The following is a 56679-nucleotide window of genomic DNA, read 5'->3' as shown; positions in this document are numbered from 1 at the left end:
GTTCGTGGTGGATCGCGACGTACTCGGCGAGGTGAGGACCGGCGGACGTCCCGCCGACCCAGACCTGCTCCCGTCTCCATCGACCGGCCGTGGGATCGCGCTCGCCCATGAGCGCACGGTGGACGGCCAGTATCGCGTCGCCGTCCAGGTGGTCCGCCAGGTCGATCGCCGCTTGCATGGCGTGGACGTTGCCCGCGACGGTCGTCGCGTTGCGGGAGGCGTCCTCACCGATCTCCGCCAGTGCGAGCTGCCGCGCCCCGACCGTCAGGTTCTCGATCTGGGAGGAGGCGGCCGACTCGCTTCGGAGCAGGACGCTGCGCAGCGGCGCGAGCTCGCCGGCGCCGAGGACCGTGTCCATCTCGACGTCGAAGCGGGCGACCTCGGTGGCGGCGTCCTCGCATTCTGCGACGAGGGACGCAGGCAGCGGAACGTCGCGGCCCGCGATCTCCGGGGTGAGCGCCGACCGGTACGGCCCGGCGTGCAGCTCTCGTTGGCGTCGGGAGACGGGAGAGTCGGCGTACAGTCGCCACGGGTGTTCCTCGAACGTGATCGACGGCCAGGTGCTGCCCGCCGGGGGACGCTGCGACTCGTGGGTTCCTTGCATGCGCAACCTCCTTGTCCAAGGATCATGCCATAACCTTGGACAAGCGCGCGGGAAATGCACGGTTCCGCTCCGGGGTCAGGGACTTCGCAGGCCTTGCCCCGGGCAACATCACACCCTCGATCGTGCGTGTGGAGTTGCGCGACCCTGCGAAAACCGGAAACCTGGTCGGTGGTCTCGCGGGTGTGCGCGTCCTCCCTGATGCGCGTGGTCTGCTGGGCAGCCTCGACGGGTGGGTTGGGCGCGCCGCGTGCGTTCACCGGACCTTCACGCCCCTTCGGAACAATGCGTGTCCGCTGGGACGTTGACCCCCATAGACAACCCCTGCCGCTACCCCTTGGAGGACACCATGGCCGACCGGTCCCTACGTGGAATGAGCATCGGCGCGAAGAGCATGGAGTCCGACGCGGGCGTCGACTTCGCCCCTCGTTTCCAGGCGCACTACGACTGCCCCAACGGGCACACCATCATCCTGCCGTTCTCGACCGAGGCCGAGGTCCCCGCAGTGTGGGAGTGCCGCTGCGGCGAGGAGGCCCTCCTGCGTGACGCGGAGCGCCCCGAGCCCAAGGCCGGCAAGCCCGCCCGCACGCACTGGGACATGCTCCTGGAGCGCCGCACCATCAAGGAGCTCGAGGAGCTGCTCGACGAGCGACTCGGCCTCCTGCGCGCCGGCAAGCTGCGTCGCAGCGCCTGATCTTCTGACGCGAAGGGCCCGGAACTCCTCGGAGCTCCGGGCCCTTCGTCGTCCCTCGGGCCTCGGCCGGGCTCTCCCCCGCTCACCGACAGGTGTCCGTCCCGCCCGACGGCGCCGCGCACCCACCGGCGCCGTCGCACCCGGGCGAGCCTCGCCGTCGGGCAGGACGGGCCTTCCCGGGGTGTGCACCGTGCGGTCGGACGACTAGCGGCGTGCAGGCTTGGACGCCGGGCGCTTGGCGATGGGCTTGCGCGCAGGGGCCGTGGCGCTCGCGGCCGGGCGGGCGACGCGCGAGACGATACCGGCGACGACGAGCAGGATCGTGAGCCCGCCCGCGATCCACCCGGGCCAGTACCCGAGCCGAACGGCTGGGGTCAGGGAGTCGCGCAGGGGCAGCGTCGCGACCATCTGGTCGGCCGTGAAGAGGTCGGTGCTCTGCAGGAGCGCACCGTTGGGGGCGATGACGCCGCTGACGCCGACTGTCGAGATCTGCACGGTCGCGCGCCCGGTCTCGATGGCCCGCAGGCGGGACATGGCGAGCTGCTGCGTGGACTCGGCGCTGTACCCGAAGGACGCGTTGTTGGTGGGGACGACGAGAAGCTCGGCGCCCGCGTTCACGGCGTCGCGGATGAGCTCTTCGTACGCGACCTCGAAGCAGATGACGGTGCCGAGCGGGACGGTGCGTCCGAGGCGTTCGGAGGGCAGGTCCACGACCGCGACCTCGTCGCCCGCGATCATGTCGGTGGTCACGCGGTCGACCTGGTCGGAGAAGATGCGCACGAAGCTGCGCATCGGGATGTACTCGCCGAACGGTGCCGGGTGCTGCTTGGCGTACCGGTCGATGACGCCCTGCCCGGGGGCCCACAGCAGCGACACGTTGTACCGCCCACCGGTGTCGGGGAACTCCTGCGCCCCGACCAGGATCGGCGCGCCGACGGCGGACGCGGCCGCGTCGATGTCGGCGGCGACGTCGGGTGTGGTCTGCGGGTCGAGGTCGGAGCCGTTCTCGGGCCACAGCACGACATCGAGCTCACCGGGGTCGACCTCGTCGAGCAGGGCGAGCGTGCCGTCGACGTGGTTCTGCAGGACCTCTCCCCGGTTGGCGAACGACCCGAGGCCCGGCTCGCCGACGTTCCCCTGGACCGCACCGATCTTCAGGGTCCCGGTCTCGGCGCGGGTGTCGAGCGGGACGACGAGGCCCGTACCGAGGAGCACGGCTGCCGTACCCAGCGCGCACAGGGCAGGCAGGGTGCGCACCCGCCGGGCTTCGAGCACGAACACGGCGAGCAGGACGCCGATCGCGGCGGTCAGCAGGGAGACGAGCAGTCCCCCGCCCAACCAGGCGGTGCGCCCCAGCAGGGAGTCGACCTGGGAGAACGCGAGCCGACCCCAGGGGAACCCGCCGAAGGGGACCTCGGAGCGCCACTGCTCGACCGCGACCCACAGCACGGAGAACGTCACGGTCTGCCACGCGAGGTTCCGGGCGACGGCCCCGATCCGCCGCACCCAGGTCCACATCGCGCCGAACAGCGCGAGGAAGACCGCTTCGAGGGTGCTCAGGGCGAGCCAGGGCACGGTGTCCGTCGCGATCTGGGCCCACTGGATGTGCGGGAGGAAGAACGCGAGACCCCACACGAATCCGACGAGGGCGTTCCACCCGGCGCGGTCGCGGCGCAGGGCCAGGAAGAGGGCCGCGACCCCGACGAACGCCATGGGCCACCACCCGCGATCGGGGAAGGCGGTGTTCGTCAGGAAGCCACCACCGGCGGCGAGAAGGATCAGCAGCCAGCGGCTCGGCTCACGGGTCGACACCAGTGCAGGGTACGCCACGTACCTGCAGGTCGGCCGGGAGATGTGGGCCGACCCGCGCGTCCTTCGGACCACGTCGCACCGCCACCGGTGAGACCGTGTTGTCTACTGAACGCGCGGGTCGAGCCGGTGCACGCCAGAGCACGCAGGACGGACGGTGAGATGGTGGCTCGAACCCCTGCGGCGCTGACGGCCGGAACACGTCATCGAACTTACCGCCCCTCACGGTGGTGTCAATCCGAACGCGCGCCCTGGCAGGCGGTGCCGCCGGTCGCGCCCCGGTGACCTGCGGCGGCGCGACCGGCCTCACCCGCGCGAGGGCGCGGCGGACGACCCGCCGGTGGCCCGGCCGGGTCGAACCGGGGCTCAGTCGAACGTGTCGTACAGCACGACGCCGTCGCGCACCGTCTGCAGGCACGTCGGGTCGGGTGCGTCGTCGGTGAGGTCGGGCAGCAGCGGCGTGCCGGAGCGGGCGTCGGTGCTCCAGGAGGACACCGAGGTCCCCGTGCCCTGCACGGCGAGGTGCTCGGCACGCCAGACAGCGAGGTGTGCGGGCGCACCGACGCGCAGCTGGCCCGCGCCCGTGTGGTCGAGCCCGGCGATGCGCCAGCCCCCGCGTGTGTGCGCCCGGAACGCGGCCCGCGCGGAGATGCGCTGGTCGGGGTCGGCGTGCGACATCGCGGCCCGGACCGCGGACCAGGGGTCCATCGCGGTCACGGGCGAGTCGGAGCCGAACGCGAGCGGCACCCCGGCCCCGGCAAGGTCCGCGAACGGTGAGAGCCCGGCCACGCGCGCAGGGCCCAGGCGTGAGGCGTACATGCCGTCGGGGCCACCCCAGGCGGCGTCGAACACCGGCTGGATGGACAGCGACACACCGAACAGCAGGAGCGTCGAGAGCGCGTTGGTGTCGACGAACAGGGCGTGCTCGACACGGTGCGCGGCACGACGGTGCGCCGCCGCCCCGTCCGCCTCGGCGGCGGCACGCAGACCCACGAGGAACTCGTCCATGGCCCGGTCCCCGATGACGTGGAACCCGCCCTGGGTGCCCGCCGCGGCGACGGCGGACAGGTGGGCCGCGATCTGCTCGGCGGTCAGGTACTGGTTGCCGCGCCCGTCGGGCCCGGCCTCCCCAGGGTTCCCGGACCAGTCGGAGTACGGGTGCCGCAGCGCCGCGGTGCGCGAGCCGAGCGACCCGTCGACGTTCAGGTCCCCCGCGATGCCGGCCAGGCCGGGCAGGTCGGCCAGGAGGGCGCGCGCGTCGTCGGGGGTGGCGCACAGCTCGCCCCGGTACGCGACCAGGTGCGGCAGCGCGCCCTGCGGGTCCCCCGTGAGGGCCATGAGCTCGCGCAGCCCGTCCCGGGTGTCGATCGAGGGGGCGCTGTTCTCGTGCACCGACACGATGCCGCGCCGCGCGGCCGCGTCCAACGCCGCACGGTAGACCGCGGTGCGACGCTCGGGGCTCATGGCACGGGCCGCGTCCCGGGCCGCGTGGTGCGCGTCCAACGTGACCCAGCCGCTCTCCGTCCAGCCCTCGCGCCCCGCCAGGCCTGCCCGCTGCGCGAGCGACGTCGAGACCACGGCGGAGTGCACGTCGACGCGCGCCGCGTACACGAGCGCCCCCCCGCACGCCGCGTCGAGCTCGTGCCGCGTCGGGGCGCGGTGCTCGGGCCACTCCTGCTCGTCCCACCCGAACGCGAGGACCACGTCGTCCGCCTCGGCGGCCGGGCGGGCCTCGACCGCGGCGTGCAGCGCGTCGAGCGCGTCGGCCAGGGACGTGATGCCGGCGCTCGCGGACAGGTCGACGCCTGCGAGGGCGAGCCCGGTCTCGAGGACGTGGACGTGGGAGTCGACGAACCCGGGGGCGACGAGGGCCCCGTCGAGGTCGATGACGCGGTCGGCGCGGGCGGCGAGACCGGCGGCGGTGTCGTTCGCGCCGATCCAGGTGATCACCTCGCCGTCGACGAGCATCGCCTCGGCGAAGGGGTCGGTCGAGGAGTGAATGACACCGTTGCGGTACAGGGTGGAGGCCACGAAACCACACGATATGCCACGCCGTGCCCGGCGCGCCCCTTTCGCGGGGTGCGCCGGGCACGGGTGACGCGAAGGTCACACGCTGGAGTAGGCCACGACCCCGCGGCGGACGGCCTCGATGGCCCGGACCGCGGTCTTGCGCATCGCCGGGGTGGGGGCGGCGGTCGCGAGCTGGTCGAGGACGTCGATGATCTGCTTGCACCAGCGTACGAAGTCCCCGGCGGCGAGCTCGGAGCCGCGCAGGACGGCGTCGAGGCTGCGGCCGCTGGCCCACCGGTGCACGGCGGCGACGATGCCGAGGTCGAGGGTGCCGGTCGCGTCGATGTGGTGGGTCTCCTCGAGGTCGTCGACCTCGGACCACACGACGACGGTCGCGTCGAGGGCGCGCGCGAGCCTGCCCTGGGGGCCGCCGGGCACGTAGGGCTCGCCCGCCTCGTCGCGCCGGGCCGAGAAGACGAGCGTCGAGACGACCGCGGCGAGCCCGGCGGGGTCGAGGTCGTCCCACACGCCGCGGCGCAGGCACTCGGCGAGCAGCAGGTCGTTCTCGGCGTACAGCCTGCGCAGCCACTGCCCGGCGTCGGTGGCCCTGACGTCGGGTGCCGGGGTGCGCCCTGGCCGGGGGCGCGCGGTGGCGGCCGGAGTGCCGTTCGTCGGTGCGTCCACGAGCTCGCCTCCACCGGCCGGGTGGGGGTCGACCTCCAGGTACCCGAGGCCGGTGAGGATGTCGCAGATGCGGTCGAAGACGCGCGCGATCGAGCCGGTGCGTCCTTCGACGCGCCGCACGAGGGCGTCGTGCTCCTTCTTGAGCTTGGCCCACCGCTCGGACCAGCGGGCGTGGTCCTCCCGTTCGGGGCAGTCGTGGCAGGGGTGGGCGCGCAGGGCCGCTCGCAGGCGGCTGAGCTCCTTGTCGTCGGCCGCGGCGGACCGCACGGTGGGCGCCTTGCCCCGCGACGGGGCGCCGGGGGTGTCGACGAACGCGCCGAGCGCGTTGCGCAGCGAGGAGGCCAGGTCGCGGCGGGCGGCCGGCACGCGCGGGTTGAACGTCCTGGGGATGCGGACCGTGCCGACCGTGCGGATCCCGGAGGGGGCGTCGGCGACCGTGAGCTTCTTGACGTGCTTGTCCTCGGTGAGGACGGTGGGGCGGGGGCCGTCGAAGCCGCCGTCCTTGCCGGGGTCGAGCACCACGACGTACCCGGCGCGCCGGCCCGTGGGCAGCTCGACGACGTCCCCGACGCGCAGGTTCTCGAAGTCCGCGACGATCTGGGCGCGGCGGGCCCGCTGCGCCGACTTCGACAGGTCGGCCTCGCGGGTCGCGATCGCGCGCCGGAGCCGGGCGTACTCGCCGAAGTCGCCGCGGTCGCACGTCATGGCCTGGGCGTAGCCCTCGAGGGCTTCGGCGTGCGCCTGTGCCTGCTTGGCGAGGCCCACGACGCCGCGGTCGGCCTGGAACTGCGCGAACGACGTCTCCAGGACGTCGCGGGCGCGCTCGCGCCCGACCTGCGCGACGAGGTTGACGGCCATGTTGTAGGTGGGGCGGAACGAGGACCTGAGCGGGTACAGGCGCTTGGACGCGAGGCCTGCGAGGGCGACGGGGTCGAGCCCGGGGTGGTCGACGACGACGGCGTGCCCCTCGACGTCGATGCCGCGGCGCCCGGCGCGGCCCGTGAGCTGGGTGTACTCCCCCGGGGTCATGTCGACGTGCGAGGTCCCGTCCCACTTGACGAGCTTCTCCAGGACGACGGAGCGGGCGGGCATGTTGATGCCGAGGGCGAGGGTCTCGGTCGCGAACACGACCTTGACCAGGCCCCGGCTGAACAGGTCCTCGACGATCTCCTTGAAGAGGGGCAGCATGCCCGCGTGGTGCGCGGCGACACCGCGCGCGAGGGACTCGCTCCACGTCCAGTACCCGAGGACGTCGAGGTCCTCGGCGGGCAGGGTCGCGCTGCGCGCCTCGACGGTCGCGCGGATCTCGGACTCCTGCGCGGGCGTGGTCAGGCGCAGCCCCGCGGCCAGGCACTGGGTCACGGCGGCCTCGCACCCGGCGCGGGAGAAGATGAAGAAGATCGCGGGCAGCAGCCCGTCGGCGTCCAGGGCGTCGACCACGGCGAAGCGGGGCGGGGTGCGGCGTCCGCCCCCGTCCCCCGACCCTCCCCGGAACCCGCCCGAGGGCTGGCGTCCGCCGCGCCCTCGGTAGCCGCGGTCCCCACCACGCCCCCGGCCGGGGTGCCCGCCGTCGCGGGCGGCGCTGCGGAACGCCGCGAGCAGGTCCGGGTTGATGGGCGGGTTGACGCCCGGGTCGGTCGGGTCGACGTGCCCCGCGTACAGGTCGATGAGGTCCGCCCCGGTGCCGGGGCGCACGACCTCCCCGGGGGTGCGGGGGCCGCGGTGGCGTGAACCGACGAGGACGTGCTGCCACAGCGGGACGGGTCGGCGCTCGGAGACGATGACGGCGGTGTCGCCGCGCACCATCTCGAGCCAGTCGCCGAACTCCTCGGCGTTGGAGACCGTCGCGGACAGGGACACGAGCTGGACGTCGTCGTCGAGGTGGATGATGACCTCTTCCCAGACGGGTCCGCGGAAGCGGTCGGCGAGGTAGTGGACCTCGTCCATGACGACGAACGCGAGGCCGTCGAGGGCGCGCGAGCCTGCGTAGAGCATGTTGCGCAGGACCTCGGTGGTCATGACGACGATCGGGGCGTCACCGTTGATGGACGTGTCGCCCGTGAGCAGGCCCACCTGGTCGGGTCCGTGGCGGCGCGCGAGGTCGGCGTACTTCTGGTTCGACAGGGCCTTGATGGGCGTCGTGTAGAACGCCTTGCGGCCACCGGCGAGCGCGAGGTGGACGGCGAACTCCCCCACGACGGTCTTGCCTGCCCCGGTGGGCGCGGCCACGAGGACGCCGCGCCCTTCTTCGAGGGCCTGGCAGGCGTGGACCTGGAAGTCGTCGAACGGGAAGCCGACGACCTCGCGGAACGCGGCGAGCTGGGTGCGGGAGGCGGCCTGGAGGGCGCGCGAGGTCGCGTACCGCTCCGCGGGGCTCGCCTGGCCGGCTGTGCCGTCGGCACCGGCTGTGCCGTCGTGTCCTGCGTTGCCGGCGGTGCGGGGTGCTGCGGTCATGCCACCACCCTACGGTCCGGGGGCCTCGGCCGGTGGGGCTTTCGTCGTCAGGTGGGTGGGGGCTCGGTGACGCGGGCGTCGAGGACGTGCAGGGCGCCGGGTGCGACCGTGACGCGCACGGGCAGGTGGGAGATGCGTTCCCCGTCGGCGAAGGCCGGGGGTGGGGGGCGGCCGGCGTCGGTCGTCTCGATGAGGACGGACGTGGCGCGGCGGACGTCGACCGCGGGGTGGTGCACGTGCTTGCCCTGGTACATGCCGGGGAAGATGCGTGCGGCTCCGAGGCGGGTCAGGGTCCCGGCGGTGACGAGGTCGAGGAGGCCGTCGTCGACCCGGGCGTCGGGGGCGATCTGGACGCCGCCGCCGAATCGGTGCCCGTTGGCCACGGCGACCACGGTCCCCGGTGAGGTCCACACGAACGGGTGCGTGACGTCGTCGGGCGTGTCGGCGGTGATGCGGTACCCGTAGGGGTGGAACCGGGCGAGCTCGCTCGCGACGGCGCGCACGTACTTGGCGCTGCCCCGCGGCCACGTCAACGCGTTGGCGTGGGCGTTGACGGCGGCGTCGAGGCCCGCGGACAGGACGCCGCAGAACCAGCGGGCGCGCCCGGGGCGCGGGGTGAGGTCGGCGTGGAGGGGTTCGGCGCGGGCGGCGTCGACGACGCGCACCCCGGTGCCGGTGCCGGTGCCCCGGACGGACAGGGCGTCGAGGAGGATCGCGACGGCGGTGGGGACGTCGTGCACGGGCAGGCCGAGGGCCGCGGCGAAGTCGTTGCCCGTGCCCGCGGCGACGATGCCGAGGGGGATGCCGGTCCCGGCGACCGCGTTGACGCCGAGGTGGACCATGCCGTCGCCGCCGACGACGACGAGGGCGTCGACCGGTGTGGGGGCGTCGCGGGCGATGGCGTCGCGGGCGTTCTCGAGGGCGAGGGGCGCGTTGGGGGCGCTCAGGTCCAGGACGTGGTGCCCGGCCTCGCGCAGGAGCGCGAGGGTGCGTGCGCCCTCGCCCCGCCCCCGCCCGCGGTCGGCCGTCGGGTTGACGACGACGGCGAGGAGGGCGGGGCGGGGCTGTGCCCGGTCAGGCACCGGAGAGCGCGGCGGCGTTGCGCTTGTCGGTGCTGCGGTCGCGCAGGATCGCGATCCCGACGGCGCCGAAGTACAGGACGCAGATGGGCAGCGCGACGAAGATCATCGTGAGCGCGTCGGGCGTGGGCGTCATGACGGCCGCGAAGACGAACGCGATGAGGACGGCCCAGCGCCACCCGGCGAGCAGGGCCGTGGACCGGACCAGGCCCGCGAAGTTCAGGGCGACCAGGACGACGGGCAGGACGAACGCGAGACCGAACGCCAGGACGAGGCGCATCACGAAGCTCAGGTAGCCCTGCGCGTCCGTGAGGTTCGTCGCGCCCTCGGGGACGAACGCCGCGAGGATGTCGACCGCGTGCGGCAGGACCCACCACGCGAGGAACGCCCCGCCGAGGAACAACGGCACGGACGCCCCGAGGAACCCCACGGCATAGCGGCGCTCCTTGCGGGTCAGGCCCGGGGTGATGAACGCCCACAGCTGGTACAGCCACCACGGGCACGACACGAGCACGCCGAGGAACAGGGAGACCTTGATCTTCATGTCGAGCGCGGTCGCGAGCCCCGAGTAGTTCAGGTTGATGACCTTGTTCTGCGCCGCCGCTGCCGCCTCGAGGGGCGCCTGGAGCGCGGCCAGCAGCGGTTCGTAGAGGAACCAGCCGCCGATCGCGCCCACGACGAGCCCGCACGAGACCAGGAAGAGCCGCTTGCGGACCTCGAGCAGGTGCTCGCGCAGCGGCATGCGCCCTTCGGAGGACCTGGCCGTCTTCGTCGAACCGGCCACGGATCAGGCCTTGGGGGCGTCGTCATCCTTGACGGCAGGCTCCGCGGGCTTGTCGTCGTCGCGCAGGTCCTTGACCTCGCTCTTGAAGATCTTGAGCGACTGACCCACGCTGCGGGCCAGGTCGGGAAGTCGCTTCGCCCCGAACAGGAGCAGGACGACGACGACAAGAACGATGATGTGCCAGGGCTTCAGCATGCCCATGAGATGGCTCCCTTGGAGTCGGACGCAAGTCTTGTTGTGGCAGATCCTACGCGTTGAATCGACGCCACCGGTCCCACGTCACCTGGTTGCGGGTCCTGCGCTGCGCCCGGCGCTCGGCCCGTTGCGCGCGCAGCTCCTCGACCCGCTCGTGCAGGAGGACCGGGTCGTCGAACAGGGTGGGCGCCGTGCTGGCCTGCGACGCCGCCAGCGCCGCGGTGACCTCGTCCGTGCGCTGCGCGAACCGGTCCATCACGAGCGCCGACTCCGACATCTGCGAGAGCAGCGCCCGAGCCTTGCGCCACAGGTCGCGCCCCAGGAAGAAGGCGCCCACGAGCGTGCCGACGACCAGGACCGACCAGACGATGAACCACATGACGACCAGCCTAGTTCGCCGGGCCGTCGACGGTCTCCGCCGGGCCCGCCGCACCGGACCGGGGGTCCGTGTCGACGCCGGCGCCGTCCCCCGCCCTGTACGCGGCCAGGGCGGCGCTCGCGGCCTGCGCGACGTCGTCGGCGACCTCCTGGGGTGCGACGGCCAGGACGTGGCGGGCGTGCTCGAGGAGCAGGCGGCGCAACCACACGGGGTTCGTGACGCGCAGGGAGACCTTGAACGCGCCGTCGGGCAGGTTGCGGACCCTCTCGACGGGGACCTGCTCCGCGACCCAGCGGGCGGGGCTCGCGAACGTGATCGTCGCGAGCGGTGCGTCGCCCGTGGGAGTGAAGTCGACCTCGGTCGGCAGGTCGTGGTCGCCCGTGGGGACGTCGAGCTCGGTCGCGGCCAGGAGCCGGTCGAGGCGGAACGTGCGCTGCCCCTGCGCGCGGTGGCACCACGCGAGGAGGTAGGAGTACGCGTCCTGGGTGTGCAGCGCGACGGGGTCGATCTCGCGCTCGGACACGACGTCGGAGCTCGTCACGTACCGCACGCGCAACCGGTGCCGGTTCGCCAGCGCCGAGGACACCGCGGCGACGACCTCGGGGGCACCGTCGGGCGACAGGCGCACGTCCAGCGCCGCGGCGGCCTCGCCCGTCGCGCCCGTGAGCTTGTCCAGGACGGACGCGACGACGTCGGCCCTCGACCGGTCCGAACGCACCGCCGGGGTCTCCCCCATGGCGCGCAGGGCCGCGATGAGCGCGACCGCCTCGCGCGTGCCCAGGCGCAGGGGACGCGTCATGCCGCGCGCCTCCGTGAGCCGCACCACGCCCCGCTCGAGGGAGTCCGCGTCGAAGTCGATCAGGTCGTCGGGCCAGTACCCCGGGGTGCCGGACACCCACAGGGCGTCGACGTCCTCCACGATCTGCCGGGTGCTCACCCCGAACCGGGTCGCGAGCTCCTCCACGGGCACCCCGCCCGCCCCGTCCAGGTAGCTGACGATGCCCAGCAGGCGCACCAGCCGGTCGTCCGCGCGCTCAGCCACGCTGCTCCTCCGTGCTCGTCGTCCCGTTCCCCTGGTCCTGGGTCCTCGTGCCGGGTGCCCGTCCCAGGCGTGCCGCGGCCACCAGCCGGCGCACCACCGCGTCCCGCAAACCCGCCGGGCTCAGGACCACGACCGCGTCCCCGTACCCCGCGATCTCGTCCGCGAACGCGTGCTGGTTCGTGAACGACACGTGCACCACCTCACGCCCGTCCGCACGAGGCCCCGCGCCCGGCCCGTCGCCGTCGCTGCGACCGCGCGCCCGCAACGCCTCGGCCCGCTCCGGGCCGATCGCCAGCGCCGCCAGCTGCTCCTGCCCGGCCCGCGCCCCCAGGAGCGCGTCCACGTCCACCCCGTCCGGGATGACGAACGCCCCGCCGCGCCCCAGCAGACGCACCCGCCCCTCGATACGGCTCAACCGGTACGCCCGCGGCGCCCGGCGCTCGCGGTCGAACCCGAGGAGGTACCAGCCGCCGCGACGCGCCGCGATGCGCCACGGCTCGACCGTGCGGTCCCGCACCTCGCCCGTGGACGCCGCCCGGTACGTGAACGACACCGGGCGCAACGCCTCGATCGCGTCCAGCAGGGGCCCGTACGCGTCGCCCACCGCCCGCACCCGCGGGGCCAGGCCCGCGACCGCGTCGTTCGCGACCTCGCCCGCCCCCGCAGCCCGCAGCTTCGTCAGGGCCCGCGAGATGTCCGTGCGCAACGTCTTGTCCTGCCAGAACTGCGCCGCCAAGGACAGCACCCCGAACTCCGCCGGGGTCAGGTCCACCGCCGGCAACGCGTACGCGTCCTGGTCGATCCGGTACCCGACGTCGTCGCTGTGACCCCCGGCATCGACCGTCACGATCGGGATCCCGAGGTCGCGCAACGAGTCCTTGTCACGCTCGAACATCCGCTCGAACGCCTCAGGAGACGGCGCGTCGGCATACCCCGCGACACTCGTACGGATCTGCTGCTTCGTCATCGACACGCTCGTGTTCACGAGGGCGATCACGAGGTTCAAGAGCCTCGTGGCAGGGTTGACTGGTTGACTCGTCTGATCAGGCATCGGCACCCACGCTAACGAACGCTATCCTCACCCGTGTGATGACGTGGCGTAGTGCAAGGGTGATCTCCCGCGGCCGAGCCTGGCAAGGCGCGCAAGAAGTGACCGTCGAGCTCGACGAACCCCTGCCCGCCAGCACCGCCCCCGGCGCCGAGGAACGCCCCCGCGCCGTGCGCGCCCTCGCCTACCCGCAGCTCGTCGGAGAACCCCAGGTCGGAGACCAGGCGCTCCTCAACGTCTCCGCGCTCGCCCGCGGCCTCGGCACCGGCGGATACGCCCTCGTCGTCGCCCTGCCCGGCGCACTGCCCCCCGACCCCGCCCCCGGGCCAGGACACCTCGTCAAAGCCCGCTACACGCCCCTGCAGGCCCTCGTCCTGGGCGTCGACGAGCAGGAGTCCCCCCACCACGACACCCTGCGCGACGCCGACGACCTCCACGGCATGCCCGTCGTCGTCGCCGACCTCCACTCCGCCCTGCCCGCGATCGCCGCCGGCGCACGCCTCGCCGCCGCCCAGGACGGACGCCCCGCCCCCCGTATCGCCTACGTCATGACCGACGGCGGCGCACTGCCCGCCGCGTTCTCCCGCACCATCGCCGCACTGCGCGACGCCGACTGGCTCCACACCTGCCTCACCGTCGGCCAGGCCTACGGCGGAGACCACGAAGCCGTCACCGTCCACACCGGCCTCCTCGCCGCCCGCCACGTCACCGGCGCCGACCTCGCCATCGTCACCCAAGGCCCCGGCAACCTCGGCACCGGCACCCGCTGGGGCTTCTCCGGCGTCGCCGCCGGAGAAGCCCTCAACGCCGCCGCCACCCTCGGCGGCCGCCCCGTCGCCTCCCTGCGCGTCTCCGGCGCAGACCCCCGCGACCGCCACCTCGGCATCTCCCACCACTCCCTCACCGCCTACGGCCGGGTGGCGCTCGCGGCCAGCGACGTCGTCGTCCCCCGCCCCAGCGCCGACGTCGAAGCCCTCCCCGGGTGGGGAGCCGCCCTCACCGCACGCATCACCGAGCAGGCCGCGCGCCTCGCCGCACCCCACGGGCGCCACCACCTCGTCCACGCCGACGCCGACACCCCGCTCCTCGCAGCCCTGCGCACCACACCCGTCAGCCTGTCCACCATGGGCCGCGGGCTCGACGACGACCCCGCCGCCTTCCTGACCGCCGCCGCCGCCGGCCTGTACGCCGAGAGGAACCGACCAGCATGAGCAACCGGACGCGACTGGGGGGTGTCGTCGTCCTGACCGCCCTCGTCCTCGTCGGCGCCGCCGCCGGAAACCGCTGGAGCTTCCGGCTCGAGCCCGTCACCACCACACCCAGCACCGTCGTCACCCCGCCACCCCTGCAACGCACCGAAGAGACTGCGCTCCTCCTCGAAGGGCTCGACGAACGCGCCTCCGGCCTCAGCATCGGCGAGTACATGACCTACCTGGCCATCCTGACCGCCGTCGTCCTCACCGTCATCGCGATCGTGCGCCTACGCCGCCGCACCCGCGACCCCGCCCCCGAGGCACCCACCCCCCACGACCACGTCACGACCGGCGCCAGCATCGCCACGCCCACCCTCACGGTCCGGCTCCCCGCGCTACGCCGCGGCGTCCAGCACGCCCGCCACCTCCTCGACACCGCAGCCACCCCCCGCGACGCCGTCACCGCCGCCTGGATCGCGCTCGAGGACGCCGCCGCCGACACCGGCCACCGCCGCCACCCCGCACAGACCCCCACCGAGTTCACCACGACCGTCCTCGACGCCACCCCCGCCGACCCCGACGCCGTCACGACCCTCCTCAGGCTCTACCAGCGGGCACGCTTCACCACCCACCCCCTCACCCCCCAGGACGTCGCCGCAGCCCGCCACTGCCTCGAACGCCTCGCCATCGCGTTCACACCGCCCGACGCACCGGCTGACACACCGCCCGACGCAGACGACGGCGACACACTCCACCACCAGGCCACCACCAGCGCACAAGCCCCCCGAGGAGACACACGATGAAGCCCCGGGTCACCACCGACAAGAAGATCCTCACCCCAGCAACCCTCCTCCTCGCCACCGGCATCACCCTCGCCTACCTCGGCCTCGACCTCCCCCACACCATCGCCCTCACCGTCACACTCCTCATCGCCCTCGTCCTCTCCCGACGCATCGACACCGGACACGACCCCCAGCACCACGCACTGCCCGACACCAACCGCGACGGCGCACGCCGCGACCTCTCCGACCTCACCTGGGCCATGCACGGAAGCCACGGACGCGTCAGCGAACGCGCACACCAACGCGTGCGGGCGCTCGCGGCCACGGCTCTCGCCGACGAGGGCATCGACCTCCACAGCGCCGACCCCGCCCAGGTCCGGGCGGCCGCGGCCAGGCTCGGCACGAAGGTCCACCAGCAGATGACCTCCGACCCGCGCCCGCCGACCATGAAGGTCCTGCGTTCGTGGGTGAGCGCGATCGAGCACCTCGCCGACGGCCCGCCCGTCGGCGAGCGCAGCCGCAGCAACGGCCAGCATCAGGGCCGCGACGACGCCTGACCAGCACGACCGTCGGCACCGATGCCGGCAGCCCAGCACCCGTAGACACCCGCACCGAGAGGCGAACCCCGATGACGGACTCCCCTGCCCCCGCGCTCAGCATCCCCGAGGTGGCCGCGCACGGCCGCCGCATCCTCGACGAGGTCGGTACAGCCGTCGTCGGCATGCGGGACTCGCTCGAGCTCGCGCTCGCCACGATCCTCGCGGGCGGGCACGTCCTGTTCGAGGACGTGCCCGGGCTCGGCAAGACCCTCGCTGCGCGCAGCCTCGCGACCGCCCTGGGGCTCGACTTCGCGAGGCTCCAGTGCACCCCGGACCTCCTGCCCGCGGACATCACCGGGTCCTCGGTGTACGACCCGGCGACCACCGACTTCGTGTTCCGCCCCGGTCCGGTCTTCACGGGCATCTTCCTGGCGGACGAGATCAACCGCACGGCGCCCAAGACGCAGTCGGCGCTGCTGGAGGCCATGGCCGAGCGACAGGTGTCGATCGAGGGCAGCACGTACCCGCTCCAGCGGCCGTTCCACGTCCTCGCCACGTCGAACCCCGTCGAGTACGAGGGCACGTACCCGCTGCCCGAGGCCCAGCTCGACCGGTTCATGGTGCGCCTCGGCGTCGGGTACCCGGGCCGTGACGAGGAGCGCGAGGTCCTGCGTCGTCGGCTCGACCGTCGCCAGGAGCAGGCCGAGGTGCGTCAGGTCGTCGACGCACGGACCGTCCTCGCGATGCAGGCGGGGGTCGAGGCGACCGACGTCGACCCCGACGTCCTCACGTACTGCGTGGACCTCGTCGCCGCCACGCGTGCCGACTCCCAGCTCGAGGTGGGCGCGTCACCCCGTGGGTCGCAGAACCTGGTGCTGCTCGCCCGCGCGGTGGCCGCCCTCGACGGACGGGACTACGTGCTGCCCGAGGACGTCAAGCGGGTCGCGGTTCCGGTGCTCGCGCACCGGCTCACCCTGACCCCGACCGCCTGGGCATCGAACGCCCAGCCGCAGACCATCGTCCGCGCCATCCTCGACCGCGTCCCCGGCCCTGCTGCGGTCGCCACCGCGACGCGATGACCTCGCTCGCCACGGCAGGGCGCCTGACGAGCTGGCAGCAGACGACGAGCCTCGCTGCGGGCGTCGTGCTCGGCCTGGCGCTCCTCGCCACGGGTCTCCTCGCAGGTCGCGCGGACGTCGCCGTCCTGGGTGCTCCCGCGCTGCTCGGCGTGGTGTGGGGGTGGAGCGCCAGGCCACGGGATGAGGCTGTGGTCGCGACGTTCGAGCCGGCGATCGACGTCGACGCGCGCCCTGGGGAGCTCAGGTCACGGCTCCGCCTCGACGTGCCCGACGGCGCCGCACCGGTCCGTCTGCGCGTCACCAGCCCCGGGAACGAGGACGCGGACGTCACGGTGCTGGTCGACCGGACCCGGACTCTCGACCTCACGACGCACTCGGCGAGGACAGGACCGCACCGGATGTTCCGGGTCGACCACGTCGCATCGGGGCCCGAGGGCGTCGTCGAGTCGGTCCCCGACGCGGTCCAGTCCCCGGGAACGCTGGTCCTGCCGACCGCCCAACCCCTCGGTCTCCTCCCCCTGCCGCGCCAGCTCGCCGGGCTCACAGGACCGCACACGACCCGGCGCCTCGGCGACGGCACCGAGCTCCGGGACGTCCACCCGTTCGCCCCCGGGGACCGTCTGCGTCGCATCGACTGGCGGGCGACCGCACGCCGGTCCCCAGGCCTCGAGACCCTGTACGTCCGGCGCACCCAGGCGACGGCCGAGGCGACGATCGTCCTCGTCCTCGACTCGCGGGACGAGGTGGGTCCGGACGTCACGACGTGGCGAGGCCGCGGTCCGCTGCCCATGGACCGGGCGACGTCCCTCGACATCGCCCGGCACGCTGCGGCGTCGGTCGCCCAGACCGCGCTCGACGGAGGGGACCGCGTGGGGTTCGAGGACCTCGGGTGGATCCGTCGCCCGCTCCCGCCCGCCGCGGGCAAGCGCCAGCTCCAGCGGATCGTCCACGCCCTCGCCCTCGCCCACCCGATCGGCGAGCCGCGTCGCCGCACGCGCCCGCCGCAGATCCCGGCAGCGGCCCTGGTGTACATGTTCTCGACGTTCCTCGACGACGAGAGCGCGATGATCGCCCAGGCCTGGCGAGCGACAGGGCACACAGTGGTCGCGGTCGACATCCTGCCGACCGTGGACGTCCCGCAGGGCGAACCGGGCGTCGTGCTCGCGTGGCGCATCACTCGACTCGAGCGCGAGCAACGTCTCGAGGCGATCCGACGCGAAGGCGTCCTGGTGGTCCCCTGGACGTCCTCGATGACCGACCGGGGCGGGGCCCGCGCCGCGCTCGAGCTCGCGGCCCGCCGCCAACGCCACAGCCAGCGAGGGACGACCCGATGAGCGCGCACCCCACCGCCCCGCCCGAGAAGCCTGCGGGACCGCCGGCGACCGAGGTGAGCACCGGCCCGACCGTCTCGGGCGACACCCTGCGAGCGGTCATGATCGGGGCGACGTTCCTGTTCGTCGTCCTCGCCGTGCACCAGCTCGTCCCGTCGCTGCTGGGGAGCGCAGCCGTCGCTCTGGCCCTCGCCGCCGTCGTCGGGGCACGCCCGCACACCCCGGTGCCGCACACGGTGCTGTTCGTCGGTGCCCTCGCGATGCTCGGAGCCGACACGTCGTTCGACCCGGTCGTCTTCCTGCTCCTCCCGCTCGCCCACCTCGTCCTCCGTGCCTCCTGGTGGGTGGCGCGCACGCCTCGGAAGGGCCGCGTCGAACGCGCGGTGCTCGTCCCGGAGCTGCGCCGAGCAGCCGTGATTCAGGTCGCGTGCCAAGGTCTGGCGCTCGTGGGCTTCGCGGCCTCGGCCCTGGATCGGAACGGGTTCTTCGTCGTGGTGGCCGCTGTCGCGCTGATCGGGCTCGTCGTCCTCGTCGTGCCGCGTACCTGGTGGCGCTGACACGACCTCGTGACACGACGTCGAAGCCCCCTGCTCCACCGGTGGAGCAGGGGGCTTCGACGTCCGGCGGCCCTCTGGGCGCCCCTGCCCGTCCGGGCTGTTCGGTGAGGTGCTTCGAGAGGTGATGTGCGTTCGTTCTACGCTTGGCACACTATTTTTACCTCAGGGAGAATCGCCGCGCGACCTCCGGACGATTGACCTACCGTGACCGGATGACCGACACCCCTACCCGCCCCGTCCTGCAGCTGCGCCTCGTCGTCGAAGCAGAGGACTACGACCAGGCGCTCACCTTCTACCGCGACGCCCTGGGTCTCCCCCAGCTCGAGGCGTACACCGGTGACGGCGACGCAAGGGTCGCGATCCTGGACGCGGGCCGCGCCACGCTCGAGATCGCCAACCCCGCGCAGAAGCACATGATCGACGACGTCGAGGTCGGCAGGCAGGTCGCCCCGCGGCTGCGTGTCGCGTTCGAGGTGACCGACACGGCAGGCGTCACGACCGACCTGGTCGACGCCGGCGCCTCCCTCGTGGCGCCGCCTGTCCGCACCCCGTGGGACTCGCTCAACGCGCGTCTCGACGCCCCGGCCGGCCTCCAGATCACGGTGTTCCAGGAGCTCGACGGGGCAGCCACCGCCTCCCCCGCGGACGGTCCACGCGAGGGGTGACCTCCGCCGTCGGGCCTGCCCTCCGGGCTGCTCCCGCTACCCCTGCGCGGCCGGCTCGGCGGGTCCGTCAGCGGCCTCCACGTGCCACGCCCGACGGACCTGCTCGAAGCGCGTGGGCAGCGGCTGCCGCACCCCGCCGTACCGCGCGTTGGTGCGCTGCACGAAGCGCCGCCAGGACAGCACCAGCCCCTGCTTGGTGATGGGCAGCCCGCTCGCGACGGTGATGCCGTTGTCGTGCGTGTGGTGGACGGTCAGGAGCAGGGCGCGGGGCACGGAGCCCTCGAGCTCGGCGCAGAGGTCCTCACGCACGTCCATCCAGCGCCGCAGGACCATGACCACGCCCGGTTCGAGGCGGTGCTCGCGCACGGTGCGGTGCTTGCCGTGCTGCACCACGATCCTCCCCTCCCCTGACTGGGCGCCCGCGGGCCCCAGATCGAGCGAGTCGACCGTGCAGCGCAGCAGGTCCGAGTACCTCGCCCCCGTCGCCCGGGTCAGGCCGACGATGACGGCCAGACGCACCATCTCCGGTTTGGTCGAGGCGTACATGGCGCCGACCGACAGCTCCCGCCAGACCCGCTCGGCCTCGTCCCTCGTCACGGGCGGACGCGGGTACCGAGCCGTGGGCGCAGCATCGCCGGGGTCCCCCCCGGTCGTCGGGGCTGTCTGCGGTGAGTCGGCGGCGTCGGCGGTCATGGCGTGAGCCTATCCGCTTGGCACACTATTTCCAACGATCCGGCCTTTCGGCCTGTCGTGAGCGCACTCAGCGCTCGCGCAGCCTCCTCGTGAGGTCGTCGATCTCACCCAGCACCTCCGTCGCTGCCCACACGCCGTGGCGCTGGGACGTCGAGAGCTGTGACAGGACGCCCGCCTCCGTGAGCCGATGGAGGGCGTCGTACGCCGCGACCGACGACGTGCCCGCGACCTGACGGGCGAGGTCCCCATCGAGCACCGGATGGTCGAGCAGCGAGCCCAGGATCGCCGCGGCCGCGGAGCCCGCGCGTGGGCGCACCTCGGCGTGCCACTGGGCAGGCAGTGCCGACAGGTTGCTCGCCGAGACGCGCGCCTCTCGCGCAGCGGCCGACGCGCTCACCGCGAGGTAGCGCACGAACTGCGCCGCCCGCCCCTCGCGGTAGGCGTTGACGCGAGCGAAGTACTCCCCCGTGTCGGCCAGCATGGCCGAGGCGACCGGCACGACGAGGGTCGGGGTGAGCCCGCGCCGACGCCACACCGCTCCGATCAGGGCGCGCCCGATGCGTCCGTTCCCGTCGGTGAACGGGTGGATCGACTCGAACTGCGCGTGCGCGATCGCGGCCTGCGCGACCGCGGGCAGATCGTCACGCCGCAAGAAGCCGATCAGGTCGGCCATGTAGCCTGGCACGAGCTCGGGCGGGGGCGGCACGTGCACGGCGCCGCGCGGCGAGTAGTCCGACCCGCCGATCCAGTTCTGCACGGTCCGCAGCGAGCCCGCCGTCGGGCCGTCGAGGGGGTCGTCCTTCAGGAGCGTGCGATGAGCCGCGAGCACGTCGTCGAGCTCGATGGCGCCTGCCTGCCCGGCGGCATCGACCAGCCGCGCCACCGCGCGGGCCGCCGCGACGGTGACCTGCGCGTCCTTGCCCGATCGCATGCCGATCGTCGCCTTGGCCAGGTCGGCGAGGCTCGCGTCATGGCGCTCGATGCGCGAGGACGCCACGGCCTCGGTGCGCAGCAGGAACGTCGCGAACGACGAGAGCACCGGGCCGTGGACGGCGTCGAGGCGCGTGATGTCGACCGCCGCCCGCTCGATGTCAGCAGCCTCCCCCGCCGACGGGACGTAGGCGACGTCCGCGATGAAGGGCGGCAGCGACACCGTGACCTCACGGAGCAGCCGGTCCTCGCGGGCCCGCGCGTCGCCGAGGACCAGGGTCTCGCGTCCGCGCCGTGCCGCGGCCAGTCCATGGCGTCGTCGGCCACGCCTGCGACCCCTCCGTCTGCCTCGTTCGCCATGCTCAACCTTTCCTTGTCGGCCCGCAAGTAAAGGTTATGCCCATCAACCTTTACTTGGACAGCGGGAAGTTCAGGTTGACTAGGCTGGTCACGATGACCTCCCCGGCCCCCTCCCCCGCGAGCAGCCCGCTCCCGTCGACCATCGCCGGGCCCGTTGAGCACGAGCTCGTGCTCAAGAAGTCCCGCTTCCTCACGCTCCTGCACCCGGTCGCCACGGTCGCCGACGCCGACGCCGTCATCGCGCACGTCCGCAAGGAGCACTGGGACGCCCGGCACCACTGCACCGCCCTCGTCGTGGGCGCGCACGCCGACCAGCAACGCTCGAACGACGACGGCGAACCGTCCGGCACGGCCGGCATCCCCATGCTCGAGGTCCTGCGGCACCGCCACGTGACCGACGTCGTCGCGGTCGTCACGCGCTACTTCGGCGGCGTCCTGCTCGGCGCGGGCGGGCTCGTCCGCGCCTACTCGAACGCGGTCAGCGAGACACTCGACCTGGCCCCGATGGTGCGCCGCGAGGTCATGGCCGAGGTCACGGTCGACGTCCCGCACGCCGAGGCGGGCCGGATCGGCAACATGCTCCACGAGTGGTGCGCGTCCCACGGCGCCGTGCTCGACGGCGCCGACTACGGGTCGGCAGCGAGCTTCCGGATCCTCGTCCCGCCGGCGCGCCTCGCTGCCCTCGACGCCGATCTCGCCTCGTCGTCGCGCGGGGCCCTCTCCCCCGAGGTCGGCGACAGCCGGATCGTCGACGTCCCCGCCTGAGCCTCGATCCACCGGTTCGCCCCCGCGTCCGCGGCGGACGGCGCCACAGCCGACGACCTCCCCCGGGCAGCGACCACGATGCACCGTGGGGAACGTGAGCCCCACGGTGACCGGCCGCGCCTGACCTCGCGGCGCGCCGACCCCACCCGCGACTCTCCCGGGTGGGTGAGCGTCACGCCCCGTCTCACACCGCGCCGAGGACACCCCCGGGCCCCACGTGCGCCCCGTCCGGGACGGACGACGGCTCACCCGCGTCCTCCAGGACCGCGTCTCCCTCGGCGACGACACCGCGGCCGAACGTCCAGTCCCCGCGCACCGTGAGCCCCCGAGCCGCGCGCAACGACGGCGCCCCCTGACCGAACCGCGCGTCGAAGTCCCCGACGAGCTTGTAGTACGCGCCGTCGAGGTCGATCAGCGGCGCCTCGACCTGGGCCGTGAGCGTGAAGTCGTCGCCGAGCTCGTACACGTCCGAGCGCAGCAGCAGCAGGTCGCTCGTCGCCTTGACGGGCAGGAAGCGGTTGCGGTCGACCTCGATGACGGTCGAGCCCTCGAAGACCTCGATCGCGGCGCCCATCGCCGACTCGATCTGGATCACGGGCGTCGAGGACGGGTCGGTGGGGTCGACCGTCTTGGGGTTGCGGATCAGGGGGAGCTCGAGCACTCCCCCGGTGCGGTCGAGCTCGGCGGCCAGAGCGCGCAGGTCGAGCCACAGGTTGTTCGTGTTGAAGTACCGGTGACGCTCGATGTCCCCGGCCGCGGCGAGGTCCTCCTCGGGCGTCTGCGCGGTCTCACGGAGCACCAGGCGCCCGTCCGAGCGCCGGACCACGAGGTGGCCGCCCTTGCGGTCCGCGGGCGTCCTGCGGGCCACCTCGGCCGCGAACGGCGCACCCGACGCCGCGAACCAGCCGGCCATGGCCGCGTCCGGGGCCGCCCCGAGGTTGTCCGAGTTGGAGACGCTCGCGTACAGGTAGCCCGCGTCCAGGAGCTGCTGGAGAGCCCCCGACGTCACCAGGGCCGTGTACAGGTCGCCGTGGCCCGGCGGGCACCACTCCAGGTCCGGGTCCGCGGGCCACTCGACGGGCTCGAGGTCGTCCGCACGCAGCTTCGGCTCGCGGTTCTGCAGGAAGTCGAGCGGCAGGCCGTCGACCGCGAGGTCCGGGTAGGCCGCGAGCGCCGCGAGCGTGTCGTCGCGTGTCCGGAAGCTGTTCATGAAGAGCAGCGGGAGGCGTGCGCCGGTGGTGGTGCGGGCGGCGCGGACCTGTCCGGCGATGATGTCGAGGAAGGTGAGGGGTCCGTCGGTGGTGTCGCGGACGGTGAGGAGGGACTTGGCGCGGTCCATGCCCATGGAGGTGCCGAGGCCGCCGTTGAGCTTGATGAGTGCTGTGCGGGAGAGGGCGTCGGTGGCGTCGTCGGTGGTGATGGCGAGGTCGTGGCGGTGGGTGACGTCGGTGAGGGGGGCGACGTCGGCCTCGGGGACGGTGCCGGTGGCGCCGCCGTCGAGGAGCTCGTAGAAGCGGCTGAAGACGTCGATCGCGGTGGGGTGGACGCCGGCGTCGGCCATCTTGCGCTGGGAGTGGGTGAGGCCCTGGCTGCTCATGGTGTCGATGCTAGGGGTGGTGGGGGTGGTCGTGCCGGGTGGTACGTGGGGTGTTGGTCACGGAGGTGGTCATTCGAAGCGGGAGGGGTCTCCTGCGCCGGTGCGGACGACCTCGGCGACGCCGGAGGAGAAGTCGACGACGGTGGTGGGTTCGGTGCCGCAGTTGCCGGAGTCGACGACGGCGTCGACCTGGTGGTCGAGGGCTTCCTTGATCTCCCAGCCCTGGGTCATGGGTTCGTCCTCCCCCGGCAGGAGGAGCGTGCTGGACAGGAGGGGTTCGCCGAGGGCGCGCAGGATGGCTTGGGTGACGGTGTGGTCGGGGATGCGGACGCCGACGGTCTTCTTCTTGGGGTGGGCGAGGCGTCGGGGCACCTCTGCGGTGGCGGGCAGGATGAAGGTGTAGCTGCCGGGGGTGGAGGCCTTGATGGCGCGGAAGGCGGCGTTGTCGATCTTGACGAGCTGGCCGAGCTGGGCGAAGTCGGCGCAGACGAGCGTGAAGTGGTGCTTGTCGCCGAGGTGGCGGATGTCGCGGATGCGTTGGGTGGCGCTGTGGGAGTCGATGCGGGCGCCGAGCGCGTAGCAGGAGTCGGTGGGGTAGGCGATGAGGGCGTCGTCGCGCAGGAGCGTGACGATCTGGTCGATCGCGCGGGGCTGGGGGTCGACGGGGTGGATGTCGAAGTACGTGGCCATGGCGTGAGCCTAGGCCTGCCGGGGTGGGGCTGCCGCCGGGGGGTGGGCGTCCGTGCTCGACGGCGAGCGTGGCGGGGTGCGTGGGGGGACAATCGGTGCGATGCGACTCGTGACGTTCAACATCCTGCACGGCCGGTCCACGGTGGACGATCTGGTGGACGTGGACCGTTTTGCTCGTGCTGTGGCTGACCTGGGTGCGGATGTGCTGGCGTTGCAGGAGGTGGATCGCAACCAGCGCCGGTCGGGGCGGGCGGACCTGGCGCGGGTCGCGGCCGAGGCGATGGGGGCGGTGGATCACCGGTTCGCTGCGACGGTGGAGCGACGGTCGGGGGGCGGGCGGTCGCAGTACGGGGTGGCCCTGCTGTCGAGGTTTCCTGTGCTCGAGTGGCGGGTGCTGCCGTTGCCGCGTCGCCCGTGGTGGCGTCCGCTGCCTCGGGCGTCGGACCAGCGGGCGCGTCGGTGGCGGCTCGACGAGCCGCGCACGGCTGTGGTGGCGGTGGTGCGGACGCCGCAGGGTCCGTTGACGGTGGCGGCGACCCATCTGAGCTTTCTCGACGGTTGGGGTGAGCACCAGCTGGACCGGCTGGTGAGGGGGCTGGCGGGGGCGCCGCGGCCGCTGGTCCTGCTGGGTGACCTGAACCTGCGCTCGGAGGTCCCTGCGACCATCTCGGGGTGGACCCCGCTGGCCGTGGCGCGGTCGTACCCGGTCTCGCACCCGACGCTGCAGATCGATCATGTCCTGGCCGACGGTGGGGTGCGCCCGTTGGCGCCGGGTCGGGCGGTCGACACGGGGTTGTCGGACCACCGGGCGGTGGTCGTGGACGTCGAGCTCGACGGCGCGGACCGCTCCTGACATCTCCCCTCCCCCACGACGTCGAACAGGTGTTCGACGTCGGGTCTCGCCAGAGGCCCTGCCGCTCGAACACCAGTTCGAGCGGTCTTGACGCCTCGGTCGGAGAACGTCGAACACCTGTTCGATTTCTTGCCCGCCCGTGGACCAGGGGCACTTCTCCCCCGCGCCGACCTCGCGTCAGGGCGTGCCGCCGTGCGTCACCCGGACCACGGGAAGGCGCAGCGCGGCGGGGGCGTCCGCCGGGACGACCGGGGAGCGGGGCGCGACCGGGGCCACCCGCCGGTACGTGCTCCCGAGCGGCGGCCTGGGGTCCTCCTCGTCGCGGTTCGGCCACAGGGCGACCGCGCGCTCGGCCTGTGCCGTGATCGTCAGCGACGGGTTGACGCCCAGGTTCGCGCTCACGGCCGCACCGTCCAGGACGTGCAGCCCCGGGTGCCCGAACACCCGCTGGTAGGCGTCGACGACCCCCGTCTCCGGTGAGGCGCCGATCGCGCACCCGCCCAGGAAGTGGGCCGTGAGCGGCATGCCGAAGGGCTCCCCGATGCTCCCGCCCGGCGCACCGCCCATGACCCGGGCCAGCCGCCGGGCCGCCTCGTGCGCGGCGGGGATCCACCCGGGGTTCGGGGCGCCGTGCCCCTGACGCGTGGTCATGCGACGACGGCCCGTCCAGGAGCGGCGCGTGTAGGTCGTCAGCGAGTTGTCGTGGCTCTGCATGACCAGGGCGATCACCGTGCGCTCGGACCAGCCCCGCAGGTCGAGCATGGAGGGCAGCCGACGCCGCTGGGCCCACAGCTCCCGCAACCACCCGGCGGGCGAGGGCGAGGGACCGGGGTGAGCGGCGCCGTCGGGCCCCTTCCCGCCCCCGCGCAGGCCGCGAGCGCCGCGGGGCGTGACGAGGACGGTCTGCAGGAGCGCCATGGCGTTGGACCCGTGGCCGTAGCGCACGGGTTCGACGTGCGTGTGGGCGTCGGGGTGGAAGGAGGAGGTGATGGCGACGCCGCGCGTGTAGTCGGGCACGGGGGCGCCCGCGGGGCGTGGCCGGTCGGCGGTCGCGCCCAGGAGCGCCTCGGAGTTGGTGCGGGTGAGCATGCCGAGCCGTGGTGAGAGGTCGGGCAGGGTGCCGGCGTCGCGCTGGGCGTGCAGGAGCTGCTGCGTACCGTGGGCGCCCGCGGCGAGGACGACGTGCTGGGCGGTCCACCGGGTGCGCCGGGCGGCCGGGCGGTCGGTGCGCCGGGAGGTGACCTCGTAGCCTCCGCCGGGCAGCGGCGTGATGCGGGTGACGGTCGTCAGGGGGTGGATCGTGGCCCCGCCGCGCTCGGCGAGGTGGAGGTAGTTCGTGACGAGGGTGTTCTTGGCGCCGTGGCGGCACCCGGTCATGCACTGGCCGCACTCGAGGCAGCCGCGCCGCTCGGGGCCCGCGCCGCCGAAGAACGGGTCGGGCACGCGGACGCCCGGCTCCCCGAAGAGCACACCCACGGGCGCCGGGGTGACCGTGTGCGCGACGCCCATCTCGCGGGCGACCTGGGCCATGGCCTCGTCGGCGGGGGTGCGTCCCGCGTACGGGACGACGCCCAGCATGCGCCGCGCCTGGTCGTAGTACGGGGCGAGCTCGGTCTTCCAGTCGGTCAGGTGACCCCATGCGGGGTCGGTGTAGAACGCGTCGAGGGGCTCGTACAGGGTGTTGGCGTACACGAGGGAGCCGCCGCCCACCCCGGCGCCCGCGAGGACCAGGACGTCGCGCAGGCGGTGGACGCGCTGGATGCCGAGGCAGCCGAGGCGTGGGGCCCACAGGAAGTCGCGCAGGTGCCACGACGTCGCGGCGAAGTCCTCGTCCGCGAAGCGTCTGCCCGCCTCCAGGACCGCGACCCGGTAGCCCTTCTCGGTCAGGCGCAGGGCCGCGACGGACCCGCCGAAGCCGGACCCGACCACGAGCACGTCGACGTCCTGCGCTCCCTCGGGGGCACGGTCCGCGCGCTCGGCCGCGCGCTCGTCCTGCGTCATCGTGGCCACCTCGCTCCTCGGGCGCTCCGTCACGCCCGGCAGGTGCCCATCCTGCCACCGGGACCGCCCGGCGCGGGCCGGGCCCACGGCCGGAGGCTCCTGCCCACCCAGCGGTGCAGCCGCTCGTGCTGCGAGTCCGCGAGCGCCGTCCTAGCGTGGACGGGACCCCGGAACACCTCGCCCGCAGCGGCCCGCCGGACGGCGTGCGCGGGCGGCGACCCGAAGGAGGACCACATGTCCGACCAGAGCCCCGCCTTCCCCGCCCAGCAGCAGGAGCCCCCGGGCCTCACGGCCCCCATGAACCCCCTGCCCGACCACGGCGAGTCGTCCTACCGCGGCTCGGGCAGGCTCACGGGCCTGCGGACCCTGATCACCGGCGGCGACTCGGGCATCGGGCGCGCGGTCGCGATCGCGTTCGCCCGCGAGGGGGCCGACGTCGCGATCGGCTACCTGCCCGAGGAGCAGGTCGACGCCGAGGAGACCGCGCGCTGGGTGCGCGAGGCGGGCCGCACGGCGGTCCTGCTGCCAGGGGACCTGCGCGAGGAGAGCGCGTGCCGCGCGGCCGTCGCCGACGCCGTCGACCAGCTCGGTGGCCTGGACGTGCTCGTGAACAATGCCGGCTTCCAGATGGCGCGGCGGTCCTCGATCGCCGACGTGAGCACCGAGGACCTCGACAACGTGCTCAAGACCAACCTGTACGCCCTGTTCTGGGTGACGCAGGCCGCGCTCGAGCACCTGGGCGAGGGCGCGTCCGTCATCAACGTCTCCTCGATCCAGGCCTACCAGCCCTCGACGTCACTCCTGGACTACGCGTCGACCAAGGCCGCGATCAACAACTTCACGGTCAACCTCGCGGCCGAGGTCGGCGAGCGGGGCATCCGGGTCAACGCCGTGGCGCCGGGGCCGATCTGGACGCCGTTGCAGCCCGCGACGCAGCCGCCGGAGAAGATCGAGCAGTTCGGGGCCGACACCCCGCTGGGCCGCGCCGGGCAGCCCGCCGAGGTCGCGCCGGCCTTCGTCTTCCTGGCCTCTCCCGCCGACGCGAGCTACGTCTCGGCGACGGTGCTCGGGGTCACGGGCGGCAAGCCCGTGTTCTGACGTCCCCCGCCTGCTCGCCCTGGCCCCGTGGGCGGCGCGACGCTCACGGGGCCAGGCAGCCCCGCCCGACCGCTCCGGGGCTAGGGTGAGTACCGGGTCGAGGAGTGGCCCGACGTCCTTGTCAGGGATCCCGGAGGCGACGATGCCGACGACCATCGCACAGCTCATGTCCACGACGTTCTGCACGGTCGAGCGCACCGCGACCGTCGCTCAGGCCGCACGCACCATGATCGACGACGACTCGGGCGACGCGGTCGTGCTCGACGACGGCGACGTCCTGGGCATCCTCACCGACCGCAGCATCGTGCGGGCGCTGGCCGACGACGCCTCACCGGACCATCCCGTGGGCGAGCTGTGCACCGAGGACCTCGTGGTCCTCAGCCCCCAGGACCCGGCCCGGGAGGCCGTGCGGATCATGGAGCGCCACGCCCTGCTGCGCCTGCCCGTCATGGTCGGGCCGGACCTGGTGGGCATCGTGCGGCTCTCGGACCTCGTCACCGCGATCGAGCGCGGGCAGGTCTCGGTCGGTGCCCGCGACACGGCGGACCTGCAGGACGCGTGACCGCTGCGCCGCAGACACCCCACCCGGTGCACCGCCGCGTGACACGGTGGGCCGCGTACCGCGTAGCGTTGTCCTCGACAGGCGGAGGAACGGCGCGATCGGGCGCCGGCTACCGGCCGCCCCCGAGCACGAACGGGAACGCAGCATGACGCAGGATGTGCAGCAGACGAAGGACGACGCCCTCGCCGTCCCCACGAGCGCCGAGTACGGCACGGGAGCGACCCCGGCCACCGCCATCGAGTCCTCGATCGCGTCGGCCGCGCGGACGCTCGCCGAGGAGCCGAGCCTCCAGGAGACGCTCGACCGGACCGTGGAGCTCGCGGTCGCGATGGTCGAGGGGTGCGACGCGGCGGGGATCTCGCTCGTGACCCGCAAGGGCAGCATCGAGACGCCTGCCGCGTCGCACGACCTCGCCCGGCGCGGCGACGAGCTCCAGTACGCGTTGAACGAGGGGCCGTGCCTCGACGCGATCCGCGAGACCGACCTGGTGCGCACCAACGACCTGGCGTCGGAGCCGCGCTGGCAGCGGTGGGCCGACCAGGTGCACCAGGACCTCGGGGTGCGCTCGATGCTGTGCGTGCAGCTCTTCACGAGCGAGACGTCGCACGGCGCCCTGAACCTGTACTCGCGCTCCGTGGGGGCGTTCCCCGCGACGGCGCTGTCGATCGTCTCGACGTTCGCGGCGGTCGCCGCAGCCGCCCTGACCGCCGCGCGCACCGAGGAGCAGCTCACGAGCGCCGTGCAGACCCGGACCGTGATCGGTCAGGCCCAGGGCATCCTCATGGAGCGCTACCAGCTCTCCGCTCAGCGCGCGTTCTCGGTGCTCAGCCGGGTCTCGCAGGACACCAACGTCAAGCTCTCCGACCTCGCCCGTGAGGTCGTCGAGACGCGCCGGTTCCCGACGGCGTAGCCCACCTGGCGCTGGGGGCACCGGTCGGGCGCGCCGTCACGGGCGCGCCGGCCGGGCCGCACCGGGAGGTTCGTCCTCAGCCCGTGACGGCTCCCTTGCGCCGGAAGAGCTGCGCTCCGCCCGGACGGCTCACGCTGCCGGGCTCGAGGGCCGCCAGACACGCGTCGACACGGTCCTTGGCACGACCGCCCAGCCCGCCGCCGGCGGCGATCGCGTCGATCAGCTCGCGCGCCACGTCGGGCAGACGCCGGCTGCTCTCGCTCGCGTGCACGACGAGCAGGTCGAGCGCGCCGTCGGGGTCCAGGCCGTGCGAGGCCATGATGACGCCCTTGGCCTGGTCGACGACGGCGCGGTCCTGGAGCCCGACCGCGACCTGACGGGTGACCTCGCGCCGCAGCGCGTCCTCGTGCGCCGCGGACGTGTCGATCATCATGCCGATCACCTCGACCACGGCGCCCGAGGCGTCACGGCGCCCCTGGCCGGTGACCGTGACGTTCTTGGTCCGGCCGCGCGCGTCCACGACGCGGTGGCTGGCGCTGAACGGGCGGCCCGTCGTGCGCAGCAGCGCCAGGTCGCGCAGGACCGTGTCGCGGTCGTCGGGGTGCTTGTGCTGGGTGAGGAGGCCTGCGCTCGGGACGACGGAATCAGGGGCCAGCCCGTGGAGCAGGTACACCTCCTCGGACCACCACCACTCGCCGGTGCGCAGGTCGACACGGTACTGGCCGGTGGGGTGGGCTCGCCCGAGGCTCAAGGCCTCGGCGAGCGGGTCGCGGCGACGCCTGCGAGGGGAATGGTCGGTGGGCATGATGGCTCGCTCTCAGCACGTACGTGTCGAGGGGCCGCTTCCTGACTCCTAGGAGCCCCACCTTAGTCCGCCCCGCGCACCGGACCAACCCTCCGGGAGACGAGCACCGCGAGAGACCGACCGCCGACGTGGGACCATGGAGTCGTGTCCGACCTGACGTCCCGCCGCATCCCGCCCGGCCCGGTCCTCGACGCGCTGCGCACGCACCGCTACCTGCCGGACTGGGCCCTGGACGTGCCGCAGCTCGCGCTCGAGCACGCCCTGGTCCTCGCGGAGGGCGACCCGCACCGGCTGGTCCTGGACGACGACGGGACCATCAGGGTCGAGAACTCCCCCCAGCCCTGAGGCTCAGCGCTTGCCGTACGGGTAGACGTCGGCGAGCACGGGCTCGAACGGACGCGAGCGCAGCCTCATGCCCGCCTCCTGGGGGGTCCGGCCGGCCTTGGCGCTGTTGCACGGCTCGCACGCCGCCACGGCGTTGAGCCAGGTCGTGGGGCCGCCCTGGCACCGGGGCACCACGTGGTCCATGGTCGTCGCAGGAGCTCCGCAGTAGCCGCAACGGAACTTGTCACGGCGCATGAGCGCGGCGCGCGAGTACGGCACGCGGCCGGTGCGCTCGTAGACCCAGCGGGAGTGGACATAACGGACCAGCTCGACCGAGACGGGGCGCTGGTAGGGGCCGAAGGTCTCCCCCTCCACGGACTCCCGCACGGCCGCGACCCGGCGGTGCAGCATGCGGATCGCGTGCCCGAGCGAGACACGGCCCAGGACCTGTCCGCCGCCCAGGTTGTAGATGAGGACCTCGCTCATCGACCGACTCCCTGTCTGCGACCCGCGGCACCGAGGTCCTCGGCGCCGTGGCCACCCACGTCGTCTGCGGAGAGGGCGGGAATCGAACCCGCCCCACGAGGCGCTGGTGCGCCCCGTCGCCGTCCTTGGCACATGCCTCTCCAGGGGTGCCGCCCGACTGCAGACCGGGCGACTTGGGACCTCCACGCACACCACGGGTCCCCGTCGTGGCCAGGTTCATGTGCCTGGCTCGCCGCGCTACCACTGTGGCGCGGTCTCGTGTGCGTCAGCTCGTGCGGGCCACCGGAGCGGCGCCTCACGAGAACGGGTCAGGAGCGAGCGCCGTGCGGGCTGCCCCGACCGGCGACCGGCCTCCTGACCGGACGTGCACCACAGTAGCGGCCCTCCCCCGGGCCAGGGCAAGGTTATTCGCGGAGATCGCGCACGAGCGGACCTGGGTCGCCGGCGGCACCGCTGGTCGCCCGCTGCGTCGCCCGCTGCGTCGCTCACAGCGCAGTGATCCCGTCCCCGATCATCTTGGCCCCGAGCACCAGGAGCAGCACGGCCATGATGACGGCGTTGTTCTGGATCATCCAGGCCTTGAGCGCGCCGAGCATCGGCGCGGCCCGGGACCCCATCGCGAGGTAGATCACGACGGGGGCGGCGACCCCGAGGCTCGCCACGACGACGAACACCGCGAGCGCCCCGAGCTGCTCGGACGTCTGGGACGTCGCGGCGGCGATGGCCGCGGCTCCGGAGACGACGAGCAGAAGGTTCTTGGGGTTGACCGCCCCGAGCAGGACCGCGAGGCCGAACGCCTTGACGGGCGTGAACGCGTCGATCGCGCTCATCCACTGCGGTGTCTGCGGGCTCACGCCATCGCGCGGGCGTCCGCGCCACTGCGTGAGCGCGAGGAGAAGCAGCAGGACCCCCAGGACGATCTTGACGGCGCTCGCCCACGCGGGCGGCCCGGCCGCGTCGGGCGTGGCAGCCCCGGCCACGAGCAGCACGACCGACCCGAGGGCCGCGATCCCCACGATCCACCCCAGCAGGAACGAGAAGCCGTTGACCTTCGCCTTCCTGCTGACGAGCATCAGCACGACCGCCACGACGGGCATGGGGCTGATGAGGACACCGACCGCTATGGGCAGGGACTGACCGACGGCTGGACCCACGGCACTTCCTCTCGTCGTGCGCCGCCGTCCGGCGCCGCGTTCCAGGCCTCGCGACTGCTCGCGGGACCGGTCAACCAGACCGTAGTGCCGCGCCCGGCCGACCGCGAGCGAAGGACGGCGGGCCGGCGCGAGGTGAGCGGCGGCGTCGGGCAGGAGGGCGTCAGGCGGGCGGCGTGTCCGCCGGGGCCTCGCCCGTGCTCCCGGCCGCGGCGGGCAGGAGGTCGCGCAGCGCGGAGTCGACGTCGGGGTAGGCGGGTGGCAGGTCGTCCGGCCCGACGGCGCCGCGCAGCACGTCCCGCACCTGGCCGACGTCCCGGGCCAGAGCCAGGCGCGCACCGACCCGCTCGAGGTCCCGGGCCAGGGTCACGAGCATCTCGGCGGCCTCGACGTCCACGAACGGCACGGTCTCGGCGTCGAGGACCACGACGCGCGGCGAGGTGTCCGCGGCCAGGGCGCGCACGGTCGCGCGCACGGTGTCGGCGTTGGCGAAGAACAGGCCCGACTCGACGCGGACGACGAGCGCCCCCTCGACGCTGGTTCCCCCGTCCTTGCCCGTGGCGATGCGCCGCGCCCGGTCGACCCACACACCGTGCGAGCTGCGCACGAGCACGGCGACGTGGGGGCGCGAGGCGCGGCCGAGGAGCAGGAACAGCGACAGCACGATCCCGAGCACGAGGCCGGGCAGGGTGTCGAGGACGAGGACGCCGACCATGGCCGCGAGCGCCGTCCAGAAGTCGTGCCGGGCCGCTCCCCCGTACAGGGCCGTGGCGCGCGGCGTCGCGAGGCGGTACAGGTGCCGCAGGGCCTTGACGTCGACGAGCTCGATCACGGCCGCGATGACGACGGCCGCGAGCGTGGCCTCGGGCAGGGACTCGAACACGGGCGTGAGGAAGAGCAGGGTCAGGAGGGTCAGGGCGGCCGCGACGAGGCCCGAGACCTGGCTCTTGGCCCCCGCGCCGCCGTTGACCGCGGTCTTGGACAGGCTGCCGTTGACGACCATCCCGGACGCGAACCCTGAGCCGAGGTTCGCGGCGCCCATGCCGAGCAGCTCGCGGTTGGCGTCGATGTCGTAGCCCTCGCGCGAGGCGTACGCCTTGGCGGCGCCGAGGGCCTCGGCGAAGCCCACGAGCACGACGCCCGCGGCGGGCCCGACGAGGTCGGTGTACGCGTTCCAGTCGACGCCGGTCGGGAGGCCGAGCGTGGGCAGGCCCGCCTGGATGGGGCCCACGATGGCGACGCCGTCGTCGTCGAGCCCGAGCGTCACGACCAGGGCGATCCCGATCCCGACCACGACGAGCGAGCCCGGCACCTTGGGCAGCCAGCGCTTGATCGCGAGGACCGCTGCGAGGGACCCCAGGCCCAGGACCACGGTCAGGGGGTGCGCGGTGCCGAGCTCGGTGAGGATCGCCCAGAGCTTCTCGAAGAAGTTCCCCTCGCCCTTGTCGACGCCCAGCAGGGCGGGCACCTGCCCGATGAGGATCGTGAGCGCGAGGCCCACGATGAACCCCTTGAGCACGGGCTCGGAGATGAACGAGGCCAGGAACCCGAGACGCGCGATGCCCGCGACGAGGCACAGCACGCCGGTCACGAGCGCGACGGCCGTGGTCAGCGCGACGAACGCGGCGTCGTCGCCGGGCCGGAAGGCCGCGACCACGCTCGCAGACAGCGCCGCGGTCGCGGACATGGGCCCCACGACCAGGTGGCGCGAGCTGCCGAACGCCGCGTACAGGATCAGCGAGGGCACCGCGGCGTACAGGCCCACGACGGGTGAGACGCCCGCGATGGTCGCGTACGCGAGCGACTCGGGCACCAGGACGGCCCACACGGTCAGGCCCGCGACGACGTCGCTCCGCAGCCACGCCCCGCGGTACCCGTGAAGGGACGCGAACACGAACCACGGTCGCCGTGCCGTGGTCGCCGTGGTGGCGCTGGTACTCGTCGGCATGTGCCCGCCTCTCGCCCGTGGGCGCCGTGCGCGCCTCCCGGGCGAACGTATCCGCGCGTGAGGTGGTCGGCATCAGGAAGACCGTCCTGCCCGACGGCGCCGCTCTCGTCCGCGTCCCGTCTCACGTCGCGCGGGGCACGGGGCACGGGGCGTCCGCGAGGTGTGCACGCCCGCCTCGTCTCCCTGCACCCCGGGAGCACGGACGGGCACGACGGGCAGGTCCGTGGCGCGCAGCCGCCGCTGGACCGAGCGCCGACGCGAGAGGACCTCAGATGCCCAGGACCACCTTCGCGACCGAGAAGTAGATGACCAGCCCCAGGGTGTCGACGAACGTCGAGATGAAGGGCGCCGCGACGATCGCCGGGTCGATGCCCACGCGGCGCGCCAGGATCGGGATGCTCGACCCGACGGTCGTCGCGAGCAGGCACACACCCACGACCGTGATCGCGAGCACCTGCGCGATCGGCACGCCCGCGACCCAAGCCGCCGGACCGAAGCCCACCGTGGCGAGCACCGTCCCGAGCAGGAGCCCCGTGAGCATCTCGCGCCCCACGACGCGCAGCAGGTCACCGCGACGGACGTCGCCCACCGCCAGGGCGCGGACCACGGTCGTCGCGGCCTGCGACCCCGCGTTCCCGCCCGTACCGATGAGCAGCGGGATGAACAGCGCGAGCGCCACGACCGCGTCGAGCTCTGCCTCGAAGTAGCTCTGCACACCGACCGTGAGGCTCGCTGCGACGATCAGCAGCAGGAGCCAGACCACGCGCGCCCGCACCAGCCCCAGGACCGAGACGCTCAGGTACGGGCGGCGCAGCGGCTCCGAGCCGCCGACGCGGGCCGAGTCCTCGTCGTCCTCGGCCTCGAGGATGCGCATCGCGTCGTCGACCGTCAGCACGCCCAGGAGGCGACGCTCGTGGTCGACCACGGGCACGGCGACGTACCCGCCGTCGCGCACGACGTTGGCCGCGTGCTCCTGGTCGTCCCTCGCCTCGACCGTCACGGCCGGGGACATGACGTCCTCGACCAGGGCGTCCGGGTCGCTCACGAGCAGCCGCCGCAGCGACACGACGCCCTCGACCACTCGGCCGGCGCCGAGCACCGGCACGGTGTAGATCGTCTCGACGTCGTCGCCCGCCCGGCGCAGCGCCTCGAGGGCTCCCGCGACGCTCGTGCCGCGCCGCACCGAGGCCACCCGGGGCGACATGCGCCGGCCCGCGCTGTCCTCGGGATACCCGAGCAGCGCGGTCGTCAGGGCCCGCTCGTCGGGCCCCAGCCCGCCCAGGAGCCGGGCCGCGACGCCCGCGGGCAGCTCGTCGAGCAGCGACGCCCGGTCGTCCGGGTCGAGGGCCGCGAAGATCTCCGCGGTCGCCTCCGACCGCAGCGCCTCCACGAGCTCGGCCTGGATCGCCGGGTCGAGGTCCTCGAAGACCTCGACCGCACGCCCCTTGGGCAGCAGGCGGAACGCGACCGCGCGCCGCTGGTCGCCCAGACGCCCGAGCTCGTCGACGACCTCCTGGGTGTCCATGCTCGCGATGCGGTGCTGCAGGTCCTCCAGGTCGTGGGGTCGCTCGGTCCGGGGCTCGGAGTGTGCGCGCATGGCCCCACCTTCTCAGGGCGGCCGACGGGCGGCCTGGTGGAGTCGCGCGACGTGACGAGGCCCACGGCGCGACGGGTTCCGGGCACGGCCCGGGCACGGGGCGACGGCTCAGCGTGCGACGCGGTACCTCGTGTAGACCACACCGCCCGCGAAGCAGCGCTCGTCGAGGACCTCGAGGTCGAGCCGGACGCCCGCGGGGTAGAAGGACGTCCCGCCGCCCACGATCACGGGGTGCACGAAGACGCGCAGCTCGTCGACGATCCCCGCCGCGAGCGCCTGCGCCGCCAGGGTCGGGCCGCCGATGCCGACCTCGCGCTCGGCGGCGTCGACGAGGGCGCGGGCGGCGACCGGGTCGAAGGTCCGCTCGACGCGTGTGCGCACGACGCCCGGGTCGTCGAGCGTGGTCGAGTACACGACCTTGTCCACGTCGCGCCAGATGCGCGCGTAGTCACGGACGGCGGGCGACTCGTCGTCGAGCATGGCGGGGTCGTCCCAGACGCGCATGACCTCGTAGACGCGGCGTCCCAGGAGGAACGTCCCGACGGAACGCTCGAGGTCGTCGACGAACGCGTGCACCTCCTCGTCGGGGGCGCTCCACCCGAACGCGCCCGAGGCGTCGGCGACGTAGCCGTCGAGGGACATGAGGCCGGTGCAGGTCAGCAGCGCCACGGTGCACTCCTAGGTGTCGGCGGGTGTCTGGGGGTGTCGGCGGCCCCCTGGGACTGGACCGGGTCCCCTCCTCGGGCAGGCGCGTCGTCAGCCTACTCCGGGCGGGTCGGCTCCCCCGGGGGCCCGGTCAGGTCGTGGGGTCCTCGGGCCAGTCGTGCTTGGGGTAGCGGCGGCGCAGCTCGGCGCGCACCTGCGCGTACCCCGTTCCCCAGAAGGACTCGAGGTCCGCGGTGATCGCGGCGGGGCGCCTGGCCGGGGACAGCAGGTGCAGCAGCACGGGCACGCGCCCGTCGGCGACGCGTGGCGTGGCGCGCCACCCGAACGCGTCCTGGACCGTGACGGCGAGCACGGGCTGGTCGCCGGTGTAGTCGAGGCGTGCGCTGCGGCCCCGGGGCAGGTCGACGCGCACGGGGGCCAGCTCGTCGAGCCTTCCCGCGGCGGGCCACGGCAGCAGGCGCCGCAGGGCGCTGGTCACGTCGAGGCGCTGGAGGTCGGCGGCCTTGCGGACCTTGGCGAGGTCGGGCCCGAGCCACGCGTCGAGTCCCGTGAGCAGGGCCTCGTCGGACACGTCGGGCCACGGGTCGCCCAGGGTGCGGTGCAGGAACGCGAGGCGGTGCCGCAGCTCGCGCGCGGGCTCGCGCCAGGGCAGGACGTCGAGCCCCTCGCGCTCGAGCCCGGTCCGCAGCGCCGCCACGACCTGGTCGGCGGGCGGGTCGGTGACCTTCTGCGAGGCGATCTCGATCGCGCCGAGCCGGGTGGTGCGCCGCGCCTGGATGCGCCCGTCCGTCCACGTGACGGTCTCGTCCTCGCGCAGGGCCGAGGACGCGGCTTCGTACGCGAGGTCCTCGTCGACGGGCGCGGCGGACCGGATCGTCGCGTCGCGCCTGCTGGCGTCGCGGTCGGCGTCCGCGACGGCGAGCCAGTCGTAGCCCGCGAGCGGGGAGCCCGGCGGCAGCGCGGCCCCCGTGCCCGACGTCATGAGGTACGTGGTCCCGTTCGGCCGCCTGCGCGCGACCCGGTCGGGGTGCGCGAGCGCGACGACGAGACCGACCGCGAGGTCCAGGCTCAGGTCCTCCCGGCGGCTGCGCCCCGGGGCGGCGACGAGCCCCTGGAGCCGCTCGGCCTGCGCACGCCACGCCCCGCTCGCCGGACCACCCCGCCGGGCGCCCCGCAGGGCCGCGACGAGGTCCGCCCCGGGTGCGCGCACGTCGTCGGACAGGAGGGCGACGACCTCGGCGGCGAGCCGCGGCCCGACGACGTCGCTCGCGTCCAGGAGGGCGCGCGCGAGCCGGGGGTCGGCCGGGACGCGCGCGATCTCGCGTCCCCGCGGGGTGACCGTCCCGTCCGGGTGGACCGCGCCGAGGGCCTCGAGGGTCGCGCGCGCGACCGTCATCGCGGCCGCGGGCGGGGGGTCGAGGAGCGCGAGCCCCGTCCCGTCCGGGCTCCCCCAGCACGCGAGCTCGAGCGCGAACGCGACGAGGTTCGCGGTGAGGATCTCGGGCGTCGGGTGCGCGACGAGCTGGGCGTGCTCGCCCGGCGACCAGCAGCGGTACACGGCCCCCGGCCCCTCACGTCCGGCTCGCCCGGCGCGCTGCTCGGCCGCCGCACGGCTCACGCGGACCGTCACGAGACCCGCGAGGCCGCGTCGGTGGTCGGTGCGCGGCTCCCGGGACAGGCCCGCGTCGACGACCACCCGCACCCCGGGCACGGTGAGCGAGGACTCGGCGACCGCCGTGGAGACCACGACCCGGCGGCGCGGCCCGGGCGCGAGGGCCAGGTCCTGCTCGCGCGCGGGCAGCCGCCCGTGCAGGGGACGGACGTCGGCCTCGACGCCGGCCAGGCGGCGCGCGACGCCGTCGACCTCGCCCGCGCCGGGCACGAAGACCAGCACGTCGCCCGCCTGCTCGGTCAGCGCCCGGCGCGTGGTCGCCGCGACGTGGTCGAGGAACGCGCGCGGCACGCCGCGCTCGTCGAGCCGCGGCCCGGGCGAGGGCGCCCACACCTCCTCGACGGGGAACAGGCTGCCGTCCGCGACCACGACCGGGGCGGGGTGCTCGTCGCCCAGGAGGCTCGCGGTGCGCTCGGCCTCGATCGTCGCGGACATCGCGACGAGGGCCAGGTCGGGGCGCAGCGTCGCCCGCACGTCGACCAGCAGCGCGAGGGTCAGGTCGGCGTCGAGGTGACGCTCGTGCACCTCGTCGAGCACGACGACGCCCACCCCGGCCAGCTCCGGGTCGCGCTGGAGGCGGCGCAGCAGGACACCGGTCGTGACGACCTCGACGCGCGTCTGCGGCCCCGTCCGGGACTCGCCGCGCACCGAGAAACCCACCGTGCGCCCCACGGGCTCACCGAGCAGGTGCGCGAGGCGGCGCGCCGCGGCCCGGGCCGCGATCCGGCGCGGCTGGGTCACGACGACCCGCCCCGCGGGCAGTGCGGCCGCGAGCGCCGGCGGGACGAGGGTCGTCTTGCCCGTGCCGGGAGGGGCCTGGAGCACGGCGACGCCCCGGTCCCGGACGGCACCGGTGAGCTCGGCCAGGTGGTGGCGGACCGGGAGATCGGGCGGGGAGGCGAGCAGGCGGGCGATCGGGTCCTGGTCCACGGGGCCATTGTCCCCCGCGCCTCGACCGGGGCGGCCACGGGCGGAGGTCACGGGGCTGCACGCGGGCGTCGAGCGGGCCCCGTGCCGCGGGCGTAGCGCTACCCTGGGCTGGACGAACGACCGACGACCGGGGCGCAGGAGGTGGGAACGTGCGGGCAGACCGTGTCGCGCGTGGAGGCACCTCGCTGCGCGTGCGCTACGACCGGCTGACCACGACGTCCTCGGCCCGGGCCGTGGCCCTGGTGCCGCTCCTGACGGTGCTCGCGCTCGCCGTCGGGCAGTCGTTCGGTACGTCGTCCCTGGGCGGTGTCCTCTCCCTGCTCGGTGCGGCGACGCTCGCCGCCACCGCCGGGGCGCTCGGCGTCGCGCTCGCGTGCGTCACGGTCGCGGTCCTGCTGCTGCTCGCGGTGCCCGTCGGCCCCGAGCCCGTGCCGCTGCCCGCACCCGTGCGCCAGCACAGCCCCACGGCCCCCGGACGGCCCCAGCCGCGAGCGCCGGGAGCGAGCCCGCTCCCGCGCGCCGCCTGAACCTCCAGCACTCGCCCCGAGCCGTCGTCGGTCCGGGGCCCTGCCGGTCCCTGCGGAACTGGCGCGGGAGCTCCACGCTCCCCCTCCCCTCCACCCGCAGGAGTCCACCGTGCCCGTCGTCGATGCCCTCACCCATGCCCTCTCCACGCTCGTCCACCCGATCCAGCTGGTCGTCGCCTGGATCCTCGTCCGTCTCCACTCGGCGCTGACCGCGCTCGGCCTCGACCCTGCCGGGGGTGCCGCGTGGGGCCTCGCGATCGTCGGCCTGGTCGTGATCGTCAGGCTCGTGCTCGTCCCGCTCGTCGTCGTCCAGGTCAGGGGCATGCGGGCGATGCGCCTGGCCTCGCCCGAGATCCGCCGGATCCAGGAGAGGTACCGGGGCAAGAGCGACCCGGCGAGCCGGGACGCGGCCCGCCGCGAGCAGCAGGAGCTCATGGCGCGGACCGGCGCCAACCCGCTCGCGGGCTGCCTGCCGATTCTCGTGCAGGCGCCGGTCCTGTTCGCGCTGTACTCGGTGCTCTCGGGCATCGGCCGCCAGGTGCCCGTCGGGGCGCTGACCGGTGACCTGGTCCGTGAGGCCGACGCCGCGACGCTCCTCGGCGCGCCCCTGTCGGGGACGCTGACCGGAGCCTTCACGGGCGGTGCCGCGGCGGGCAGCCTGGCCGGGGTCCTGGTGCCCGCCGTGCTGATCGTCGTGATGTACGCCGCGCAGGTCCTGACCCAGCGGCTGAGTGCGCGCGCCCACCCGGTCGACCCCACGAGCCCGCTCGCACGGCAGCAGGGCACGTTCGCGTTCGTGCTGCCCGCGGTCTCCGCGGTCGTGGCCGTGGGCTTCCCCGTGGGTGTGGTCCTGTACTGGGCGACGTCGTCGCTGTGGGGGCTCGGGCAGCAGCTCGTGATCGGTCGCCTCGTGCCGTCGGGCGACCAGGACGTGGCGCGGGCGTCCCGACCCGCGACAGCCGAGGTCCCGGCCGACGAGCCCACCGGACCCGCTGTCTCCGCGCGCGTCGGCGGGCAGCGACAGCAGCCGCGTCGCGGCACGACGAGGAGGGCCCGCAGGGGCTGAGACCGGCCCGGGTCCGCGCCGGGCGCCCCGCTCAGTCCGTCGCGTCACGCACGTAGGTGACGATGACGACCCCACGGGGGGTGACGATGCTCTCGGTCAGCGTGAAGCGGGCGAGGTGGGCGCGCTCGTCGAACATGCGCTTCCCGGACCCCAGGACGACCGGGAAGAGCAGCAGGCGGTACTCGTCGACGAGGTCGTGCTCGGCGAGCGCCCGGACGAGGGTTCCGGCCCCGAGCACGACGACGTCGCCGTCGGTGCGGCCCGTGAGGTCCGTGACGGCGCGGGGCAGGTCGCCGCCGACCAGGTGGGAGCCCTGCCAGGTGAGGTCGGCGAGCGAGGTCGTCGAGGAGACGACGTACTTCGGCATCCGGTTCATGGCCGCGATCGCGGGCTCGGAGTCGTCCGCCTGCGCCCAGGCGTCCCGGAGGATCTCGTACGACCGGCGCCCCAGCAGCAGGCCCGCGGCGCCGACCGTCGCCCTCTGCATGAACGCGTCGACCGTCTCGTCACTCAGCGGTGGGACCCAGCCGCCGTGCGCGAAGCCACCGTCACGGTCCTCGTCGGGCGACAGGGGCGCCTGGATGACCCCGTCGATGCTGAGAAAGTTCACGACGACTACGCGGCCCATGGCCGACCTCCTGGTGGCTCGTGTCGATCTGTCCGGCGGGTGGACCGAGTCCGGCGTGCGAACTCATCGGTCGCGCGGTCCCTCAGTCGCGAGAGAGCACGACGCTCACGCTGTGCCCGCCGAACCCGAACGCGTCGACCAGCGCGTGACGCGCCCTCGTCGGCCGTGCCGTCCCGTGCACCACGTCGAGGTCGATCGCGGGGTCCAGGTCGTCGACGTTGAGCGTGGGCGGCACCACGCCGTCGCGCAGCGCGAGCAGCGCGACGACGACGCCGAGCGATCCCGAGGCCCCGAGCAGGTGGCCGGTCGCCCCCTTGGTCGAGGTCACGGGTGGAGGGTCGGGCAGGGCCGAGCGCAGCGCGTCTGCCTCGTTGCGGTCACCCACGGGGGTCGAGGTCGCGTGGGCATGGACGAGCCCCAGGTCGCGGGGCGACAGCCCGGCCGAGCGCAGCGCGAGCGTCACGGTGCGGGCCTGGTTCTCGGGGTCGCCGCCCACGATGTCGTAGGCGTCCGAGGTGAGCGCGGCCCCCGAGACGACGCCCAGGACGCGTGCGCCGCGCGCCCGGGCGTGCTCCTCGTTCTCCAGGACGACGATCGCGGACCCCTCGCCCATGACGAACCCGTCGCGCGCCGCGTCGAACGGTCGCGAGGCCCGCTCGGGCTCGTCGTTGCGCGTCGACATGGCCCGCGCCTGGGCGAAGGCCGCGAGGGAGAACGCCTGGACCCCTGCCTCGACTCCCCCGCACACGACGACGTCCGCGGTGCCTGCCAGGATCATCTCGCGTCCCGTGGCGATGGCCTCGCTGCCGGCGGCGCACGCACTGACCGGGGCCCGCGCACCGGCCCGGGCGCCCAGGTCGATCGACAGCCAGGCCGCGGGGCCGTTGGCCATGAGCATGGTCACGGCGTGCGGGGAGACCTGGCGGTGGCCGTGGGCGTCGAAGAGGCGGCTCTGGGCGAGGGTCGTCGCGATGCCGCCGTTCGCGGAGCCGACCACCACGGCCAGGCGGGTCGGGTCGACGTCGGGGCTCCCGGCGTCGGCCCAGGCCTCCCTGCCCGCGACGAGCGCGAGCTGCTCGGCGCGGTCGGTGCGGCGCAGCAGGCGCACACCGAGCGGTTCGGCGAACGCGTCGTCGACGCGCGCGGCGATCCGCACGGGCAGGTCGCGTGCCCACTCGTCCGTGATCACCCGGACGCCCTGGTCCCCGCCCACGAGGGCGCCCCAGGTCCCCGGGGCCGTCGACGACAGCGGTGTCACCGCCCCGATCCCCGTCACCACCGCTCGCGTCATGGTGCCTCCCCGGTCGTGCCCGCGTGCCCAGTCGGGGACTCGCGTGCGCCCTGCCTGCACTGTAGGACGCACGTCTCGACCCTGCTCCCCACCGATCCACCCGCGGTGCCGAGCATGCTCGGCACGACCCTGACCCCCACGACCGGCATCTTCCGTCGACCACTCCGCGCACCCCGGGCGCCTCAGGCTCCCCAGGCGGCGCTGACCCAGCCGATCCAGGGCTGGATGGGCAGCGACGCACCGTTCGAGATGGGGCCCGAGTACGCGCCCACGCGGGGTCGAGGCGATCCGCGCGGCCCTCCTCGACGAGACCGCGAGCGCCTGACGGGCGCGACGCGCCGGGTGGTGGTGGTCACCGGCCCGGCCCCCGGTTGTCGCCTCCGGTCACGGGTGCCACGCTGGAGTGGTCGTGAACCGGGTTTCTCCCGCGCGGGAAGGCACGCCGATGTTCCGCAGCATCGCTCGGACCGTGATCGCTCACCCGTGGCGCGTGATCGGCGTCTGGGTGGTCCTCGCGGCCGCGGTCATTGTCTTCGCGCCGAACCTCGACGACTACACGACGGGAGACCAGCAGTCGTTCCTGCCCGCGTCGTTCGAGTCGGTCGAGGCGCAGGACGTGGGCGACGAGAACTTCCCCGCGCAGTCGGGGGCGACGGGCAGCCTGGTCGTCGTCCGGTCCGACGGCGCGGCGCTCACCACGGACGACCAGGCCACCGTCGCCGGGCTCGCGACGATGCTCCAGGGCGACGCGATCCCCGGGGTGGTCTCTGTGCAGGAGACCCCGCAGTCCTTCTCGCAGGACGGCCGGACCGCTGCCCTGTCGGTCGCGTTCGACGGCCAGCCCGGCGACGAGGCGGTCGACGACGCCGTGCCCGCGCTGCGTACCGCGACCGACGCGGCCCTGCAGGGCACCGACCTGACCGGCGCGCTCACGGGCAACGCCGCGATCCAGGTCGACACGACCACGGCCTACGCCGCGGCCGAGCGGACCATCACGATCGCGACCGTCCTGCTCATCGTCGTCCTGCTCGGACTCGTGTTCCGCAGCCCCGTGATCGCGGTGATCCCGATCGTCGTGATCAGTGTGGTGCTCTCGGTCGTCACGGGCCTGACGGCATGGCTCGCGGACCTGCTCGACTTCCAGGTCAGCGACACGCTCCAACCGATCCTCGTGGTCGTCCTGTTCGGGATCGGCACCGACTACATCGTGTTCGTCCTGTTCCGCTACCGCGAGCACCTGCGCCGGGGCGAGAGCCACCACGAGGCGCTCGAGGCGTCGGTGGGGGTCGTGGGCAGGGTCGTCGCGTCCTCGGCGCTCACCGTGATCGGGGCGTTCGCGGCGCTGCTGTTCGCGCGGCTCGAGTCGCTCAGCACCCTCGCGCCGGGCCTGATCGTGGCGGTTGCAGTGATGCTCGTGACGGCGCTGACGCTCGTCCCGGCACTCTTCGCGCTCCTCGGCCGGGCGCTGTTCTGGCCGCTCGGCCCGGGCCACGACGCCCGCCGCAGCCCGTTCGCGGCCCTCGGGTCGTTCGCGGCCCGCCGACCCGCCGTCCCTGCGCTCGCCGTCGGGGCCGTACTCGTGGTGCTCACGCTGTTCGCCTCGGGCTACAAGGCGACGTACGACACGCTCGACGAGCTCCCCGCGGACACCGCCTCGCGCCAGGCCTACACGACGCTCGACGCGTCCTTCCCCGCAGGCGCCCTGAGCCCCACGCAGGTCTACGTCGTGGGGACCACGCCGCTCGACCCGACCGCGCTGACCACGCTCGCGACGAACCTCGCCGCGGTCCCGGGCGTCACGTCGGTCGCACCACCCACCGCCACGACCGACGGCACGGCCGCCCTCCTCACCGTGGTGCTCGCCGACGACCCGTACTCCGACGCCGCCATGGCCACGGTCGAGGGGCCCCTGCGCGACGCCGCGCACGGGTCGGTCCCCGGCGCGCAGGTCTACGTCGGGGGCCAGACGTCGGCGTTCGTCGACGTGCGCGACCAGCTGCGGGCCGACACCCTGCGCGTCTTCCCCGTCGCCGCCGTCATCATCGTGGTGATCCTCGGGCTGCTGCTGACCGCCGTCCTCGGAGCCGTGAACCTGCTCGTGTGCGTCGCGCTCACGTTCACCGCGACCCTCGGCGCGGTCGTCCTGCTCTACCTGCACGCGCTCGGGTACGCCGGCATCGACTTCTCGATCCCGATCGTGCTGTACCTGTTCGTCGTCGCGATCGGCACCGACTACAACATCCTGATCGCCGCGCGCATGCACGAGGAGTACCGCGCGGGCGCGACCTCGCGCGAGGCCGCGCGCATCGCGATCACGCAGGACGCGCCGACCGCGGCCGCCGCCGGGATCATCCTGGCCTGCACGTTCGCCTCGCTCGTGCTCACCGGCATCGCCAACCTCGCGCAGCTCGGTTTCGGTGTCGCGGTCGGGATCGTCACCGCCGCGTTCCTCATGGCACCGCTGCTCGTCCCCGCGCTCGCCGCGCTCGAAGGGCGGGCGTTCTGGTGGCCCACGCGGCGGGCCGCCGTCGGCCACCCCCAGGCCGAGGCCGAGCCGGGGCCCGCCGACGCTCCCGCGGACGTGGCGCCGTCGGGCTGAGAGGTGCTGCGTGACCGGGACGGACCCGTGACCGCCGGCCCTCCCCGTGCCCCGTCGGTGCCGGGCCCTAGGCTGAGGCGGACGAGAGACGACATGCCCGGCCGCAGGCTCTCGCGCGCCTGCCGACCCGACAGATGGAGAGACCATGAGCACGGTCACGAGGACGGACGAGTCGTCCGCACTGCCCCTTGCCGACAGCCACGACATGATCCGCGTGCAGGGTGCGCGCGAGAACAACCTCAAGGACGTCAGCGTCGAGATCCCCAAGCGCCGGCTCACGGTCTTCACCGGGGTCTCGGGCTCGGGCAAGAGCTCCCTGGTGTTCGGCACGATCGCGGCCGAGTCGCAGCGCATGATCAACGAGACGTACAGCGCGTTCCTGCAGGGCTTCATGCCCTCGCTCTCGCGGCCCGAGGTCGACCACCTCGAGGGGCTGACGACGGCGATCATCGTCGACCAGGAGCGCATGGGGGCCAACCCGCGCTCGACGGTCGGGACCGTCACGGACGCGAACGCGATGCTGCGCATCCTGTTCAGCCGCCTCGGGCAGCCGCAGATCGGCTCGCCGCAGGCCTACTCGTTCAACGTGCCCTCGGTGTCCGGCAGCGGCGCGATCACCATCGAGCGGGGCGGCAGGACGCAGGCCGAGAAGGCGACGTTCCACCAGCTCGGCGGCATGTGCCCGCGCTGCGAGGGCATGGGCAACGTCAACGACTTCGACCTGACAGCGCTCTACGACGACAGCCTCTCGCTCGACGAGGGCGCGCTCACCATCCCCGGCTACACCATGGACGGCTGGTACGGGCGCATCTACCGCGGCTCCGGGTTCTTCGACCCGACCACGCCGATCAAGGACTTCTCGAAGCGCGAGCTGCACGACCTGCTGTACAAGGAGCCGACCAAGATCAAGGTCGACGGCATCAACGTCACGTTCGAGGGCCTGATCCCCAAGATCCAGAAGTCGTTCCTGTCGAAGGACGTCGACGCGATGCAGCCCCACATCCGGGCGTTCGTCGAGAAGGCCGTGACGTTCCAGACGTGCCCCGAGTGCCACGGGACGCGCCTGAGCCCCGAGGCACGGTCGTCGAAGATCGCGGGCACGAGCATCGCCGACGCGTGCCAGATGCAGATCACCGACCTCGCGGAGTGGGTCCGCGGGCTCGACGAGCCGTCCATGGCCCCCCTGCTCAAGGGCCTGCAGCACCTGCTCGACTCGTTCGCCGAGATCGGCCTGGGGTACCTCTCGCTCGACCGACCGTCCGGGACCCTGTCGGGCGGCGAGGCCCAGCGCACCAAGATGATCCGCCACCTCGGCTCCTCGCTCACCGACGTCACGTACGTGTTCGACGAGCCGACCATCGGTCTGCACCCGCACGACATCCAGCGCATGAACGCCCTCCTGCTCCAGCTGCGCGACAAGGGCAACACGGTCCTCGTCGTCGAGCACAAGCCCGAGGCCATCGCGATCGCGGACCACGTCGTCGACCTCGGCCCGGGCGCGGGGACCGCGGGCGGCGAGGTCGTGTTCGAGGGCACGCTCGACGGACTCCGGGCCTCCGGCACCACCACGGGCCGCCACCTCGACGACCGCGCGACGCTCAAGGAGACCGTGCGCACAGCGAGCGGGCGGCTCGAGATCCGGGGAGCGAGCGAGCACAACCTGCGCGGCGTCGACGTCGACGTGCCGCTCGGCGTGCTGTGCGTCGTGACGGGCGTGGCCGGGTCGGGCAAGAGCTCGCTCGTCCACGGCTCGGTCGCGGGGCGCGAGGGAGTCGTCGTGATCGACCAGAGCGCGATCCGCGGCTCCCGGCGCAGCAACCCTGCGACCTACACGGGCCTGCTCGACCCGATCCGCAAGGCGTTCGCCAAGGCCAACGGGGTCAAGCCCGCGCTGTTCAGCGCCAACTCCGAGGGCGCGTGCCCGGTCTGCAACGGCGCGGGCGTCATCTACACCGACCTGGGCGTCATGGCCACGGTCGAGACCACGTGCGAGGAGTGCGGCGGCAAGCGGTTCCAGGCGGCCGTGCTCGAGTACACGCTCGGCGGGCGCGACATCGCCGAGGTCCTCGCGATGTCGGTGACGGACGCGGAGAGGTTCTTCGCCGAGGGTGACGGCCGCATCCCCGCGGCCCACTCGATCCTGAGCCGCCTCGTCGACGTCGGGCTCGGGTACCTGAGCCTGGGCCAGCCCCTCACGACGTTGTCCGGCGGCGAGCGCCAGCGCATCAAGCTCGCGACGCAGATGGGCGCCAGGGGCGACGTCTACGTCCTCGACGAGCCGACCACGGGCCTGCACCTGGCCGACGTCGAACAGCTCCTCGGGCTCCTCGACCGGCTCGTCGCGGCGGGCAGGTCGGTCATCGTGATCGAGCACCACCAGGCCGTCATGGCGCACGCGGACTGGATCATCGACCTCGGTCCGGGCGCCGGGCACGACGGCGGGCAGGTCGTCTTCGAGGGCACCCCCGCGGACCTCGTCGCGGACCGCTCGACCCTCACGGGCGAGCACCTCGCGGCGTACGTGGGCGGCTGACCGCCCCGTGCGTACGGCCTGAGGCCGCGAGCGCCCACGGCGGCAGGCCCAGGGCCCGACGGCGCCTCCCGGACCCGGGCGGACCGGTACGCGGTCGCGCAGGGCGAGCGGCGCCGTCGGGCCGTGCGCGTCTGCGGTGCAGACAGCAGCGAGCCCCTCTCCCCGTGCGGGGAGAGGGGCTCGGTACCGGTCGTTCAGGCTTCCTTCTTGGCCGCGGCCTCCGCCGCGCGGGCCGCACCGCGCTCGGTCGTGGCCCCCGACGTCGAGAGCTCGCCACCCGTGGACTCGAGGTGCGCACGCACGAACCAGTGGAACAGCTCGAGCTCGTGCAGGTGACCGACCAGGAGGTCGTTGGTCACGTCGTCGAGCTCTTCGGTCTCGGTGGCTGCCTTGCGGTGGTCGGCGATGACACCCTGGTAGACCTCGTCGAGCGCTCCGAGGTGCGCGATGGTCGAGGCGCGCCCCAGGGAGTAGTCCTTCCAGGTACGCTCGGCGACGATCGCGCCAGGGGTGCCCTGCGGCGGGACGCCGAGGGTCGCGATGCGCTCGGCCGTGGCGTCGACCATCGCGCGGACCGCGTCGACCTGCGGGTCGATCATCTCGTGGACCGCGATGAAGTGCGGCCCCACGACGTTCCAGTGGATGTGCTTGAGGGTCAGTGCCAGGTCGTTGAGCGCGTGCAGTCGCATCTGCAGGATCTCGGCGACCTTCCCCCCGTCCTCCAGGGTCAGCGACGGGACGGTGTACTCGGGCAGCTCCTTGCGGACAGCCATGTATTCCTCCTCGATGCTCGGTCCATCAGCGCCTTGCGCTCCTTCCATCGTGGCCCGGGTGCCGTGCGCTCGCAGGTCGAGGGGTCGTGATCGCCGTCACGCTCACCTCTCGACGCCCGTGGCCGTGCGGGACGTCCCGACGCTCAGCGCTCGGCCCCGCGCTCGGCCCCGCGGTCGATCCCGAGCGTCGCGACGAGGTCCTCATGCAGCTCGAACCACACGCGGTGGCACGAGTCGACGTCGCTGCCGTCGACCCAGCGGCCCTCGCCCGTGCGGGCTTGGCCCAGCGCGGCGGAGAAGCGGTCGTGGTACCCGCCGCACCTGGCCAGGACGTCGCCGAGCAGGCGTGCGAGCGGGGCGAGGTCGTCGCCGATCGCGGCGAGCTCGTCCAGGACCGCGCCGTCCCACGAGGGGTCGGTGTGGTCGTTGGGCGTGAGCCGCGCCCCCGGCACGGGCCGCAGCTGCCAGTCGGTGCATGCCCGCTGGACGCGCGCGTTGAGGGGCAGGAACTCGTGGTGGGCGTCGCGGACGTCGTCGGCCCGGCCCGTGGCGGTGAGCTCGGCGGCGAGCCGGCGCTCGTTCTCGTCCCGCCCCGATCCGGTCAGCGACCAGCCGCTCAGGTCGGCGAACGCGGAGCGCTGCACCCACCCGTGGGCCTCGAGGTCGCCGAGCAGCTCGGCGGTCTCGGCCCGGTCGAGGTCGAAGCGACGGGCGAGGGTCGCGGTGTCGGCGAACCCGCAGATGCGGACCGCGTGCAGGACGAGCAGGTCGACCGGGGAGTCCTGGGTCATGGGCGGTCCTCCTGCCGGGCCGCGAGGCGGTGGAAGTGCTGCTGGCACGCCTGCGGGGAATTGAAGCCTGTCGCGTCGGCGATCTGTGCCCAGGTCAGGCCTGCGCTGCGGGCCGTGAACAGCAGGCCGCTCTCGAGGGCGTCGACCTCGGCGCGCGCGGCGGGCAGCAGGGCCAGCGCGTCGAGGAGTTGCTCGGGCGGCAGGTCGGCGGACCGCCAGAGCGCGAACCGTGCCAGGTCCACGGCCGACGGCGGCACGGCTGCGGGCTGCCACGGCCTCGGTGCGAGCGCGTCGGCACCCCGCTCCAGCAGGTTGGTGCGGGCGTCCTGCTCGCGGCGGGCCTGGGCGTGGTCGGCGTGCGTGGCCCGTCCCGCTTGAGGGGCCCGCGCTGCGGGAGCGGTGTCGTCGTTGCGAGGCATGCGGCGATCCTGCACAATCAACGAAATGTTGTCAACGATCTGTTGAAGGCGGTGAAGGTGCTCGTTCCGCTGGAGGCGGCCGCGCGCGAGACGTGCGGCGGCAAGGCCACGGCGCTCGGCGCGCTGCTGCGGGCAGAGTTGCCCGTCCCCGACGGCTTCGTGGTGCCGTTCGACGCCCACCGGGAGGCGATCCCCCACGACGCGCTCCGCGACGCACTCGCCCCCGCCCTGCACACACTCGGCTCGCCGCCCGTCGCGGTGCGATCCTCGGCCGCGGGCGAGGACACGGCCCAGGCCTCGGCGGCGGGCCAGCACGAGAGCGTGCTCGCGGTCCAGGGGCCCGACGACGTCGCGCGCGCCGTCCGCGCCTGCTGGGCCTCGCTGCACTCGCCACGGGCGGTCGACTACCGCGCAGGCCTCGAGAGCGCGCGCGGCGGTGCGGGCGCGGCGTCCGGCGGGGCAGGCGCGGCGTCCGGCGGGGCAGGCGCGGCGTCCGGCGAGCCCGCCATGGCCGTGCTGGTGCAGCGCCTCGTCGACGCCGAGGCCGCCGGGGTCATGTTCGCACCCGAGACCCCGGGGGACACGACCGTGATCGAGGCATCCTGGGGGCTCGGGCCCCCGATCGTGGGCGGCAGGGTCACACCGGACACGTACCGGGTCGTGGCGCACGAGACCCTCGGCCGCGGGGCCGTTCGCGTGGCCTCGCGCGTCGTCGCCGACAAGCAGACCCGGCTCGACCGGGACGGGACCGGCCTGGTCGTGCACGAGGTGCACACGGACGACCGGTGGCGGCCGACGCTCGACGACGCGACCGTCCTCCGCCTCGCCCGGCTGGGGTGGCGTGCGGCGGACCTCCTCGGCGGGCCGCAGGACGTCGAGTGGGCGCTCGCGGACGGCGCGCTCTGGATCGTGCAGGCCCGGCCGGTCACGACTCCGCTCCCGGCGTCGTCTGCCGACGCCACGGGGTGCACCCCGCCGCTCGGCGCCGCGAGCCTGCTGCGCGGGGCCGCGGGCAGCTCCGGCGTGGCGACGGGACCAGCCCGGATCGTCCGCGGCCCGGCCGACTTCTCGCACGTCCGCCCTGGCGACGTCCTGGTCTGCCCCTTGACCGACCCCGCTTGGACTCCCCTGCTGCGCGTCGTCGCGGGGGTCGTCACAGAGACGGGAGGCGTGCTGTCCCACGCCGCGATCGTTGCCCGCGAGCGCCGCATACCTGCCGTCCTGGGGGTCGCGGGTGCGACCGGGCTGATCCCCGACGGGAGCGTGGTGACCGTCGACGGCGAGGCCGGGAAGATCACGGTCGAGGCCTCGTCCAACGAGGCGTCGATCGCTCGGAGCGAAGAGCACCCGTCATCACCAGCAGGACCCCGATGACCGCCTGAGACGTCCACCTCGACCGCCACGGGGGCGGCCCGTGCCGCCGGTGAGCCGACCGACGTCGGCCATCGACGACCAGGGGCTGCTTGGGCCCCCGATCCGCACCGTCGCGAGAGGTTGAAGTCTGGACAGGCCGCGACCCCTGGTCGCGTCGCGGCCGCACCCGGGGCACGTCCCGCACAAGGCGCACTCGCCCCAGCCGATGGCACCGTGCCGGACGTGAACCACCTGCTGCGTCAGCAGCAGGTCTGGAGGTAGGCCTGCAGATCTGCCAGCGCGCGGGTCATGCCGTCGCGGTCTGCTCGATACAGGACGACCTTGCCCTCGCGGCGCGCCGTGACAACGCCGGCGCGGCGCAGGGTCTTGAGCTGTTCAGAGGCAGTCGACTGTCCGATATTCGCCTGCTCGGCGACCTGTCCTACTGAGAGCTCGGCGCCCCGGGCGAACAGCAGAAGGATGGCCTGGCGGGTGGGGCTGGCCAGTGCAGTGAGGAAGTCCTGCGTCCCCTGGCTCAGCTCAGCGGGCTGGAGCGTTGCGGGCTGGGTCATGTACCGATCCTATCTTTCATATCGTCGTTTTGCCATATCGCGATGTCACGATATGTTGACCGGATGACTTCCTCTACACCTGTGATCATCGTGGGCGCGGGCCAGGCTGGCCTTGCAGCAGCTGGTGCCGCGCGCGCCGTTGGCCTGGACCTGCTCGTCCTGGAGGCTGGTTCTCGGCCGACGGGGTCATGGTCTGGCTACTACGACAGCCTTCGCCTCTTCTCCCCCGCCCGCTACAGCGCCCTGCCCGGCCTGCCGTTCGGTGGTGATCTGGATCGCTACCCCACCAGGGACGAGGTCGTGGAGTACCTCGAGCGCTATGCCGAGCACGTGGGCGTGGAGATCCGCACGGGGGCCCGGGTCGAGTCAGTCGAGCAGGCTGGCGCCGAGTTCACGGTACGGACGAACGACGGGCAGGAACGGCGCGCGGCGGCGGTGATCGCGGCGAGCGGATCCTTCGGCTCTCCGGTCCTACCGGCCCTACCGGGGCTCGAGTCCTTCACGGGCCAGGTGCTGCATTCGGCGACGTACCGCAGTCCGCTCGACTTCGCCGGCAAGCGGGTCGTGGTCGTCGGTGGCGGCAACTCCGCGGTGCAGATCGCCCACGAGCTCAACGGTGTGACCCAGGTGCGGTTGGCGACCCGGTCGCCGATCACGTTCGCCGCCCAGCGCCGAGCAGGGCGCGACCTGCACTACTGGTTCAAGCTCACCGGCTTCGACGTTCTGCCCACGCCGTGGATGCAGCGTCTGGTGACCAAGCCGCTGGTGCTGGACACCGGCACGTACCGGTCGGCGATCGCCTCTGGGTCTCTAGACCGCCGGGAGGTGTTCTCCGAGCTGACGGGCAGCGAGGTCGTGTGGGCCGATGGGACCCGCGAGCAGGTGGACGCCGTGATCCTCGCGACCGGCTTCCGCCCCGCGCTAGAGTACCTGCGACCACTGGGAGCACTCGACGACCTGGGGTCCCCACTGCACCGCGGCGGGATCTCGACCACCCATCCCGGACTGGGGTATGTCGGCCTCGAGCTGCAGCGCTCGTTCTCCTCGAACACCCTGCGAGGTGTGGGTCGCGACGCGGCTCACGTGGCCACCGTGCTCGCCTCGCGGATCCGCGATCGCCGTTCACCGGCGCGACGGTGAAGACACCTTCTCACCTCGAGGGCTGGCCGCGCGTGCGCGCGGGCGGTCCCCGGGGGGCGTTGGCGACGTTGTGCCTGACCCAGATCGTGGGGTGGGGCGTCCTGTACTACTCCTTCCCGGTCGCCCTGCCCGCGATCACCGCAGACACGGGCTGGTCGACGACGGCCTCGATGGGCGCCTCCTCCTTGGCCCTGGTCGTGGCTGCGGGCGCCGGTCTCCTGGTCGGGCGGGTGATCGACCGCCGTGGCCCCCGGGCCACGATGACCGCCGGGTCGGTGATCGCCGCCGCTGCAACCCTGGGAATCGCCGCGGCGCCGTCACTGTGGTGGTTCGCGGCGGCTTGGGTGCTGGCCGGGGCGGCGCAGGCGATGGTGCTCTACGCCCCCGCCTTCACCGCGCTCACCCGCTGGCACGGCCCCGCCCGCGGCCGGGCGCTGATGATCTTGACGCTGGTTGCCGGACTGGCGAGCACCATCTTCGCCCCCGTCACGGCCGCCCTGGTCGACCACCTCGGGTGGCGCCAGGCCTACGTCGTCCTCGCCATCCTGCTCGCCCTGACCACGATCCCCGGACACGCTCTGGGCCTGCGGGCGCCGTGGCCGCCCACTCCACCACACTCCCCCGGCCCAGGCCCCTCGAGTCGCCGCACGATCACGACCAGCAAGCCGTTCATCCTGCTGACGGTCGCCACGTCGCTGACCGCGTTCGCGCTGTTCGCCGCGACCATCCACCTGATCCCGATGCTGACCTGGCGAGGCCTGTCCCCGGCCGCAGCAGCGTGGGCCCTGGGCCTGTCCGGCGCCGGGCAACTCCTGGGGCGCATCGCGTACGCACCACTGGTCGCACACACGACACCAGTCACCCGCACCGTCGCACTGCTCGGTCTCGCGGGCGCCACCATCGCCCTCGCGGGCCTGCTACCCGGCCCGGTCGGCGCACTGCTCGCGGCCGCCGTCATCCTGGGAATCGCCCGCGGCGCCTACACCCTCCTGCAGTCCACGGCCGTCAGCGACCGCTGGGGCACAAACGGCTTCGGACACCTCTACGGGATCCTCAACGCCCCCACCGCCCTCGCCATGGCCCTGGCCCCCTGGGCAGCCAGCGCACTGAGAGACGCCACCGGGTCCTACCCCATGACGTTCGCCCTCCTGGCCGCCGTCGCCGCGCTCGCCGCACTCATCGCTCTCGGGACCCGAACCGCCCATCCCTGACCCACAACCTCGCATTGACAAACGTCGATGCGTTAGCCAGGATCTGGCATATCGAAGTTCTTCGATGTGTTGATCGGATGTCTCTAGGAGGACAGCTCTATGTCGACAGTGGTGCTTTTCGACGGTCAGTCGTGTTGCAGCCCGGTGCGCGGGCGCGAGGAGTCTGCGCAGGCCGTGGCCCAGTTCGTGGCCGACGCGCAGTGGCTCCAGGAGCAGGGCGTGGCCGCGCGGCGAGTGACGATCAGCTCGGCCCCGGAGGAGTTCGCCGGGACCCCGGCCGTCGCTGAGCTGATCTCGGTGCAGGGCATGAACGCCCTGCCCGCCCTGACGGTGGACGGGAAGCTGGTCGCCTCGGGCCGCTACCCGGCGCGTGCCGAGCTCGCCCAGTGGTGCGGACTGGGCGCCTCGGACGAGGTCGCACCCGATGCCCCGACCGGTGCTGGCACGTGCTGCGCCCCGGTCACCGCAGAGTCGGGGCGGTGAGGGCGATGCTGCACGCGATCGAGAATGCGCCGCGCTTCGTGTTCTTCACCGGCAAGGGCGGGGTGGGCAAGACCTCCCTGGCCTGTGCCACCGCGGTGGCCCTGGCCGATGCTGGCAAGCGTGTCCTGCTGACCAGCACTGACCCGGCCTCGAACGTCGGGCAGGTCTTCGGGCAGTCGGTCGGTACCACCATCACCCCGGTGACCTCGGTCGAGGGCCTCAGCGCCGTCGAGGTCGACCCGAACCAGGCAGCCGCCGACTACCGCGACCGGATCGTGGGACCGGTGCGCGGGGTTCTGCCGCAAGAGGTGCTCGACGGGATCGAGGAACAGCTTTCGGGCGGCTGCACGACAGAGATCGCCGCGTTCGACGAGTTCACGTCGCTGCTGACCGACGAGCGCGTCCTGGCCGAGTTCGACCATGTCGTGTTCGACACCGCTCCCACCGGTCACACGATCCGCATGCTCCAACTCCCGGCCGCCTGGACGGGCTTCATCGAGTCCGCCGACGGCGCCGTCTCCAGCGTAGGCCCCCTGGCCGGCCTGGCGAAGAACAAGGAGAAGTACGCTCGCGCGGTCGACGCCCTGGCCGACCCCGCCGCCACCCGCCTGGTGCTGGTCTCACGCGCACAGAGCGCCGCGCTGGGCGAGGCTGCCCGGACCGCGGGCGAGCTCGCAGCGCTCGGCATCAGCGAGCAGTACCTGGTCGTCAACGGGATCCTGCCCGCCGACGCCGCCCTCGGGGACCCGATCGCCACCGCGGTGCACCACCGTGAGGTGGCCGCCATGGCCGACGAGCCCGAAGCCCTGCGTGGCCTCGTGCACGATCACGTCGCCCTGCGCCCGGCCAACGTGATGGGCGTCGACGCGCTACGCGCCCTGCTCTCCGAGGCGCCGTCCTCCACGGCCAAGGGCGCCGCGGACGGTAGCGTCGAGCGGGTCGAGATGGACAACCTCGCAGACCTCGTCGAACAGATCGCAGCCGACAGGCACGGGCTGATCATGACGATGGGCAAGGGCGGGGTCGGCAAGACCACCCTGGCCGCGGCGATCGCGGTCGCCCTCGCCCGCCGCGGACTGCCGGTGCACCTGACGACCTCCGACCCGGCCGCCCACCTGCAGGACGCGATCGGGGAGGCCGGCGACCTGCTGAAGGTCTCCCGCATCGACCCGGACCTCGAGCGCGAACAGTACAAGGCGCACGTCATGGCAACCCGTGGCGCCGGGCTCGACGAGGCAGGCCTCGCGGTGCTCGCCGAGGACCTCGAGTCTCCGTGCACCGAGGAGATCGCCGTCCTGCACGCGTTCTCCGCGATCGTGGCCGAGGCCAAGAACTCGTTCGTCGTGATGGACACCGCCCCCACCGGGCACACCTTGCTCCTGCTCGACGCCGCCGGCGCCTACCACCGCGAGGCGGTGCGTCAGCTCGGGACGGACGAGGCCACGCTCAACTCCACGCTGGGGACCCTGCAGGACCCGGCTACCACGCGCATGATCATCACGACCCTGCCCGAAGCCACACCCGTGATGGAAGCCACCGCGCTCCAGGACGACCTGCGCCGCGCAGGCATCGAACCGTGGGCGTGGGTCGTCAACCAGTCCCTCAACGGCCTCGATCTGACCTCTCCCCTGCTGCGCACGCGCGCGAGGGCAGAGGTCCCGCTCCTGCACCAGGTCCGCGACGAGCTCGCCACCCGCAGCGCTCTGGTTCCCCTGCAGAGCACCGAACCCCGCGGGGTGTGCGCACTGGCCGCACTCAGCGAGCACCAGCCCGCTCGCGTCTGATCACCCACCCCACAAGAGAGGGGGCGCCGTTTCGGCGCCCCCTCTCCTCGAAGCGACGCAGGCGGACCTAAACCAGGACCCGACCCGAAGCGCACCGACCGCCAGCTCGAGCCGCCGTCGACCTGTCCGCCGCCCCGCGTCCGCACCCACCCATGCTCGCCCCGTGACACGTGTCGCAGCACAGCTGCCGGCTGGGCTCGTTGACCGTCGGGTTGCCGACGCTGGAGTAGGTGACGTTCTCGACTTCGCACTCCCGCACGTGCTCAGCGCACAGCCCCGCCCCGCAGTGCGGACAGACACCGATCGCGGTCTCGACGTGCCCGGCCTTGGCGTGCTCGTAGCAGTTCATCGTTCACTCCTTGTTGTATCGAAGTTCATCGATGCCACCTTGCATCCTTATATCGACGCGTGTCAACATAGAAGCATGTCGATACAAGATGTGCGGAGCGTCATCATCGTGGGTTCGGGCCCCGCTGGGTACACGGCTGCTGTGTATGCCGCGCGTGCGGGTCTTGAGCCCTTGGTCCTGGCGGGTTCGATCACTGC

53 protein-coding genes (1 of these 53 only partly in view) are annotated in these 56679 nt (G+C 73.5%); 24 read left to right on the top strand and 29 right to left on the bottom strand.

All coding sequences use genetic code 11. The features are described 5' to 3' along the window. Window positions 1-604 carry the 5' end (the start) of a Fic family protein gene (locus IE95_RS0109205; protein ID WP_030151332.1) on the bottom strand. It extends 638 nt beyond the left edge of the window, so only the first 604 of its 1242 coding nucleotides appear in the window; it begins with the start codon at window positions 602-604; the stop codon falls past the left edge of the window. A gap of 346 nt (window positions 605-950) precedes the next feature. Between IE95_RS0109205 and IE95_RS0109200 the strand changes: the two genes are divergently transcribed. Then, complete coding sequence (locus IE95_RS0109200) at window positions 951-1295, top strand: RNA polymerase-binding protein RbpA (RefSeq protein WP_030151331.1); 345 nt, start codon at window positions 951-953, stop codon at window positions 1293-1295. Between the two features lie 204 nt (window positions 1296-1499). Here the strand turns inward: IE95_RS0109200 and lnt are convergent, their stop codons facing one another. The 9 genes from lnt to IE95_RS0109155 all read right to left on the bottom strand — a co-directional run bounded on the left by lnt (window position 1500) and on the right by IE95_RS0109155 (window position 12698). Then, entirely contained in the window at window positions 1500-3107 is a 1608-nt protein-coding gene (lnt, locus tag IE95_RS0109195) for an apolipoprotein N-acyltransferase (RefSeq protein ID WP_051702944.1), read from the bottom strand. Window positions 3108-3470: 363 nt separating this feature from the next. Next, on the bottom strand, window positions 3471-5135 hold the full coding sequence (locus tag IE95_RS0109190; RefSeq protein ID WP_030151329.1) for an amidohydrolase: 1665 nt from the start codon (window positions 5133-5135) through the stop codon (window positions 3471-3473). Window positions 5136-5210: 75 nt separating this feature from the next. Further along, a complete protein-coding gene (locus IE95_RS0109185) occupies window positions 5211-8252 on the bottom strand; it encodes a DEAD/DEAH box helicase (protein ID WP_030151328.1) in 3042 nt (1013 codons plus the stop codon). 47 nt (window positions 8253-8299) lie between these two features. After that, window positions 8300-9334, bottom strand: coding sequence for a diacylglycerol/lipid kinase family protein (locus tag IE95_RS0109180; RefSeq protein WP_030151327.1), 1035 nt, complete (start codon window positions 9332-9334; stop codon window positions 8300-8302). Further along, window positions 9327-10115: a twin-arginine translocase subunit TatC gene (gene tatC / locus IE95_RS0109175; protein ID WP_420819388.1), complete on the bottom strand. Its 789-nt coding sequence runs from the start codon at window positions 10113-10115 to the stop codon at window positions 9327-9329. The genes IE95_RS0109180 and tatC overlap by 8 nt, the downstream gene beginning before the upstream one ends. A 3-nt stretch (window positions 10116-10118) precedes the next feature. After that, complete coding sequence (tatA, locus tag IE95_RS0109170; RefSeq protein ID WP_036571710.1) at window positions 10119-10316, bottom strand: Sec-independent protein translocase subunit TatA; 198 nt, start codon at window positions 10314-10316, stop codon at window positions 10119-10121. A gap of 46 nt (window positions 10317-10362) precedes the next feature. After that, window positions 10363-10689 carry a hypothetical protein gene (locus IE95_RS0109165; RefSeq protein WP_030151324.1) on the bottom strand — a complete coding sequence of 109 codons (327 nt, stop codon included), beginning with the start codon at window positions 10687-10689 and terminating at the stop codon, window positions 10363-10365. Between the two features lie 10 nt (window positions 10690-10699). Continuing rightward, window positions 10700-11731, bottom strand: a complete 1032-nt coding sequence (locus IE95_RS0109160) for a helix-turn-helix transcriptional regulator (RefSeq protein WP_030151323.1) — start codon at window positions 11729-11731, stop codon at window positions 10700-10702. Then, complete coding sequence (locus IE95_RS0109155) at window positions 11724-12698, bottom strand: helix-turn-helix transcriptional regulator (RefSeq protein ID WP_240666264.1); 975 nt, start codon at window positions 12696-12698, stop codon at window positions 11724-11726. Before IE95_RS0109155 ends, IE95_RS0109160 begins: the two co-directional genes overlap by 8 nt. Window positions 12699-12817: 119 nt before the next feature. On the opposite strand from IE95_RS0109155, the gene IE95_RS0109150 reads away from it, so the two are divergent. From IE95_RS0109150 to IE95_RS0109120, 7 genes are all read left to right on the top strand, one after another. Then, window positions 12818-13990 (top strand): DUF3866 family protein, encoded by a 1173-nt coding sequence (locus tag IE95_RS0109150; RefSeq protein WP_030151321.1) that lies wholly within the window; start codon window positions 12818-12820, stop codon window positions 13988-13990. Continuing rightward, on the top strand, window positions 13987-14775 hold the full coding sequence (locus IE95_RS19585; RefSeq protein ID WP_051702942.1) for a DUF4129 domain-containing protein: 789 nt from the start codon (window positions 13987-13989) through the stop codon (window positions 14773-14775). The genes IE95_RS0109150 and IE95_RS19585 overlap by 4 nt, the downstream gene beginning before the upstream one ends. Beyond that, a complete protein-coding gene (locus IE95_RS0109140; protein ID WP_030151319.1) occupies window positions 14772-15311 on the top strand; it encodes a hypothetical protein in 540 nt (179 codons plus the stop codon). Before IE95_RS19585 ends, IE95_RS0109140 begins: the two co-directional genes overlap by 4 nt. Before the next feature lie 71 nt (window positions 15312-15382). Beyond that, the gene (locus IE95_RS0109135) at window positions 15383-16372 is read left to right on the top strand and encodes an AAA family ATPase (protein WP_030151318.1); all 990 of its coding nucleotides are present in this window, start codon (window positions 15383-15385) and stop codon (window positions 16370-16372) included. Next, the gene (locus tag IE95_RS0109130) at window positions 16369-17706 is read left to right on the top strand and encodes a DUF58 domain-containing protein (RefSeq protein WP_051702941.1); all 1338 of its coding nucleotides are present in this window, start codon (window positions 16369-16371) and stop codon (window positions 17704-17706) included. Before IE95_RS0109135 ends, IE95_RS0109130 begins: the two co-directional genes overlap by 4 nt. Next, the gene (locus tag IE95_RS0109125; RefSeq protein ID WP_030151316.1) at window positions 17703-18260 is read left to right on the top strand and encodes a hypothetical protein; all 558 of its coding nucleotides are present in this window, start codon (window positions 17703-17705) and stop codon (window positions 18258-18260) included. The genes IE95_RS0109130 and IE95_RS0109125 overlap by 4 nt, the downstream gene beginning before the upstream one ends. 212 nt (window positions 18261-18472) lie before the next feature. Continuing rightward, window positions 18473-18925, top strand: coding sequence for a VOC family protein (locus IE95_RS0109120; protein ID WP_051702940.1), 453 nt, complete (start codon window positions 18473-18475; stop codon window positions 18923-18925). Between the two features lie 36 nt (window positions 18926-18961). Here the strand turns inward: IE95_RS0109120 and IE95_RS0109115 are convergent, their stop codons facing one another. Both IE95_RS0109115 and IE95_RS18855 read right to left on the bottom strand, forming a co-directional pair. After that, window positions 18962-19618 carry a tyrosine-type recombinase/integrase gene (locus tag IE95_RS0109115; protein WP_084690036.1) on the bottom strand — a complete coding sequence of 219 codons (657 nt, stop codon included), beginning with the start codon at window positions 19616-19618 and terminating at the stop codon, window positions 18962-18964. A gap of 67 nt (window positions 19619-19685) precedes the next feature. Next, window positions 19686-20771 carry a Fic family protein gene (locus IE95_RS18855; RefSeq protein ID WP_036571707.1) on the bottom strand — a complete coding sequence of 362 codons (1086 nt, stop codon included), beginning with the start codon at window positions 20769-20771 and terminating at the stop codon, window positions 19686-19688. A gap of 230 nt (window positions 20772-21001) precedes the next feature. On the opposite strand from IE95_RS18855, the gene IE95_RS0109105 reads away from it, so the two are divergent. Continuing rightward, on the top strand, window positions 21002-21673 hold the full coding sequence (locus IE95_RS0109105) for a YigZ family protein (protein ID WP_030151313.1): 672 nt from the start codon (window positions 21002-21004) through the stop codon (window positions 21671-21673). A gap of 184 nt (window positions 21674-21857) precedes the next feature. On the opposite strand, the gene IE95_RS0109100 is transcribed toward IE95_RS0109105, so the two are convergent. Next, window positions 21858-23270: a UTP--glucose-1-phosphate uridylyltransferase gene (locus IE95_RS0109100; RefSeq protein WP_030151312.1), complete on the bottom strand. Its 1413-nt coding sequence runs from the start codon at window positions 23268-23270 to the stop codon at window positions 21858-21860. 69 nt (window positions 23271-23339) lie between these two features. Beyond that, window positions 23340-23960: an L-threonylcarbamoyladenylate synthase gene (locus tag IE95_RS0109095; protein WP_030151311.1), complete on the bottom strand. Its 621-nt coding sequence runs from the start codon at window positions 23958-23960 to the stop codon at window positions 23340-23342. A 52-nt stretch (window positions 23961-24012) separates the two neighbouring features. Between IE95_RS0109095 and IE95_RS0109090 the strand changes: the two genes are divergently transcribed. Continuing rightward, the gene (locus tag IE95_RS0109090; RefSeq protein ID WP_240666263.1) at window positions 24013-24813 is read left to right on the top strand and encodes an endonuclease/exonuclease/phosphatase family protein; all 801 of its coding nucleotides are present in this window, start codon (window positions 24013-24015) and stop codon (window positions 24811-24813) included. A 177-nt stretch (window positions 24814-24990) separates the two neighbouring features. Here IE95_RS0109090 and IE95_RS0109085 read toward each other — a convergent pair whose 3' ends face one another. After that, complete coding sequence (locus IE95_RS0109085) at window positions 24991-26814, bottom strand: FAD-dependent oxidoreductase (protein WP_051702962.1); 1824 nt, start codon at window positions 26812-26814, stop codon at window positions 24991-24993. Window positions 26815-27048: 234 nt separating this feature from the next. On the opposite strand from IE95_RS0109085, the gene IE95_RS0109075 reads away from it, so the two are divergent. From IE95_RS0109075 to IE95_RS0109065, 3 genes are all read left to right on the top strand, one after another. Next, window positions 27049-27912, top strand: coding sequence for an SDR family oxidoreductase (locus tag IE95_RS0109075; protein ID WP_030151307.1), 864 nt, complete (start codon window positions 27049-27051; stop codon window positions 27910-27912). A 142-nt stretch (window positions 27913-28054) separates the two neighbouring features. Beyond that, entirely contained in the window at window positions 28055-28474 is a 420-nt protein-coding gene (locus IE95_RS0109070) for a CBS domain-containing protein (protein ID WP_030151306.1), read from the top strand. Window positions 28475-28619: 145 nt separating this feature from the next. Next, window positions 28620-29384: a GAF and ANTAR domain-containing protein gene (locus IE95_RS0109065; RefSeq protein ID WP_084690035.1), complete on the top strand. Its 765-nt coding sequence runs from the start codon at window positions 28620-28622 to the stop codon at window positions 29382-29384. Window positions 29385-29460: 76 nt separating this feature from the next. Here IE95_RS0109065 and IE95_RS0109060 read toward each other — a convergent pair whose 3' ends face one another. Then, the gene (locus IE95_RS0109060; RefSeq protein WP_051702939.1) at window positions 29461-30189 is read right to left on the bottom strand and encodes a PAS and ANTAR domain-containing protein; all 729 of its coding nucleotides are present in this window, start codon (window positions 30187-30189) and stop codon (window positions 29461-29463) included. Window positions 30190-30333: 144 nt separating this feature from the next. Between IE95_RS0109060 and IE95_RS0109055 the strand changes: the two genes are divergently transcribed. Continuing rightward, window positions 30334-30534 carry a hypothetical protein gene (locus tag IE95_RS0109055; protein ID WP_030151303.1) on the top strand — a complete coding sequence of 67 codons (201 nt, stop codon included), beginning with the start codon at window positions 30334-30336 and terminating at the stop codon, window positions 30532-30534. A 3-nt stretch (window positions 30535-30537) separates the two neighbouring features. Here the strand turns inward: IE95_RS0109055 and IE95_RS0109050 are convergent, their stop codons facing one another. From IE95_RS0109050 to hrpB, 6 genes are all read right to left on the bottom strand, one after another. After that, window positions 30538-30999, bottom strand: a complete 462-nt coding sequence (locus tag IE95_RS0109050) for an HNH endonuclease (RefSeq protein ID WP_030151302.1) — start codon at window positions 30997-30999, stop codon at window positions 30538-30540. Window positions 31000-31484: 485 nt separating this feature from the next. Then, window positions 31485-32153 (bottom strand): GAP family protein, encoded by a 669-nt coding sequence (locus IE95_RS0109045; RefSeq protein WP_030151301.1) that lies wholly within the window; start codon window positions 32151-32153, stop codon window positions 31485-31487. A 160-nt stretch (window positions 32154-32313) separates the two neighbouring features. Continuing rightward, complete coding sequence (locus IE95_RS0109040; RefSeq protein WP_051702938.1) at window positions 32314-34098, bottom strand: SulP family inorganic anion transporter; 1785 nt, start codon at window positions 34096-34098, stop codon at window positions 32314-32316. A 268-nt stretch (window positions 34099-34366) separates the two neighbouring features. Continuing rightward, window positions 34367-35695 (bottom strand): magnesium transporter, encoded by a 1329-nt coding sequence (mgtE, locus tag IE95_RS0109035; RefSeq protein WP_030151299.1) that lies wholly within the window; start codon window positions 35693-35695, stop codon window positions 34367-34369. 108 nt (window positions 35696-35803) lie between these two features. After that, complete coding sequence (locus IE95_RS0109030; RefSeq protein WP_030151298.1) at window positions 35804-36364, bottom strand: dihydrofolate reductase family protein; 561 nt, start codon at window positions 36362-36364, stop codon at window positions 35804-35806. Between the two features lie 127 nt (window positions 36365-36491). Further along, a complete protein-coding gene (gene hrpB / locus IE95_RS0109025) occupies window positions 36492-38963 on the bottom strand; it encodes an ATP-dependent helicase HrpB (RefSeq protein ID WP_206053307.1) in 2472 nt (823 codons plus the stop codon). Window positions 38964-39112: 149 nt separating this feature from the next. Here hrpB and IE95_RS20655 point away from each other — a divergent pair, with 149 nt between their 5' ends. Both IE95_RS20655 and yidC read left to right on the top strand, forming a co-directional pair. Next, window positions 39113-39490, top strand: coding sequence for a hypothetical protein (locus IE95_RS20655; protein WP_030151296.1), 378 nt, complete (start codon window positions 39113-39115; stop codon window positions 39488-39490). A 109-nt stretch (window positions 39491-39599) separates the two neighbouring features. After that, window positions 39600-40556, top strand: coding sequence for a membrane protein insertase YidC (gene yidC / locus IE95_RS0109015; protein WP_051702937.1), 957 nt, complete (start codon window positions 39600-39602; stop codon window positions 40554-40556). A gap of 31 nt (window positions 40557-40587) precedes the next feature. On the opposite strand, the gene IE95_RS0109010 is transcribed toward yidC, so the two are convergent. Then, window positions 40588-41184, bottom strand: coding sequence for a dihydrofolate reductase family protein (locus IE95_RS0109010; protein WP_030151294.1), 597 nt, complete (start codon window positions 41182-41184; stop codon window positions 40588-40590). Between the two features lie 82 nt (window positions 41185-41266). Further along, on the bottom strand, window positions 41267-42475 hold the full coding sequence (locus tag IE95_RS0109005; protein WP_030151293.1) for a beta-ketoacyl-[acyl-carrier-protein] synthase family protein: 1209 nt from the start codon (window positions 42473-42475) through the stop codon (window positions 41267-41269). Window positions 42476-42920: 445 nt separating this feature from the next. On the opposite strand from IE95_RS0109005, the gene IE95_RS0108995 reads away from it, so the two are divergent. Then, window positions 42921-45074, top strand: coding sequence for an MMPL family transporter (locus IE95_RS0108995; RefSeq protein ID WP_051702936.1), 2154 nt, complete (start codon window positions 42921-42923; stop codon window positions 45072-45074). A gap of 145 nt (window positions 45075-45219) precedes the next feature. Then, window positions 45220-47607 (top strand): ATP-binding cassette domain-containing protein, encoded by a 2388-nt coding sequence (locus tag IE95_RS0108990; RefSeq protein ID WP_030151291.1) that lies wholly within the window; start codon window positions 45220-45222, stop codon window positions 47605-47607. Window positions 47608-47801: 194 nt separating this feature from the next. Here IE95_RS0108990 and IE95_RS0108985 read toward each other — a convergent pair whose 3' ends face one another. From IE95_RS0108985 to IE95_RS0108975, 3 genes are all read right to left on the bottom strand, one after another. Further along, window positions 47802-48380, bottom strand: coding sequence for a Dps family protein (locus IE95_RS0108985; protein ID WP_030151290.1), 579 nt, complete (start codon window positions 48378-48380; stop codon window positions 47802-47804). A 143-nt stretch (window positions 48381-48523) separates the two neighbouring features. Then, window positions 48524-49171: a MarR family transcriptional regulator gene (locus tag IE95_RS0108980; RefSeq protein ID WP_030151289.1), complete on the bottom strand. Its 648-nt coding sequence runs from the start codon at window positions 49169-49171 to the stop codon at window positions 48524-48526. After that, window positions 49168-49590, bottom strand: coding sequence for a hypothetical protein (locus IE95_RS0108975; protein ID WP_030151288.1), 423 nt, complete (start codon window positions 49588-49590; stop codon window positions 49168-49170). The genes IE95_RS0108980 and IE95_RS0108975 overlap by 4 nt, the downstream gene beginning before the upstream one ends. A 57-nt stretch (window positions 49591-49647) precedes the next feature. Here IE95_RS0108975 and IE95_RS0108970 point away from each other — a divergent pair, with 57 nt between their 5' ends. Then, window positions 49648-50964 (top strand): PEP/pyruvate-binding domain-containing protein, encoded by a 1317-nt coding sequence (locus tag IE95_RS0108970; protein WP_084690066.1) that lies wholly within the window; start codon window positions 49648-49650, stop codon window positions 50962-50964. A gap of 239 nt (window positions 50965-51203) precedes the next feature. Here the strand turns inward: IE95_RS0108970 and IE95_RS0108965 are convergent, their stop codons facing one another. Further along, the gene (locus IE95_RS0108965) at window positions 51204-51515 is read right to left on the bottom strand and encodes an ArsR/SmtB family transcription factor (protein WP_030151286.1); all 312 of its coding nucleotides are present in this window, start codon (window positions 51513-51515) and stop codon (window positions 51204-51206) included. A 63-nt stretch (window positions 51516-51578) separates the two neighbouring features. Between IE95_RS0108965 and IE95_RS0108960 the strand changes: the two genes are divergently transcribed. From IE95_RS0108960 to arsA, 4 genes are all read left to right on the top strand, one after another. Further along, window positions 51579-52655, top strand: a complete 1077-nt coding sequence (locus tag IE95_RS0108960; RefSeq protein ID WP_030151285.1) for a flavin-containing monooxygenase — start codon at window positions 51579-51581, stop codon at window positions 52653-52655. Beyond that, window positions 52652-53866 (top strand): MFS transporter, encoded by a 1215-nt coding sequence (locus IE95_RS0108955; RefSeq protein WP_129429580.1) that lies wholly within the window; start codon window positions 52652-52654, stop codon window positions 53864-53866. Before IE95_RS0108960 ends, IE95_RS0108955 begins: the two co-directional genes overlap by 4 nt. A 99-nt stretch (window positions 53867-53965) precedes the next feature. After that, complete coding sequence (locus tag IE95_RS0108950; RefSeq protein ID WP_084690033.1) at window positions 53966-54349, top strand: arsenic metallochaperone ArsD family protein; 384 nt, start codon at window positions 53966-53968, stop codon at window positions 54347-54349. A 5-nt stretch (window positions 54350-54354) separates the two neighbouring features. Further along, a complete protein-coding gene (gene arsA / locus IE95_RS0108945) occupies window positions 54355-56133 on the top strand; it encodes an arsenical pump-driving ATPase (RefSeq protein WP_030151282.1) in 1779 nt (592 codons plus the stop codon). Window positions 56134-56200: 67 nt separating this feature from the next. On the opposite strand, the gene IE95_RS21345 is transcribed toward arsA, so the two are convergent. Beyond that, on the bottom strand, window positions 56201-56482 hold the full coding sequence (locus IE95_RS21345; RefSeq protein WP_084690032.1) for a DUF2180 family protein: 282 nt from the start codon (window positions 56480-56482) through the stop codon (window positions 56201-56203). A gap of 75 nt (window positions 56483-56557) precedes the next feature. Here IE95_RS21345 and IE95_RS21060 point away from each other — a divergent pair. Further along, the coding region (locus IE95_RS21060; RefSeq protein ID WP_248700175.1) for an FAD-dependent oxidoreductase at window positions 56558-56679 on the top strand (122 nt) is incomplete at its 3' end.

It is taken from the genome of Oerskovia turbata (genome assembly GCF_000718325.1).
Classification (GTDB): domain Bacteria; phylum Actinomycetota; class Actinomycetes; order Actinomycetales; family Cellulomonadaceae; genus Oerskovia; species Oerskovia turbata.
The sequence above is the reverse complement of the archived record's forward strand: the minus strand, read 5'-3'. Positions and strand labels throughout refer to the sequence as shown.

Bases quoted from the DNA above. Each gene is read 5' to 3' on its own strand.
- IE95_RS0109200 (WP_030151331.1), top strand. From the start codon at position 951: ATGGCCGACCGGTCCCTACGTGGAATGAGCATCGGCGCGAAGAGCATG.
- IE95_RS0109185 (WP_030151328.1), bottom strand. From the start codon at position 8,252: ATGACCGCAGCACCCCGCACCGCCGGCAACGCAGGACACGACGGCACA.
- tatA (WP_036571710.1), bottom strand. From the start codon at position 10,316: ATGGGCATGCTGAAGCCCTGGCACATCATCGTTCTTGTCGTCGTCGTC.
- IE95_RS0109165 (WP_030151324.1), bottom strand. From the start codon at position 10,689: ATGTGGTTCATCGTCTGGTCGGTCCTGGTCGTCGGCACGCTCGTGGGC.
- IE95_RS0109155 (WP_240666264.1), bottom strand. From the start codon at position 12,698: ATGACGAAGCAGCAGATCCGTACGAGTGTCGCGGGGTATGCCGACGCG.
- IE95_RS19585 (WP_051702942.1), top strand. From the start codon at position 13,987: ATGAGCAACCGGACGCGACTGGGGGGTGTCGTCGTCCTGACCGCCCTC.
- IE95_RS0109140 (WP_030151319.1), top strand. From the start codon at position 14,772: ATGAAGCCCCGGGTCACCACCGACAAGAAGATCCTCACCCCAGCAACC.
- IE95_RS0109135 (WP_030151318.1), top strand. From the start codon at position 15,383: ATGACGGACTCCCCTGCCCCCGCGCTCAGCATCCCCGAGGTGGCCGCG.
- IE95_RS0109130 (WP_051702941.1), top strand. From the start codon at position 16,369: ATGACCTCGCTCGCCACGGCAGGGCGCCTGACGAGCTGGCAGCAGACG.
- IE95_RS0109125 (WP_030151316.1), top strand. From the start codon at position 17,703: ATGAGCGCGCACCCCACCGCCCCGCCCGAGAAGCCTGCGGGACCGCCG.
- IE95_RS0109120 (WP_051702940.1), top strand. From the start codon at position 18,473: ATGACCGACACCCCTACCCGCCCCGTCCTGCAGCTGCGCCTCGTCGTC.
- IE95_RS0109115 (WP_084690036.1), bottom strand. From the start codon at position 19,618: ATGACCGCCGACGCCGCCGACTCACCGCAGACAGCCCCGACGACCGGG.
- IE95_RS0109105 (WP_030151313.1), top strand. From the start codon at position 21,002: ATGACCTCCCCGGCCCCCTCCCCCGCGAGCAGCCCGCTCCCGTCGACC.
- IE95_RS0109100 (WP_030151312.1), bottom strand. From the start codon at position 23,270: ATGAGCAGCCAGGGCCTCACCCACTCCCAGCGCAAGATGGCCGACGCC.
- IE95_RS0109095 (WP_030151311.1), bottom strand. From the start codon at position 23,960: ATGGCCACGTACTTCGACATCCACCCCGTCGACCCCCAGCCCCGCGCG.
- IE95_RS0109085 (WP_051702962.1), bottom strand. From the start codon at position 26,814: ATGACGCAGGACGAGCGCGCGGCCGAGCGCGCGGACCGTGCCCCCGAG.
- IE95_RS0109075 (WP_030151307.1), top strand. From the start codon at position 27,049: ATGTCCGACCAGAGCCCCGCCTTCCCCGCCCAGCAGCAGGAGCCCCCG.
- IE95_RS0109070 (WP_030151306.1), top strand. From the start codon at position 28,055: ATGCCGACGACCATCGCACAGCTCATGTCCACGACGTTCTGCACGGTC.
- IE95_RS0109065 (WP_084690035.1), top strand. From the start codon at position 28,620: ATGACGCAGGATGTGCAGCAGACGAAGGACGACGCCCTCGCCGTCCCC.
- IE95_RS0109060 (WP_051702939.1), bottom strand. From the start codon at position 30,189: ATGCCCACCGACCATTCCCCTCGCAGGCGTCGCCGCGACCCGCTCGCC.
- IE95_RS0109050 (WP_030151302.1), bottom strand. From the start codon at position 30,999: ATGAGCGAGGTCCTCATCTACAACCTGGGCGGCGGACAGGTCCTGGGC.
- IE95_RS0109040 (WP_051702938.1), bottom strand. From the start codon at position 34,098: ATGCCGACGAGTACCAGCGCCACCACGGCGACCACGGCACGGCGACCG.
- mgtE (WP_030151299.1), bottom strand. From the start codon at position 35,695: ATGCGCGCACACTCCGAGCCCCGGACCGAGCGACCCCACGACCTGGAG.
- IE95_RS0109010 (WP_030151294.1), bottom strand. From the start codon at position 41,184: ATGGGCCGCGTAGTCGTCGTGAACTTTCTCAGCATCGACGGGGTCATC.
- IE95_RS0109005 (WP_030151293.1), bottom strand. From the start codon at position 42,475: ATGACGCGAGCGGTGGTGACGGGGATCGGGGCGGTGACACCGCTGTCG.
- IE95_RS0108995 (WP_051702936.1), top strand. From the start codon at position 42,921: ATGTTCCGCAGCATCGCTCGGACCGTGATCGCTCACCCGTGGCGCGTG.
- IE95_RS0108990 (WP_030151291.1), top strand. From the start codon at position 45,220: ATGAGCACGGTCACGAGGACGGACGAGTCGTCCGCACTGCCCCTTGCC.
- IE95_RS0108985 (WP_030151290.1), bottom strand. From the start codon at position 48,380: ATGGCTGTCCGCAAGGAGCTGCCCGAGTACACCGTCCCGTCGCTGACC.
- IE95_RS0108980 (WP_030151289.1), bottom strand. From the start codon at position 49,171: ATGACCCAGGACTCCCCGGTCGACCTGCTCGTCCTGCACGCGGTCCGC.
- IE95_RS0108975 (WP_030151288.1), bottom strand. From the start codon at position 49,590: ATGCCTCGCAACGACGACACCGCTCCCGCAGCGCGGGCCCCTCAAGCG.
- IE95_RS0108965 (WP_030151286.1), bottom strand. From the start codon at position 51,515: ATGACCCAGCCCGCAACGCTCCAGCCCGCTGAGCTGAGCCAGGGGACG.
- IE95_RS0108960 (WP_030151285.1), top strand. From the start codon at position 51,579: ATGACTTCCTCTACACCTGTGATCATCGTGGGCGCGGGCCAGGCTGGC.
- IE95_RS0108950 (WP_084690033.1), top strand. From the start codon at position 53,966: ATGTCGACAGTGGTGCTTTTCGACGGTCAGTCGTGTTGCAGCCCGGTG.
- arsA (WP_030151282.1), top strand. From the start codon at position 54,355: ATGCTGCACGCGATCGAGAATGCGCCGCGCTTCGTGTTCTTCACCGGC.
- IE95_RS21345 (WP_084690032.1), bottom strand. From the start codon at position 56,482: ATGAACTGCTACGAGCACGCCAAGGCCGGGCACGTCGAGACCGCGATC.